Annotated in this window: 42 protein-coding genes and 1 pseudogene; 30 read left to right on the top strand and 13 right to left on the bottom strand. The window is 73.9% G+C overall.

Annotation, left to right across the window (positions count from 1 at the left end; genetic code table 11):
• Window positions 1-122: 122 nt before the first annotated feature.
• Window positions 123-428 (bottom strand): hypothetical protein, encoded by a 306-nt coding sequence (locus HH311_RS29580; protein ID WP_169187320.1) that lies wholly within the window; start codon window positions 426-428, stop codon window positions 123-125.
• 82 nt (window positions 429-510) lie between these two features.
• Between HH311_RS29580 and HH311_RS29585 the strand changes: the two genes are divergently transcribed.
• Window positions 511-1,176 (top strand): hypothetical protein, encoded by a 666-nt coding sequence (locus HH311_RS29585; RefSeq protein ID WP_169187321.1) that lies wholly within the window; start codon window positions 511-513, stop codon window positions 1,174-1,176.
• A 32-nt stretch (window positions 1,177-1,208) separates the two neighbouring features.
• Here the strand turns inward: HH311_RS29585 and HH311_RS29590 are convergent, their stop codons facing one another.
• Window positions 1,209-2,348 (bottom strand): MFS transporter, encoded by a 1,140-nt coding sequence (locus HH311_RS29590; RefSeq protein WP_312030493.1) that lies wholly within the window; start codon window positions 2,346-2,348, stop codon window positions 1,209-1,211.
• Between the two features lie 142 nt (window positions 2,349-2,490).
• Entirely contained in the window at window positions 2,491-2,682 is a 192-nt protein-coding gene (locus HH311_RS29595; protein WP_169187322.1) for a hypothetical protein, read from the bottom strand.
• Between the two features lie 129 nt (window positions 2,683-2,811).
• On the opposite strand from HH311_RS29595, the gene HH311_RS29600 reads away from it, so the two are divergent.
• The 6 genes from HH311_RS29600 to HH311_RS29625 all read left to right on the top strand — a co-directional run bounded on the left by HH311_RS29600 (window position 2,812) and on the right by HH311_RS29625 (window position 9,941).
• Window positions 2,812-4,017, top strand: a complete 1,206-nt coding sequence (locus tag HH311_RS29600) for a cysteine desulfurase-like protein (RefSeq protein WP_169187323.1) — start codon at window positions 2,812-2,814, stop codon at window positions 4,015-4,017.
• The gene (locus HH311_RS29605) at window positions 4,017-4,331 is read left to right on the top strand and encodes a DUF4326 domain-containing protein (protein WP_169187324.1); all 315 of its coding nucleotides are present in this window, start codon (window positions 4,017-4,019) and stop codon (window positions 4,329-4,331) included. The genes HH311_RS29600 and HH311_RS29605 overlap by 1 nt, the downstream gene beginning before the upstream one ends.
• Window positions 4,332-4,394: 63 nt before the next feature.
• Complete coding sequence (locus HH311_RS29610; RefSeq protein WP_169187325.1) at window positions 4,395-4,796, top strand: hypothetical protein; 402 nt, start codon at window positions 4,395-4,397, stop codon at window positions 4,794-4,796.
• A 169-nt stretch (window positions 4,797-4,965) separates the two neighbouring features.
• Window positions 4,966-6,522 carry an APC family permease gene (locus tag HH311_RS29615; RefSeq protein WP_169187326.1) on the top strand — a complete coding sequence of 519 codons (1,557 nt, stop codon included), beginning with the start codon at window positions 4,966-4,968 and terminating at the stop codon, window positions 6,520-6,522.
• Entirely contained in the window at window positions 6,519-8,495 is a 1,977-nt protein-coding gene (locus tag HH311_RS29620) for a primary-amine oxidase (RefSeq protein ID WP_169187327.1), read from the top strand. Before HH311_RS29615 ends, HH311_RS29620 begins: the two co-directional genes overlap by 4 nt.
• A gap of 216 nt (window positions 8,496-8,711) precedes the next feature.
• Window positions 8,712-9,941 carry a glycoside hydrolase family 88 protein gene (locus tag HH311_RS29625; RefSeq protein WP_169187328.1) on the top strand — a complete coding sequence of 410 codons (1,230 nt, stop codon included), beginning with the start codon at window positions 8,712-8,714 and terminating at the stop codon, window positions 9,939-9,941.
• On the opposite strand, the gene HH311_RS29630 is transcribed toward HH311_RS29625, so the two are convergent.
• Entirely contained in the window at window positions 9,893-10,294 is a 402-nt protein-coding gene (locus HH311_RS29630; RefSeq protein ID WP_169187329.1) for a helix-turn-helix domain-containing protein, read from the bottom strand. The two genes, HH311_RS29625 and HH311_RS29630, sit on opposite strands and share 49 nt — an antisense overlap.
• A 120-nt stretch (window positions 10,295-10,414) precedes the next feature.
• Here HH311_RS29630 and HH311_RS29635 point away from each other — a divergent pair, with 120 nt between their 5' ends.
• The 3 genes from HH311_RS29635 to HH311_RS29645 are packed head-to-tail and all read left to right on the top strand — an operon-like array spanning window position 10,415 to window position 12,609.
• On the top strand, window positions 10,415-11,290 hold the full coding sequence (locus HH311_RS29635) for an SDR family oxidoreductase (protein ID WP_312030494.1): 876 nt from the start codon (window positions 10,415-10,417) through the stop codon (window positions 11,288-11,290).
• Between the two features lie 28 nt (window positions 11,291-11,318).
• The gene (locus tag HH311_RS29640) at window positions 11,319-12,278 is read left to right on the top strand and encodes a diacylglycerol kinase family protein (RefSeq protein ID WP_312030495.1); all 960 of its coding nucleotides are present in this window, start codon (window positions 11,319-11,321) and stop codon (window positions 12,276-12,278) included.
• Between the two features lies 1 nt (window position 12,279).
• Entirely contained in the window at window positions 12,280-12,609 is a 330-nt protein-coding gene (locus tag HH311_RS29645) for a TraR/DksA family transcriptional regulator (RefSeq protein WP_169187330.1), read from the top strand.
• Window positions 12,610-12,687: 78 nt separating this feature from the next.
• Here the strand turns inward: HH311_RS29645 and HH311_RS29650 are convergent, their stop codons facing one another.
• The 5 genes from HH311_RS29650 to HH311_RS29670 are packed head-to-tail and all read right to left on the bottom strand — an operon-like array spanning window position 12,688 to window position 17,177.
• Window positions 12,688-13,224 carry a GIY-YIG nuclease family protein gene (locus tag HH311_RS29650; protein WP_169187331.1) on the bottom strand — a complete coding sequence of 179 codons (537 nt, stop codon included), beginning with the start codon at window positions 13,222-13,224 and terminating at the stop codon, window positions 12,688-12,690.
• Between the two features lie 47 nt (window positions 13,225-13,271).
• Window positions 13,272-14,507, bottom strand: coding sequence for an MFS transporter (locus tag HH311_RS29655; protein WP_248304383.1), 1,236 nt, complete (start codon window positions 14,505-14,507; stop codon window positions 13,272-13,274).
• Window positions 14,508-14,509: 2 nt separating this feature from the next.
• Window positions 14,510-15,565 (bottom strand): spore photoproduct lyase family protein, encoded by a 1,056-nt coding sequence (locus HH311_RS29660; RefSeq protein WP_312030496.1) that lies wholly within the window; start codon window positions 15,563-15,565, stop codon window positions 14,510-14,512.
• Complete coding sequence (locus HH311_RS29665; RefSeq protein WP_169187332.1) at window positions 15,562-16,656, bottom strand: nuclease-related domain-containing protein; 1,095 nt, start codon at window positions 16,654-16,656, stop codon at window positions 15,562-15,564. Before HH311_RS29665 ends, HH311_RS29660 begins: the two co-directional genes overlap by 4 nt.
• Entirely contained in the window at window positions 16,656-17,177 is a 522-nt protein-coding gene (locus HH311_RS29670; RefSeq protein ID WP_169187333.1) for a DUF2505 domain-containing protein, read from the bottom strand. The genes HH311_RS29665 and HH311_RS29670 overlap by 1 nt, the downstream gene beginning before the upstream one ends.
• 57 nt (window positions 17,178-17,234) lie before the next feature.
• Here HH311_RS29670 and dinB point away from each other — a divergent pair, with 57 nt between their 5' ends.
• From dinB to HH311_RS29750, 16 genes are all read left to right on the top strand, one after another.
• Complete coding sequence (gene dinB, locus HH311_RS29675) at window positions 17,235-18,497, top strand: DNA polymerase IV (protein WP_312030497.1); 1,263 nt, start codon at window positions 17,235-17,237, stop codon at window positions 18,495-18,497.
• Between the two features lie 299 nt (window positions 18,498-18,796).
• On the top strand, window positions 18,797-19,801 hold the full coding sequence (locus tag HH311_RS29680; protein WP_169187335.1) for an IclR family transcriptional regulator: 1,005 nt from the start codon (window positions 18,797-18,799) through the stop codon (window positions 19,799-19,801).
• A gap of 106 nt (window positions 19,802-19,907) precedes the next feature.
• Entirely contained in the window at window positions 19,908-21,560 is a 1,653-nt protein-coding gene (locus tag HH311_RS29685; RefSeq protein ID WP_211190996.1) for a methane monooxygenase, read from the top strand.
• A gap of 208 nt (window positions 21,561-21,768) precedes the next feature.
• Window positions 21,769-22,827 (top strand): 2Fe-2S iron-sulfur cluster binding domain-containing protein, encoded by a 1,059-nt coding sequence (locus HH311_RS29690; RefSeq protein ID WP_169187336.1) that lies wholly within the window; start codon window positions 21,769-21,771, stop codon window positions 22,825-22,827.
• Window positions 22,824-24,011, top strand: a complete 1,188-nt coding sequence (locus HH311_RS29695; protein WP_169187337.1) for an aromatic/alkene monooxygenase hydroxylase subunit beta — start codon at window positions 22,824-22,826, stop codon at window positions 24,009-24,011. Before HH311_RS29690 ends, HH311_RS29695 begins: the two co-directional genes overlap by 4 nt.
• Complete coding sequence (mimD, locus tag HH311_RS29700) at window positions 24,008-24,385, top strand: propane 2-monooxygenase effector subunit MimD (protein WP_169187338.1); 378 nt, start codon at window positions 24,008-24,010, stop codon at window positions 24,383-24,385. Before HH311_RS29695 ends, mimD begins: the two co-directional genes overlap by 4 nt.
• Before the next feature lie 145 nt (window positions 24,386-24,530).
• The gene (groL, locus tag HH311_RS29705; RefSeq protein WP_169187339.1) at window positions 24,531-26,219 is read left to right on the top strand and encodes a chaperonin GroEL; all 1,689 of its coding nucleotides are present in this window, start codon (window positions 24,531-24,533) and stop codon (window positions 26,217-26,219) included.
• 51 nt (window positions 26,220-26,270) lie between these two features.
• A complete protein-coding gene (locus HH311_RS29710) occupies window positions 26,271-27,299 on the top strand; it encodes an NAD(P)-dependent alcohol dehydrogenase (RefSeq protein WP_169187340.1) in 1,029 nt (342 codons plus the stop codon).
• Window positions 27,300-27,356: 57 nt separating this feature from the next.
• A complete protein-coding gene (locus tag HH311_RS29715; protein ID WP_169187341.1) occupies window positions 27,357-28,403 on the top strand; it encodes an amidohydrolase family protein in 1,047 nt (348 codons plus the stop codon).
• Window positions 28,400-29,125: a metal-sulfur cluster assembly factor gene (locus HH311_RS29720; protein ID WP_169187342.1), complete on the top strand. Its 726-nt coding sequence runs from the start codon at window positions 28,400-28,402 to the stop codon at window positions 29,123-29,125. Before HH311_RS29715 ends, HH311_RS29720 begins: the two co-directional genes overlap by 4 nt.
• A gap of 8 nt (window positions 29,126-29,133) precedes the next feature.
• Window positions 29,134-29,745, top strand: coding sequence for a hypothetical protein (locus HH311_RS29725; protein WP_169187343.1), 612 nt, complete (start codon window positions 29,134-29,136; stop codon window positions 29,743-29,745).
• Window positions 29,742-30,407: a hypothetical protein gene (locus tag HH311_RS29730; protein WP_169187344.1), complete on the top strand. Its 666-nt coding sequence runs from the start codon at window positions 29,742-29,744 to the stop codon at window positions 30,405-30,407. Before HH311_RS29725 ends, HH311_RS29730 begins: the two co-directional genes overlap by 4 nt.
• Window positions 30,404-30,679 (top strand): hypothetical protein, encoded by a 276-nt coding sequence (locus HH311_RS29735; protein WP_169187345.1) that lies wholly within the window; start codon window positions 30,404-30,406, stop codon window positions 30,677-30,679. Before HH311_RS29730 ends, HH311_RS29735 begins: the two co-directional genes overlap by 4 nt.
• 25 nt (window positions 30,680-30,704) lie before the next feature.
• Entirely contained in the window at window positions 30,705-31,229 is a 525-nt protein-coding gene (locus tag HH311_RS29740) for a bifunctional nuclease family protein (RefSeq protein WP_169187346.1), read from the top strand.
• Window positions 31,230-31,232: 3 nt separating this feature from the next.
• Window positions 31,233-32,444 carry an Nramp family divalent metal transporter gene (locus HH311_RS29745; protein WP_169187347.1) on the top strand — a complete coding sequence of 404 codons (1,212 nt, stop codon included), beginning with the start codon at window positions 31,233-31,235 and terminating at the stop codon, window positions 32,442-32,444.
• 128 nt (window positions 32,445-32,572) lie between these two features.
• A complete protein-coding gene (locus HH311_RS29750; RefSeq protein ID WP_169187348.1) occupies window positions 32,573-34,378 on the top strand; it encodes a sigma-54-dependent Fis family transcriptional regulator in 1,806 nt (601 codons plus the stop codon).
• Here the strand turns inward: HH311_RS29750 and HH311_RS29755 are convergent.
• Complete coding sequence (locus HH311_RS29755) at window positions 34,359-35,321, bottom strand: IclR family transcriptional regulator C-terminal domain-containing protein (protein WP_169187349.1); 963 nt, start codon at window positions 35,319-35,321, stop codon at window positions 34,359-34,361. The two genes, HH311_RS29750 and HH311_RS29755, sit on opposite strands and share 20 nt — an antisense overlap.
• Window positions 35,322-35,507: 186 nt before the next feature.
• Between HH311_RS29755 and HH311_RS29760 the strand changes: the two genes are divergently transcribed.
• Entirely contained in the window at window positions 35,508-35,687 is a 180-nt protein-coding gene (locus tag HH311_RS29760; RefSeq protein ID WP_169187360.1) for a PspC domain-containing protein, read from the top strand.
• 405 nt (window positions 35,688-36,092) lie between these two features.
• Here the strand turns inward: HH311_RS29760 and HH311_RS29765 are convergent.
• Both HH311_RS29765 and HH311_RS29770 read right to left on the bottom strand, forming a co-directional pair.
• Window positions 36,093-36,971: pseudogene (locus HH311_RS29765) on the bottom strand (RNA polymerase sigma factor); the annotation flags it as partial.
• Complete coding sequence (locus tag HH311_RS29770; protein WP_169187350.1) at window positions 36,917-37,288, bottom strand: YciI family protein; 372 nt, start codon at window positions 37,286-37,288, stop codon at window positions 36,917-36,919. The pseudogene HH311_RS29765 and the gene HH311_RS29770, both read right to left, overlap by 55 nt.
• A gap of 102 nt (window positions 37,289-37,390) precedes the next feature.
• Here HH311_RS29770 and HH311_RS29775 point away from each other — a divergent pair, with 102 nt between their 5' ends.
• A complete protein-coding gene (locus HH311_RS29775) occupies window positions 37,391-37,834 on the top strand; it encodes a nuclear transport factor 2 family protein (RefSeq protein ID WP_169187351.1) in 444 nt (147 codons plus the stop codon).
• 95 nt (window positions 37,835-37,929) lie between these two features.
• The gene (locus tag HH311_RS29780) at window positions 37,930-38,244 is read left to right on the top strand and encodes a DUF3040 domain-containing protein (RefSeq protein ID WP_169187352.1); all 315 of its coding nucleotides are present in this window, start codon (window positions 37,930-37,932) and stop codon (window positions 38,242-38,244) included.
• Here the strand turns inward: HH311_RS29780 and hrpA are convergent.
• Window positions 38,241-42,257 (bottom strand): ATP-dependent RNA helicase HrpA, encoded by a 4,017-nt coding sequence (gene hrpA / locus HH311_RS29785; protein ID WP_312030498.1) that lies wholly within the window; start codon window positions 42,255-42,257, stop codon window positions 38,241-38,243. The two genes, HH311_RS29780 and hrpA, sit on opposite strands and share 4 nt — an antisense overlap.
• Before the next feature lie 240 nt (window positions 42,258-42,497).
• Here hrpA and HH311_RS29790 point away from each other — a divergent pair, with 240 nt between their 5' ends.
• Window positions 42,498-42,914 (top strand): hypothetical protein, encoded by a 417-nt coding sequence (locus tag HH311_RS29790; protein ID WP_169187353.1) that lies wholly within the window; start codon window positions 42,498-42,500, stop codon window positions 42,912-42,914.
• The last annotated feature ends 26 nt before the right edge of the window (window positions 42,915-42,940 follow it).

Here is a 42,940-nt window from a genome sequence, read left to right on the forward strand (position 1 = left end):
TGGGTCGGCGAAGCACCCGCCCGGAGCGTCCACCACCGCCGTCATGGTTCGAACGCTAGTTCGAGGGTCCGACAGTCACGGCCCGAGCCACGAGGAGATCGGCTAGGCCATTCCGGTGATCTTCACGAAGCCAGGTGCCCCCGGGCCGCGGCCGCCAGCTCAGCCAGCCCCGAAAGCGAAGACGACCCCAACGGCACCGCCACCCACCCCCGCATCGCCCGCGATCCCATCACCGGCACCACCCCGCGCCCGGCCGCCACCAGCTCGCCCGCCGCCGGGTGCTTCAGTGTCACCCGCTCCCCGTCGCGGAAGGCGTACGGGTGGCCGTCCACGAGCAGCGTGTCCCGGCCGAACATCGAGCGTCGGGTCACGCCCGGCACCGCCAGCTGCTCCGTCGCCAGCGCCTCGAACGACTCCTCCGCGCCCACGTCGGAGAGCATGGCACCGTTGCCCGGTGTGGTCTGGGTCACTACCGTTTCCGGAGAGGTCCGCGAGGACGGGAGCGATGCCATGGACGACGCGACCCGGGCCCTGCTCCGGCTCTGGGACGTCACCGACGACCTCGTGTCGGGCCTGCACGGCGACGACTGGTCCCGCCCGCTGGTGCCCTCCGGATCACCCGCCGCGGTGGCCTCGGCGGCGCTGGACACCGGCGGCACCGACGTGACCGACCTCGTCACCCACCTCACCGGCGTCCACTACGCGGCACCCGACCAGCTGCAGGAGGCGCTCGCGCGGGCCCACGAGCGGGCCGAACGGGCGGTCCACGCGTCGGCGCCGTCGGGCCGCGTCCTCGAGGCGCAGTGCCTGGACATGTGCCTGCACACCCACGACCTGCACGAGGCCCTCGGGCTCGACCTCGACACGGACGCCGTCGCACCCGCCGCGCTCGAGGGCTGCCGGCTGGCGAGCGCGTTCGTCCCCCGGCTGCTCGCCCGGACCGGCGCCCGCCCGACCAGCCTGCGCCTCCTCGTCCGGACGTGGCCCGGCGGCCCCGTGGAGATCGACCGGACCCTCCGGGTGGGCGACGGCCCGGCCCTCCCGACGGCCGAGATCGACGCCGAGGCCGAGGCGTTCCTCCTGCTCCTGGCCGGCCGGCGCACGGCCGCCGAGCTCGCCGACCAGGGCCGCGTCACCTGGAGCGGCCGCAGCGCCGAGTGCCTCGTCGGCGCCTGAGTGCTCCGCCCGAGTGCCCCGCCCGAGCGCCCTCAGTCCGACGACGGGCGGCGCAGCAGGCTCACGAACGCGACCGCCGCGAGCACCGCGACGATCACCGAGAACGCCACGGCCGAGGTGACCAGGCCGAACGCCGCCGTGGCGATGCCCTCGCCGATCACCGGTAGCGAGATCGCGACGTAGAGCACGAGGAAGAAGCTCGACGCCACCTCGCTGCGCCGCTCCGCCGGGCTGCCCGCGCTCACCGCGCCGAGCCCGGCCCGGAAGCTCATCCCCTGCCCGACGCCGGCCACCGCGGCGCCCACCACGAGCACCCACAGCGACGCCACGGCGACCGACAGGCCGACCACCAGGACCCCGACGACGAGCGCCGCGCAGCCCACGAGCAGCGCCGGCCGCTCGCCGAGCCGCGCCGACGCGAGCTGGCCCAGCGTCGAGGCCCCGAGCAGCGTGAACACCACCAGCCCCGTCACCAGGTGGTTCGCGATGTGCAGGCCCTGCGCGACGAACGACGGCGACACCGCGGTGAACAGGCCCAGCACCGCGAAGCCCGCGAACCCGGCGATCGCGGCCCGCACGAAGACGCCCCGCACCTCCGGCGGGACCGACACCCGCTGAGGGCGGAAGGACACCGGTCCCTCGGCCGGGGTGATCGGCTCGGCGATCGCGAACAGGGCGATCCCGACGACGAGGCACAGGACGATGTGCACCACGTACGGCAGGGAGAGCGGGGCCGGCGCGTACTGCGCCAGCGCCCCGGCCAGCACCGGGCCGAGGCCGAGACCGAGCATGTTCACGGCGGCCGCGAGGAGGCTGTACCGCTGCTGGCGGCCCTCGGGTGCGAGGTCGACGAGCGTCGCGGTGGCCGTCCCGGTGAAGATTCCGGCGGAGAGGCCGGAGAGCACGCGGCCGACGAAGAGCGTCGGGACGTCGCCCGGGATGAGGAACACGGCGCTCGAGACCGCGGCGAGGACGAGTCCGGGCAGCAGCACCGCGCGCCGTCCGACCTGGTCGGAGAGCCGGCCGAAGAGGACGAGCGCGGCGGCGACGCCGACCGCGTAGGCGGCGAAGATGCACGTCACCATCACGCCGCCGAAGCCGAGCTCCCGCTCGTAGATCGGATAGAGCGGGGTCGGCAGCGTCGCCCCGAGCATGGTGATGAGGAAGGCCACCGCGACGACGGCGGCCGCGGCCGGACCGCGCAGCCCGCTCCGCCGTGTGGTGGTCGAGGCCTCGGTCGACGCGCTGATGGCGGTCCTCCGCTCGGTTGCGCCCGGCTGATCCGTCGGAGGGCATGCCCGCTTCCGCGGGGACCTACGCGCTCGTCGTGACGTCCTCGTCGCGCAGGGTCTCCAGCACCGAGAGCAGGACGGCGGCGCCGACGTCCTCGCGCCAGCGGGGGCGGGGCCGGTCGGGGACCGGGCGGGGAGCGGGGAGGGACGCCATCTCGTGGCGCCGGTCCGTGCGGCGAGCCGAGTCACCCTGCGTCTCGAGCTGCACGCTCACCCCGACCACCTCGATCCCGCTCGTCGCGGCCCGTGGACCGCCTGTCGTGCGTGTATCCGACGGGTGGGCGGCGATCGTTACGGCGAAACCTGGGAGGTGCTCCGGTCGGGCGAACGTCAGACTGACCCGGTGCCCTACGACGTCGCCGCGCTGCGCTCCCGCTTCCCCGCCCTCGACCGCGGCTTCGCGCACTTCGACGGGCCCGGCGGCTCCCAGGTCCCGCGCGAGGTCGGGGAGGCCGTCGCCGGCACCCTCACCGCGCCGATCGCCAACCGCGGCCGCACGACGCCGGCCGAGCGGTTCTCCGACGAGGTGGTCCTCGCCGCCCGCGGCGCGATGGCGGACCTGCTGGCCGCCGACCCCCGCGGGATCGTCTTCGGCCGGAGCATGACGGCGCTGACCGTCGACCTCGCCCGCACCCTCGCGACGACCTGGGGCCCGGGCGACGAGGTGGTGGTCACCCGCCTCGACCACGACGCCAACATCCGGCCGTGGGTGATCGCGGCGCAGCGGGCCGGGGCCACGGTCCGGTGGGCCGACTTCGACCCGGAGACGACCGAGCTGCGCGTCGAGGACGTCGCGGCCCAGCTCTCCGACCGGACGAGGGCCGTCGCGGTCACCGGGGCCTCGAACCTCGTCGGGACCCGCCCGCCGCTGGCCGGGATCGCCGCGCGGGTGCACGACGCCGGGGCGCTCCTCGTGGTCGACGGGGTGCACCTCACCGCGCACGCGGCGATCGACGTGGCCGCCGTCGGCGCCGACGTCTTCCTCTGCTCGCCCTACAAGTTCCTCGGCCCGCACTGCGGGGTGCTCGCGGCCGACCCGGCGTTGCTGGAGACCCTGCACCCCGACAAGCTGCTGCCCTCCACCGACGCGGTCCCGGAGCGCTTCGAGCTCGGCACGCTGCCCTACGAGCTCCTCGCCGGCACGACGGCGGCCGTGGACGTGCTGGCGTCGCTGGGACCCGACCGCGGCCCGCGTCGGGACCGCCTGGTCGCCGCGATGGGCGCCGTCGAGGCCCACGAGGACCGGCTGCGGGAGCGGATCGAGACCGGGCTCGCGTGGATCCCCGGGGTGTCGGTGCTCTCGCGGGCCGCGCACCGGACCCCGACGCTGCTCGTAAAGGTCCCCGGCGGCGGGCGCCGGGCCCACCAGGGGCTGGCCGACCGCGGGGTCTTCGCGCCCGCCGGGTCCTTCTACGCGCTCGAGGCGTCGCGGCGGCTCGGGCTCGGCGACGACGGGGCGCTGCGGATCGGGCTCGCGCCCTACAACGACGACGAGGACGTCGACCGGCTGCTCGACGGGCTCGCGAAGCTCAGCCAGGAGGCGAGCTGATGCCCGAGCGCATCCGGCTGCGCCGGGCCAAGGGCTCGCGCAAGCCCGAGGGGACGATCACCGTCGCGCGCCCGTCGTCGTGGGGGAACCCGTTCCGGCTCGGTGCGGCCGTACACACCGACGACGACGTCGAGGTCACCCTCGACCGCGACACGATGATCGCGCTGTACCGGCGGTGGCTCGCCCAGCAGCCGGATCTCGTGGCGAGGGCCCGCGACGAGCTGGCCGGCCACGATCTCGCCTGCTGGTGCGCCGAGGACGAGCCCTGCCATGCCGACGTGCTGCTCCGGGTGGCCGCCGGCGGCGAGCCGTAGCCCCGCGGTGCAGTAGTCCCCTACGGCAGACAGGGGCCCGGAGACGACTCACTCTCGGTGAGCATGACAGCTCTCACCCGGCGCCCGTCCGTTCTGACCGGCGTCGTCCTGCTCGCGCTCTTCGGCCTCGTCGACCTGCTCAGCCCGTGGATCTTCCCGGCCCCGGCGGACGCTCCCGCCATCGCGAACACGCTGACGCTGGTCTTCGGGGTGCTCGCCCTCGTCGTCCTCGGCGTCTGGCTCGCGACCGGTGCCCGGTGGGCCATGTGGGTCAGCGTCGTGATCCGCGTGATCGGCGCGGTCTTCTCGGTCATGGCCTTCACCGACCCGACGGTGTCGACGGGCTTCGTCGTGGCGAACGTCGTCTACCTGGTGCTCAGCGTCGTCGCGATCGTGCTCGTGGTGCCCACGCTGCGTGCCCCCTCCCGCGACCCGGGCGGCACGGCGCTGACCGGCCAGGTCTGACTCACCGCGGGTCACGCGCGCCCGCGATGTCTCACCGGCGGTCCGGATCGTCCGTCCTGCGTATCCGTCGGCCGTGCTCGTGAGCGGAGCGTTGCCTTTCGGTGATGCATTGGTCACAACCACTTCCGAGAGTGGGCGGATCATCACCCACCGGCGCCTCGGAGGTCTCATGACCGCGACACAGTCCGTCACCGCACCTCCCGAGCACCACGGGCGACTGGCCGACAACGCCCTCGGGCTGCCCTCGGTCCTCTTCTGCATCGTCACCGGCGCCGCTCCGCTCACCGCGATGCTCTTCAACGTCCCCGTCTCGGTGAACGGCGGTGGCTGGGCGACGCCCGCCGCGTTCTTCATCGCCACGGTGTCGTTGACGATCTTCTCGGTCGGCTACATCGCGATGTCGCGGCGGGTGACCAGCGCCGGCGGCTTCTACACGTTCGTCAGCCGGGGGCTCGGTCGCGTCGTCGGGCTGGGGTCGGGGCTGCTCATCGCGCTCTGCTACATGGTCTTCGTCGGCGCCGTCATCGGCGTGATGGGCTACTTCGCCGCCACGACCGTCGAGGCCTTCACCGGGCTCGCCCTCCCGGCCTGGCTCTACATGGCGGCCGGGCTCGCGATCATGAGCCTGCTGGCGTGGTTCCACATCGAGCTGACCGCGAAGGTCCTCGGTGTCATGCTCGTCGCCGAGGTGCTCGCCCTGGTCGTGCTGTCGGTGGCGGTCTTCGTCCAGGGCGGCGCCGAGGGCTTCTCGCCCGCGCCGTTCAACCCCGCGGCGATCTTCGACAACCCGGGCGCGCTGCAGATCTTCGGCACCGGGGCGGCGGGCATCGCGCTGTTCGCGGCGTTCTGGTCCTGGGTCGGCTTCGAGATGGCGCCGAACTACGCCGAGGAGTCGCGCGAGCCGCACCGGATCGCCTCCATCGCGACCTACGGCTCGGTGATCGGGCTCGGCATCTTCTACATGATCGTCTCGTACGCCTTCGTCACCGGCTGGGGCCTCACCGGCAGCGTGAAGGCGGTCTCCGACCAGCTGAACGGCGTGTTCGCGTCCGCCTTCTACCCGCTCTCGGACCGCTTCGTCGGCGGCTGGCTGACCGTGATCATCGAGATCCTCGCGGTGACCAGCTCCTTCGCCTGCGCGATGGCCTTCTACAACACGTCCTCCCGCTACCTGTTCGCGCTGGGACGCGAGCGCGTGCTGCCGCGGGTGCTCGGGCGGACCTCGAAGCACCGCAGCCCGGGCGTCGCCGCCATGACGACCACCGTCGTCGTCGCGCTCTACTGCCTCGCCTTCGTCCTCTACGACCCCTCAACCGAGGGCGCGCTGACCAAGCTCGGCACCTGGTCCCCGCTGCTCGGGGTCCTCGGCATCCTCGCCGTCCAGGCCCTGGTCTGCGTCGCGATCATCCGGTACTTCCTGACGACGGCCCGCGACGGCTTCCGGGTGTGGAGCACGCTGATCGCCCCGGTGATCGGGTTCGTCGCCATGGTCGGCGCCTGCTTCCTGCTCATCGACAACCGTGCCGCGCTGGCCGCCGCCGAGGGCGTCCCCTTCATCACCCTGCTGCCCTACGTGCCGCTGGTGATCTTCGTGGCCGGGGTGGTCGTCGCCCTGGTCCTGCGCGCCCGCCGTCCCGAGGTCTACGCCGGCCTCGGGCACTTCTCCCTCTCCGACCCCGTGCTCGACGACGACCCGGCAGTGTCCGACAAGGAGGCCCACGCATGACCGCGCTCGAGGAACCCCGCACCGCCACCACCGAGGCCGTCCACCCCCTCGAGCCGCTCACGGCCGAGGAGGTGACGGCGGCGTCCGCGCTGCTCAAGGAGGCCCGGGGGCTGGCCGACACCGCACGGTTCGTGTTCGTCGCCCTCCACGAGCCCACGAAGACCGCGCTCGCCGGGTACGACGCGGAGCACCCGCTGCCCCGCGAGGCCGAGATCGTGCTCTACGAGCGCGGCGAGCGGCTGCTCTACGAGGCCGTCGTCTCGCTGACCGAGCAGAGCGTCCTGTCCTGGCGGCCCCGTCCCGGCGTGCAGGCCCCGGTGATGGCCGAGGAGTTCTTCGCGACCGAGGACATCGTGCGCGCCGACCCCCGCTGGCAGGAGGCGATGACGCGGCGCGGGATCACCGACTTCTCGCTGGCGATGATCGACCCCTGGGCCTCGTCGTGGACCGGGCCGGAGGACGACCCGAGCGCGCGGCGCATCGTCCGGCCGCTCACGTGGGTGCGCTCCGCCCCGGGCGAGCACGGCTACGCCCGGCCGGTCGAGGGGCTGGTCGTCACCGTCGACCTCGACCTGCGCGAGGTCGTCGACGTGACCGACCACGGCGTCGTCGACGTCCCGTCACGGCCCGCGAACTACGAGCAGCCCTGGATCCACGACGCGGCGAACGTCCCCCGGGTCGAGACGATCCGCGACGACGTGAAGCCGATCGTGATCACCCAGCCCGAGGGCCCGAGCTTCACCGTCGACGGGCACGCGGTGAGCTGGCAGAAGTGGCACCTGCGGATCGGGTTCACCCCGCGCGAGGGCCTCGTGCTCCACGAGGTCGCCTACGACGACCGCGGTACCCGGCGCCCGGTGCTGCACCGCGCCTCGCTCGCGGAGATGTACGTGCCCTACGGCGACCCCGCGCCCACGCACCGGTTCAAGAACGTGTTCGACCAGGGCGAGTACGGCGTCGGGTGGCTCGCGAACCCGCTGACGCTCGGGTGCGACTGCGTCGGGCACATCCGATACTTCGACGGCGTCGTCAACGACCAGGACGGCAACGCGGTCACCATCCCGAACGCGATCTGCATGCACGAGGAGGACACCGGCATCGCGTGGAAGCACACCGACTTCCGCACCGAGGCCGTCGAGGTCCGCCGTCGGCGGCGCCTGGTGATCTCCTCGATCGTCACCGTCGGGAACTACGAGTACGGCTACTTCTGGTACCTCTACAACGACGGCCTCATCGAGTACGAGGTCAAGCTGACCGGCGTCATCTCCACCGGCGCGGTGCCGGAGGGCACGGTGCCCGAGCACGGCACGCTCGTCGCGCCCGGGCTCTACGGCCCCCACCACCAGCACTTCTTCTGCGTGCGCCTGGACATGACCGTCGACGGCGTGGCGAACACCGTCGTCGAGGTCGACTCGGTGCCCTCCCCGCCCGGCCCGGCGAACCCGCACGGCAACGCCTGGGTGACGACGCGGACGCCGGTCACCTCCGAGGCGGTGGGGGCGCGGGACACCGCGCCCGGGAAGGCGCGGTTCTGGAAGATCGAGAGCACGACGCAGACCGGCCCGACCGGGGCGCCGACCGCGTACGCGCTCATGCCGGGGTCGACGGTGCCGCCGATGTACTCGCCCGACGCGCTCTTCGCGCCGCGGTCCGGGTTCACCGAGCACACCCTCTGGGTGACCGCCGAGGACCCCGAGCAGCGCTTCGCCGCGGGCGACTACCCGCTCCAGGCGCCGCGCGGGACGGGTCTGCCGACCTATCTCGACGCCGACCGTCCGCTCGAGGGCACCGACGTCGTCGTCTGGTACACGATGGGCGCCCACCACGTGGTGCGTCCCGAGGACTGGCCGGTGATGCCGGTGTCGACGATCGGCTTCATGCTCCGGCCCTCGGGGTTCTTCGACGGCAACCCGGCCCTGGACCTGCCGCCGAGCGAGGCGCACGGCTCCGCCGACGGGGACGTCTGCCACTGACGTCGCGGGCTCGCGTCGCCGCCGGCGACGCACGAACGGCCGGTTCGTCACGGTTGATCGTGACGAACCGGCCGTTCGTCCCCCGGGGCGGTGCGGCTGCCGTCGCCTGATCGGGCTACGGTGCGGCCGACACCGGGGGGTGACTCGATCGTGGGCGAATCGACGGCGGGGGCGCACATCGTCGGGACGGCGGGGCAGTCTCGCCGTGTGACGGGTGTGGCGGCTGTGGTCCTGGTGGGTGTCCTGCTGGCCGGCTGCGGCCAGGGGGAGACGGCGCCGAGCGCGCCCGCCGCCGACCCGGCGGCCCCGTCGTCGGCCGCCGCGCCGGCGACACCGCTGCCGGCGTCGGTGACGAAGGTCCTGCCCACCGCCTACCAGCGGCTCGCCGGTGCCGCCGACCAGCTCGACCCGGCCGCCGGCTACCCCCGCTCGGTCGACCAGGGGAAGACCACATGGTCGACGAAGCCGGTCACCGACTGGACCTCCGGGTTCTTTCCCGGCGAGCTGTGGCTCGCCCGCGAGCTCACCGGGGACCAGGCGTGGACCGCCCGCGCGCAGCGCTGGACCGCGCCCATCGCCTCGCAGGTGACCCGCACCGACACCCATGACCTCGGCTTCGTCGTCGACGACAGCTTCGGCGACCAGCTCGCGGCGACGGGGGCCGGCGCGGACCAGGTCGTCACCGCCGCCCGCAGCCTCGCGACCCGGTACTCGGCGAAGGTCCACGCCATCAAGAGCTGGGACACCGAGGGCGACGACGACAAGCGCGGCTCGTGGCGCTTCCCGGTCATCATCGACACGACGATGAACCTCGCGCTGCTCGACCGGGCGGCGGCCCTGCCCGGCGGCGACCCGGCGTGGAAGGACATCGCGACCCAGCACGCGCTGACCGCCTCGAGGACGAACATGCGCCCCGACGGCAGCGTCGCCCACGTCGCCGTCTTCGACCCCGACACCGGCGCCTTCCTGAAGCGCGACACCTGGCAGGGCGCCGCACCGGACTCGACGTGGTCGCGCGGGCAGGGCTGGGCGATCCACGGCTTCGCCGCCCAGGCCCGGGCGGCGGGCAACGCCGAGCTGCGGGCGGCGGCCCAGAAGGCCGCGGACTGGTGGCTCGCGCACACCTCGCCCGGCCACCGGGTGCCGGCCTGGGACTTCTCGAAGCCGACCGAGGAGCGCGACACCTCGGCGGCCGCCGTCGCGGCGTCGGGCCTGCTCGACCTCGCCGACCAGGTCGGCGGCGCCGACGGGGCCCGCTACCGGCAGGCGGCGGGCGAGACCCTCGACGAGCTGGCGACCACGGACGTGGCCCCCGAGGGCCCGGCGCTGCTCGCCCACGCGACCGGGGGGAAGCCGCAGGACGACGAGGTCGACGTCGGGATCGTCTACGCCGACTACTACTTCCTCGAGGCCGCCCGGCGCTGGTCGGACCCCGCGCGCTCCTGAGCGGCGTCGTCGTAGGCCGCCCGGGCGGCCTCGACGTCGTCGATGTGGGTCTCGGCCCACTCCTCGAGCGCGCGCGTCAGCCCGAGCAGGCTGCGGCCGAGCCCGGTGAGCGCGTACTCCACCCGCGGCGGGATCTCGGCGTACACGGTGCGGGTGACGAGCCCGTCGCGCTCGAGGCCCCGCAGCGTCTGGGTGAGCATCTTCGGGGTGATGCCGCCGATGCGGGCGGCGATCGCGCCGTGGCGCAGCGTCCCGTCGGCGAGGACGCGGACGACGAGGATGCTCCACCGGTCGCCGATGCGGTCGAGCACCTGGCGGCTCGGGCACTCGGCGGCGAACACGTTCCCGGTCACCTGGTCACTATCCACCTGGTACCTACCGCACTTCAAGGTGCTGACTCGCCGTCGGGAAGCAGCCCCCGACCAGCGCGGTTGGCGACGACGAGGGGCCGCGCCCGGCGGCCCGCACCCACCGTGGGAGCCACCGTGTACGTCATCACCGGAGCCACCGGATCGCTCGGCCGCCTGGCCGTCGAGGCCCTGCTGGAGCGCGTGCCCGCGGCGGAGGTCCGCGCGACGGGGCGGCGCGTCGACACCCTCGACGACCTCGCCGCCCGCGGCGTCGACGTCCGCCGCGCCGACTACGACGACCCGGCCTCGCTCGCCGCCGCCCTCGACGGCGCGACCCGCGTGCTCTTCGTGTCCGGCAGCGACGCCGGGGCGCGGCTCGACCAGCACCGGCGCGTGGTCGAGGCGCTGGCCGCCGCCGGCGTCGAGCTGGTCGGCTACACCAGCATCCTGCACGCGCAGACCTCGGACATGCTCCTCGCGACCGAGCACGCGGCCACCGAGCGGATGCTGGCCGACGCCGGCGTCCCGCACGTCCTGCTGCGCAACGGCTGGTACACCGAGAACTTCCTCGCGAGCCTGGCCGCCGACGTCGAGCACGGCATCGTCGGGGCCTCCGGGGACGGCCGCTTCGACGCCGCCACCCGCGCCGACTACGCCGAGGCGGCCGTCGTCGCGCTCACCGGCGGCGCCGCCCCGGGCGACGTCCTCGAGCTGGGCGGCCCCGGCTTCACCCGCGCCGAGCTCGCCGCCGAGATCGGCCGGGCCGCCGGCCGCGAGGTGCCCTACACCGACCTGTCCGTCGACGGCTTCCGCGAGGCGCTCGTCGGCGCCGGCCTGCCCGAGGCGTTCGCCGCGGTGCTCGCCGACTCCGACCGCGGTGCCGCCGCCGGGTGGCTCACCGCGCCCGGCGACGACCTCGCGCGGCTGCTCGGCCGCCCGGCCACCCCGTGGACCGAGGTGGTCGACGCGGCCGTGCGGGACGTCGTCACACCCGTCTGAACCGGCGCGAGCCGCTAACCTCGGCAGGGTGTCCGCTGCGTCCTCCGTGCCCGGTCCGCCCGCGCCGCGGCCGTACGAGAGTGTGCTGCTGGTCTACAACCCGACGAGCTCGGGCGGCGGCGAGGGCAAGGCGCACACCCTCGCGCGCGACCTGCGCCGCCTCGCGCCGGACCTCGACGTCGAGCTCGTGCCCACCGAGTACGCCGGGCACGCGCGCCGGATCGCCGAGAGCGCGGCCCGGACCTACCGGCCGCTCGTGGTCTCGGTCTCCGGCGACGGCGGCTACAACGAGGTCGTCGACGGGGCGATGGCCGGTGGCGACGGCCGGCACACCGGGACCGTCGTCGCGGTCGCCTCGGCCGGCAACGCCAACGACCACCGGCGGGTCACCCGGCGGCGGCCCCTGGCCGAGGCGATCGCCGACGGCGTGGTCGAGCACCTCGACGTCCTGCGGCTGAGCGTCGGGCCGAACCCGCCGCGCTACGCCCACTCCTACATCGGGCTCGGCATCACCCCCGTCGTGGCCCTCTCGCTCGAGCGCAGCGGGAAGGGGTCGCTGCGCGAGCTGGTCACCACCGTGCGGGAGTTCCTGCGGTTCCGGCCGTTCGAGATCGAGCTGGAGGCGTTCGAGGGCGGGGCCGAGCGCGGCGTCGGGGTGGGGGAGTTCCTCGGCCGCCACACCTACGACAGCCTGATCATGGCCAACCTGTCGGAGATGGCGAAGTACGTCCGGCTCTCCGACACCGGGGACCCCGCGGACGGCCGGTTCGAGATCGTCGGCATCCCCCATCGGGGCCGTTTCCGGCTCCTGCTCACGGGGATCCGGGCCGCGTGGCAGGGACTGGGCTGGCAGCCGAGCGCCCGTCGCCTGCGCTTCCGCACCCTCTCCGAGCTCCCGCTGCAGCTCGACGGCGAGGTCATCACCCTGCCGGCCGACACCTCCGTCGTGATCGAGCTCGTGCACGGCGCGCTGTCCACGGTGCGCTGAGGTGAGCGCCGCCGAGGACCTGGCGGCCGAGCGGTCGGCGACGCAGGCCCGGATCGCCGCGCTCGAGGCGCAGGTCGCGGCCATCGTCGAGACCGCGTCGTCGAGCTCGGGCGACGACGAGCACGACCCCGAGGGCCAGACCGTCGCCTACGAGCGCGCCCAGACCCAGGCGCTGCTGCGCCGCGCCCGGGCCGACCTGGCGGAGGTCGACGCGGCGTTCGGGCGGCTGGACGCGGGCACCTACGGCATCTGCGAGGTGTGCGGGCGGCCCATCCCGGGCGAGCGGCTGGAGGCGCGGCCGACGGCGCGGCGGTGTGTGCGGCACGCGTAGGTGCTCCAACGCCAGCGGAGCGTCGTTGCTTGCATCCAGTGGCAGAAAAGCCGCATCGTCGCGGCTCTCCGGCCCGGTTCACGGCCGGCGGAACGGCACCCCGACCTCCCGCGGCGCCTTCTCCCCGGCCGCGACGACGTAGCGCTGCTCGGCCTCGTGCGCGCCCGGTGAGTCCAGCCCGACCGGCCCGAGCAGCGCCGCGACCCGCGCGCGGTGGGCTTCGCGGCCGTCGTCGGGAACCCACGTCAGCGCCAGCCGCGCCCGCAGCCAGGCGGTGAGCCGCTCCTCGTCGGCCTTCGGCAGCACCACGTCCGCGGCCCACGTCGGGGCCAGCGCGAGCTCGGCGAGCAGCAGCCCGGCGACGACGCGGCGCAGCCGGGACACCCCGGTGCGGTAGAGGTCCTGACGGCGGACGCGGTTGCGCAGCATGGTCGCGGTGCCGAGGTCGAGCAGCCGGAGGTCGGCCGACGGGTGCGGGGCCCCGCCGAGCGCCGGGAGCACCGACGGCGCCGCCCACCACGCGACGTGGCCGGGCGCGCCGGGCAGGTCGGCCACGGTCGCGTCCAGCTCGCCGGGCACGGCGGTGAGCGCGGCGGCGGCCTCCTCCGGGGTCATGGGCGGCAGTCTCCTCCGCCCGGTCACGAGGGGAGGATCCGGTCGCTCTAGACGGCCGGGGGTTCCCCTCGCGCAGAGCCCGCAGGCCCCGCGGACGCCGCGGACCCCCGCGGGCGCAGCGACCGCGCCAGGACGGCGGCCCCGAGCGCCGCCACCGGGACGACGAGCAGGCCGGTGCCCACCGAGGAGGCGTCGGCGATCGCCCCGATGATCGGGGGCGTCGTGAGGAAGCCGAGGCGGGCGAGGAACCCGACGACGGCGATCCCGTCGCCCGCCCGCGCCCCCGGCACGGCGCCGGCCGCCGCGAACGCCAGCGGGAAGAGGGTGGCGACGCCGAGCCCGGCCAGCGCCCACCCGGCGATCGCCGCCGCCGGGTGCGCGAGCAGCAGCGCCGCCACCAGGGCCACCGCCGCGACGAGCGCCCCGGTCCGCGCCACCGCCACGGGGCCGACGCGGTCGGTGACCCGGTCGCCCGCCAGGCGCCCCAGCGTCATCGTCGCCTGGAAGGCCACGAACGGCAGGCCGGCCACGAACGCGCCCGCCCCGAGGTCGTCGCGCAGGTACACCGCCCCCCACGACGCGGACGAGTCCTCGACCGCCCCCGAGCACACCATCAGCCCGGCCACGGCGAGCAGGGGCGCCACCACCCGCCACGACGTCAGCACCCCGCCCAGCCCGGCTCCCGGCGACGCGGTCGCCCCGTGGTGCTCCGGCGGCAGCACGAGGCGCCACGCCAGGGCCGAGGTCACCACCAGGACCGCCCCGACCACCGTCAGGTGGACCACCACCGGCACGCCCAGCCCGGCCGCGGCCGCCCCGAGCAGGCCCGCACCGACCGCGGCGATGCTCCACGTCGCGTGCAGGCCGTTGATGATCGAGCGGCCGTAGCGGTCCTGGACGAGCAGGCCGTGGGCGTTCATCGCGGCGTCGGTCCACGCGTCGGTGATCCCGAGCAGGAACAACGCCCCGGCGAGCGCCCACCACCCCGGCGCCAGTGCCACCAGCGGCAGCAGTGCCGCCCCCAGCAGCGACACCGACGCGGCGACCCGCCCGCTGCCGAGCCGGGCGATGAGCGGGCCGGCGGCCACCCCGACCAGCAGCGCGGCCGCGGGGAAGGCCGCGATCGCGGTGCCGAGCTCGGTGTTCGACAGCCCCAGCCCGTCGCGCAGCGCCGGGAAGCGGGGGACGAGGGAGTTGTAGGTGGCCCCGTTGACGGCGAAGAGCGCCATGACGGCGCCGCGGGCGCGGCGGTCGGTGCGGGTGGGCGGGGCCTGCCCGGACATCGTCAGAACGCGTACCGGATCGGCAGCCACGGGGCGTGGACCGCGACCAGCTCCCGGAACCGCGCCACCGCCCGCCGCTTGACGTCGACCCGGTAGCGGACGTTCTCCTGGCCGTTCTGCGAGCGCTTGGGCTCCTGGGCCTCGGGACGCCAGAGCACGTCCTCGGCCCGCGGGTGCCAGCCGAGGTTGACCTCGTGCAGCCCCTCGTTGTGGGTGAGGAGGATGACCTCGCACGCCGCCTGGGCGCGCGCGGCGGGGGAGAGCCGCTCGCCGAGCTCGTCGAGCAGCGCTGCCCAGCGCGACTGCCAGCGCTCGCGCAGCACCACCGGCGAGAAGTTCAGGTGCACCTCGTAGTCGGCCGCGAGGAAGTCGTCGACGGCGTCGATGCGCTCGTCGATCGAGCTGGTCCGCAGGTCGAGCAGCTGGGCGTCCTCGCGGGGCATCAGCGAGAACCGCACCCGGGTGCGCCCGCGGGGGTCGAGCGCGAGCAGGTCGCGGTTGACGTACTTCGTCGCGAAGGACGCCTTCGCGCCCTCGAGGCCGGCGACGTGGCGGACGAGGTCGGCGACGTTGTCGGAGACCAGCGCGTCCACCGAGCAGTCCGAGTTCTCGCCGAGGTCGTACACCCAGTCGCGGGGGTCGCACTGGTTGGGTTCGGTCTTCGGGCCGGTGCGCGCCAGGTGGCGGCTGACGGCGCGGGCGATGCCGTCGATGTTGGTGAAGACGGTGATCGGGTTGGCGTAGCCCTTGCGGCGCGGGACGTAGCAGTAGGCGCAGGCCATGGCGCAGCCGTTGGCGCCGGACGGGGCGATGAAGTCCGCGGAGCGGCCGTTCGGCCGCACCGTCAGCGACTTCTTCTCGCCGAGCACGAGGTTCTCCGCCTTCACCCGCACCCACCGCGACACCTTCGCGGCGTCGCCGTGCAGGTCGGGGATGGCCCAGTGCGAGTCGACCTCGACGACCTCGGCGCCGGGGAAGCGCGCGAGGACCTCCTGGCCCCGCATCGAGGCCAGCGAGGCGGGCTCGGCCCAGATGGTGCGGACGTCGAGCAGGCTCACGGCAGCCAGGTGTCCGAGCGCCGCGCCACGGCGTAGGTCTCCTCCACCGCGGCGGCGGAGAGCCGCTCGCCCCGGCTGCGCATGGCCCGCGCCAGGTCCCCGGCGCGAGCGACGATCACCCCGCGCGGCCGGCTGTGGGTGACGATGGTGCCCCCGACGACCGCGATGACCGGGGTCACCGGCGGCGGGTCGAGCACCTCCTCGAAGCCGGCGGCCAGCGCGATCCCCTCGGCGAGGCGCTCGTGGACCTCCTCGCCGATCGTGCGGATGCGCGCGAGGTCGAACTGCTTGCCGTCGATCTCGATCCCGGTGGTGGAGGCGTGGACCTTCCCGCCCGGCTGGTGGCGGACCTCCACCACGAACACCCCGGGCGTCCCGATGACCAGGTGGTCCAGCGTCACCGTCTCCGGCCCGACGGCCGTCTCGACGCCGTGCAGCATCCGCCAGCGCGGGCCGCGGCCGTTGCCGCCGGACTCGCGGGCCAGCGCGTCGGCCACGGCGTGCCGCCCGTCGGCGCGCAGCCGCAGCTCGCGGTCGCGCTCCCGGTTCCCCGTCGCGCGGGCACGGGAGGCCTCGCGGAGCAGGCCGTGGTCGGGACCGTGGAAGGCGAGGTCCTCCCAGTCGTCGGTCTCGGCCACGTCGTCGTGGGTGGGGCGCCCCGCGTCGACGAACGCATCGGCGCGGAAGCCGTCGGCGCTGTCGGCCGACCAGCCATCGGCCGGGGTGGCCGGCCCGGGCTCGAGCGCCCCGGCCGGGTCCCGACGGCGGGCTCCCCCGGCCCCGGCCCCGGCCGTGCTCGGCGCGCGGTCCTGGGTCCGGGCGCCGCCCTGGCGCGGGATCCGGAGGGTGTCGGTGAGGCGCTGCCGGCGTGACGGGCGCCGGACGCCGACGTCGTCGGAGAAGCCGGGGAAGCGCTCCATGCCGTGCGCGACGAGCCACTCGTCGAGCTCGGCGACGAACGTGGCGCGGAACGTCGGCGCGACGTCGGACACCTCGCCGGTCTGCAGGTCGTAGGTGCCGAGACGGCTGCCGTAGGGCGAGGTGACGACGACGCGGTCGCCGCGCCCGAGGCGCGTGCGGCGTGCGGGCATCAGGACTCCCGGTCGGTGTGCGCGTCGAGCCAGCGGGTGATGTTGTCGTGCTCGACGCGGGTGAGCTGGCGTACGCCGTCGGCGACCGCGCCCTCGACCAGCGCGCCCGCCCACGGGATCGTGACCGTGACCGCCACGTCGACCGCGAGCCGGCACCCCGACCCGGCGGCCGCCGCGACGCTCATCGTGCCCTCGGCCCGCACCGGGGCCCGGGGCACCGCGACCTCCACCTCGCCGTCGCAGCGCCGTGGCCCCAACCGCCACCGCTCGGTGCGGCGCAGCACCAGTCCCCCGGTGAGCAGCCGCCCGATGGCCGGCGGGATCTGGCCGGTGGGGACCGGCTGGCGGACGACGACCTCGACGGTGCCGTCCTGCGGGGTGCCGGTGGTCCGGTGCCGCTCGACCTCGCCACCACCGCCCGCGTCGAGGCGCGCGCGGTGGAAGTCGGGGTCGGCCAGCGCGACGGAGAAGTCGGCCACGTCGTGGGGGTAGTCCCGGCTGGCCCGCAGTCGGGTGGTCACGTCACCTCACCCTAGGTGGCCGAGGCGGGGCGCGCCTCGCCTTCCGCGTGCGAACATGTGTTCGTGTCCGGGAGCGGCGGGGCGGGGGCGACGATCCTGCACGCCGACCTCGACGCGTTCTACGCCTCGGTGGAACAGCGCGATGCCCCCGAGCTGCGCGGACGCCCCGTGCTCGTCGGCGGCGGCGTGGTGCTCGCCGCCAGCTACGAGGCCAAGGCCGCCGGCGTCCGGACCGCGATGAACGGCCGGCAGGCGCGGGCGCTCTGCCCCGACGCCGTCGTCGTGCCCCCGCGGATGGAGGCCTACTCGGCGGCGAGCAAGGACGTGTTCGCGATCTTCCGCGACACCACGCCGCTGGTGGAGGGGCTCTCGGTCGACGAGGCGTTCCTCGAGGTCGGCGGGCTGGCGAAGCTGGTCGGCACCCCGAAGGACATCGCGGCGCGGCTGCGGGGGCGCGTCCTCGCCGAGGTCGGGCTGCCGATCACCGTCGGCGTGGCGCGGACGAAGTTCCTGGCGAAGGTGGCCAGCGGGGTCGCCAAGCCGGACGGCCTCCTCGTCGTCGACCCCGACCGGGAGCGGGAGTTCCTGCACCCGCTGCGGGTGGAGCGGCTCTGGGGCGTGGGGCGGGTGACCGCCGGCCGGCTGCACGCGATGGGCATCCACACCGTCGCCGACGTGGCCGACCTGGGCGAGCCCGCCCTGGTCTCGCTGCTCGGGCGGGCCGCGGGTCGGCACCTCCACGCCCTCGCCACGTTCTCCGACCCCCGCGCGGTCACCCCCGGCGTGCGGCGCCGCTCCATCGGGTCCCAGCGCGCCCTCGGGCGCGGTCGGCGCTCGCCCGAGGAGCTCGACACGATCCTCGCGGGGATCGTCGACCGGCTCGGGCGGCGGCTGCGCGACGGCGACCGCGCCGCCCGCACCGTCGTCCTCCGGCTGCGCTTCGACGACTTCGCCCGCGTCACGCGCTCCCACACGCTGCGCGCGGCGACCACGCAGACCGCGCCGATCCAGGACGCCGCGCGGGAGCTGCTCCGCGAGGCGATGCCGATGATCCTCGACCGCGGCATCACCCTCATCGGGCTCTCGCTGGCCAACCTCTCGGGCGAGGAACGCGAGCAGCTCGAGCTGCCCCTCGACGCGCGCGAGGAGCCGCGCTCGGCGCTCGCCGGCGCCGGGAGCGACGACGCCCGGGACCCCGCCGCGCTCGACCGCACCCTCGACGCGGTCCGCGCCCGGTTCGGCGCGGCGTCGGTGAACCGCGCGACGCAGCTCGGGCGGGACCCCGGGATCACGGTGCCGGTGCTGCCGGAGCACGAGTAGATCTTGCTCGACGGTGTCTCCCTCTGAGACACGCGGCCGCCCACCGGACCGTCCGGCGGCCCGTCGACAAGCTCCTGACCTGCGACGAACGGCCAGAAACACCGGATCGGCGGTCATGTGCAGCATCTGCACATCGAAACGGTGATGTTGACCACACCGCCCGGAAACGCGTTCAGTTGCCCACGGCTCGCCGGGGACCGCCCGGCGCCGGACGCACATCGGCCCGACCGCCACCGGGCCGGACCCGCCACCACGGGTCGTCGTCCGGACCACCACGGCCACACGGGAAGGGGGCGCGCATGACGGACCGCACCGGCACGCGGGTCGCCGGCTCCGGCCGTTCCCTCAAGACCGCCGCCGAGGCCCTGAGCGCGCTGCGCTACCTGGGCTCCGCGCCGGGCGGGGTGACCGCGGAGGAGCTCGGCGTCGAGCTCGGCAAGAGTGCGGCCACCGCGCGGTACCTCCTCAACACCCTCTGCCAGGAGGGCTACGCCCGCCGCGAGGGCCCCGCGGGCACCTACCGGCTCTCCGACGGCCCGCCGTGGGGCGACGCCTGGGGCGGGTCCGACGACACCGACGGCGCCGTCGAGGCGTCCGCCACGGACGAACCGGAGCCGGCGATGGCCCGGGTGCTCGACCTCGACGACGCCCGCGAGGCGCTGCGCCCGATGCGCCGCGAGGACGACCCGGTCAGCCGCTACGAGCTCCCCGAGAGCCTCGCCGACGCGGTCACCGAGCTCTACTGGCGCACCCGGCAGCGCTCCTACCTCGCCCGCTGGGACGGCGACGCGACGGTCATCGTCGACGCCCGCGGCCACCAGGGGCTGGCCCGCATCCCCGACCTCCGCGAGCGCATCCCGGTGGCGCAGGCCCACGCGCTGGCCGTGACGAAGGCGCTGGTCGCGACGTCGGCGGAGATCGAGGAGCTCCTCCTCGCCCAGACCGACCGCCCCGCCTTCACCGCCACGACGATCACCACGACGCCGGGCCTCGCCGCCGAGCTCGCGCGGGTCCGCCGCGAGGGCGTGGCGATCGACCGCGAGGAGTTCGCCGAGGGCTTCTGCTGCGTGGGCGCGCCGATCCTGGCGCCCGACGGCCGGGTCGCCGCGAGCATCGCGGTCTCCAGCCCCGCCCGCCGCTTCGCGCAGGACTCCGACGCGCTGACCGACGCCGTGCGCGACGTCGCCGCGACCGCGATGCGCGAATGGCGCGAGCGGGTCGCCGCGACGGGCACGGCCGACCACCCAGACCACCGGGCCACCGACCACACCGGACCGCGCAGGACCGGTCCGCCGAGGAGGTGAGGCAGGCGCAGGACAGCGGCCCGGCCACCAGCAGCCGTGCCGGCCGCCGTGAGGGGGCTCCGACGCCCGTCGGGTCCCCACCATCTGGCTCGATCGAGGAGGAAAGATGAGCCGTCAGAGCTTGGCGAAGGCTCACCAGAAAATCCAGGAACTCTCCTGGGAGCCGCAGTACCACGAGCCGTACATGAAGTACGGCACGGACTACACCTTCAAGAAGGCCGCCAAGAAGGACCCGCTGAAGCAGGTCCTCCGGTCCTACTTCCCCATGCAGGAGGAGAAGGACAACCGGGTCTACGGCGCGTCGGACGGCGCGATCCGCGGCAACATGTTCCGCCAGGTGCAGGAGCGCTGGCTGGAGTGGCAGAAGCTCTTCCTGTCGATCATCCCGCTGCCCGAGATCTCGGCGGCGCGCTCGATGCCGATGCTGTTCCAGGCGGTTCCCAACCCGGAGCTGCACAACGGCCAGGCGATCCAGATGATCGACGAGGTTCGGCACAGCACGATCCAGCAGAACCTCAAGCGCCTGTACATGAACAACTACATCGACCCGGCGGGCTTCAACAACACCCTCCGGAACTTCCACTCGGACTACTGCGGCACCATCGGCCGGCAGTTCGCCGAGGGCTTCATCACCGGTGACGCGATCACCGCGGCCAGCATCTACCTGACGATCGTCGCCGAGACGGCCTTCACGAACACGCTGTTCGTGGCCATGCCGGCGGAGGCGGCCGCCAACGGTGACTACCTGCTGCCGACGGTGTTCCACTCGGTCCAGTCGGACGAGTCGCGCCACATCTCGAACGGCTACGCCACGCTGCTGATGGCGCTGTCGGACGAGGGCAACCGCCAGCTCCTCGAGCGCGACCTCCGCTACGCGTGGTGGAACAACCACCGCGTCGTGGACGCCGCGATCGGTACGTTCATCGAGTACGGCACGAAGGACCGCCGCAAGGACCGTGAGTCCTACGCGGAGATGTGGCGTCGCTGGATCTACGACGACTACTACCGGGCCTACCTGCTGCCCCTCGAGAAGTACGGTCTGGTGATCCCCCACGACCTCATCGAGGAGTCGTGGAACCAGATCTGGAACAAGGGCTACGTCCACGAGGTCGCGCAGTTCTTCGCCACCGGTTGGCTCGCCAACTACTGGCGCATCGACGGCATGACCGACGAGGACTTCGAGTGGTTCGAGTACAAGTACCCGGGCTGGTACGACCGGTACGGCAAGTGGTGGGAGAACTACAACCGCCTGTCGCGGCCGAACGGCCACCACGCGATCGTCGCCGAGGACGTCGACTACGTGTACCCGCACCGCTGCTGGACCTGCATGGTCCCCTGCCTGGTGCGCGAGGACATGGTCGTCGACAAGGTGGACGGCCAGTGGCGCACCTACTGCCACGAGGCCTGCCGCTGGACGGACGCCGTGGCGTTCCGCCCGACCTACCAGGGCCGCGAGACCCCGAACATGGGCAAGCTCGTCGGGCACCGCGAGTGGGAGACGCTGTACCACGGCTGGAACTGGGCCGACGTCATCTCGGACATGGGCTTCGTCCGCGACGACGGCAAGACCCTGACCGCGCAGCCGCACCTCGATCTCGACCCGAAGAAGATGTGGACGCTCGACCACATGCGGCGCATGCCGCACGTGGCCAGCCCCAACGTCATCCTCAACGAGATGAGCGACTCGGAGCGCGAGGCGTTCGTGGCGGACTACAACGCCCAGGGCCCGGCCGGCCGTCCGGCCGGTGCGAAGTCCTGATCAGGTCCACCTCCTCCGAGGCAGCCTGATCGTCGTGTGACCCGCGGGGAGGGCCGGGGAGTTCCCGGTCCTCCCCGCGGCTCCCCGGGCCGCGCCCGTTCCGGCGCGGCCCGCTCTCTTCCCCGGGTGCCGTACACGCCCGGGTGTCCTTCCCGGCCGGGATCCCTCGTCATCGCAACCCACCAACTCCGGAGGAGTCAGTCGTCCGATGGGTGACAAGCACCTGGTTCGCTTCGAGCCGGTCGGCATCGAGATCGAGGTCGACGAGGACCAGACGATCCTGAGGGCCGCGTTCGAACAGGGCGTGCAGCTCATGCACGGCTGCAAGGAAGGGCAGTGCGCCGCCTGCAAGTCCTTCGTCCTCGAGGGCGACATGGACGAGATCGAGCTCGACCGGTACTCGACCTTCGCCCTCCCCGACATGGAGCGTGAGGAGGGCCAGACCCTCCTGTGCCGCGCCCACGCCTACGACGACCTGGTCATCGAGCTGCTCAACTACGACGAGGAGGTCCTGCGCTCCGGCCTGCCGGTGCGCAAGGGCACCGTCGAGGTGCTCGCGAACGACCCGGTCACCCACGACATGCGCCACCTGGTGGTCGCGCAGGTCGCGGGGGAGGACATCAAGTTCTTCCCCGGTCAGTACATGGACTTCATCCTCCCCGGCTCCGGCGAGAGCCGGTCGTTCTCCATGGCGAACACGCCCAACCGCGACGGCCGGTTCGAGTTCGTCATCAAGATCTACCCCGACGGCCTCTTCTCCCAGTTCCTCGAGAACCAGGTGAAGGTCGGTGACCGCCTGGAGGTCGAGGCGCCCTTCGGCACCTGCACCCTCCGCGAGAACCGGACGTCGGACATCGTGTTCGTCGGCGGCGGTGCCGGCATGGCACCCCTGCTCGGACTGCTCCGCGCCCTGCGCGAGAAGGAGACCGACCGCGGCGCCGTCCTCTACTACGGCGCGCGGACCAAGGCCGACCTGTGCTTCGAGAAGGAGCTGCGCGAGCTCGAGGAGCAGCTCCCCTCGTTCCGCTACGTCCCGGCGCTCTCCGAGCCCGACGGTGAGGAGTGGGACGGCGCGACCGGGCTCATCACCGAGGTGGTCCGGGCACACGAGCCCGATCTGAAGGGGAGGGATGCGTATGTGTGCGGTCCGCCGCCGATGGTCGACGCGGCGATCGCGCTGTTGGCACAACGCGGTGTGGATGAGCGGAACATCTTCTTCGACAAGTTCACGACGACCGGAGAGCCGGAGGACGAGGGCAACACATGACCACAACCGAGAACACTGAACGCAGCGTTCCGAAGCCGGTATTCACCGACGCCGAGGCGGGGGCGAAAGAATTCCCCGACTCCGGACCGTCGGCGCGCCGCTACAACTACTTCAAGCCGGCGAAGCGCAAGCAGACCCACTACGAGGACGTCACCGTCGAGGTCCAGCCGGACCCCCGCCACTACCTGACCCAGGGCTGGATCTACGGCTTCGCGGACGGCTCGAACGGCTACCCGCTGACCTGGACCAAGCTGAAGGCGTGGGGCGTGGACGACCCCGAACCCGTCCGCGGCCCCGGGTCCGGCGGCAAGCCGGTGGAGAACTGGCCCGCCCACGGTTGGCACGAGTTCCGTGATCCCAACGAAGAGTGGGAACTCACGATGTACCGGTACAACGCCAACGTTGTCCGGCAGGTCACCCAGAACGTCGAGAACGCGCGGAACGCCAAGGCGTTCGACCAGTGGACCCCGAACTGGGTGCACTTCGTCGAGCGCAACGTCGGCGCCTGGATGCACATCGAGCATATCCTCGGCCTCTACGTCTTCGCGGCGTGCAACCGCTCCGGCCCGACGAACATGCACAACACGGCGATGGCCGTGAACAGCGAGCACAAGATCCGCTTCGCGCAGGACCTGGCGCTCTACAACCTGACCCTCACCGAGGAGATCGAGGGCTTCGACGGGTCCGCCCACCTCGAGGCCTGGAACTCCGACGCCGAGTGGCAGGGCGTCCGGAAGGTCACCGAGGCCCTGACGGCGGTGCACGACGACTGGGGCGAGATGATCTTCGCCACCAACATCGTCTTCGAGCCGCTGCTCGGTGAGCTCTTCCGCTCGAACCTGGTCATGCAGGCCGCGGCCGGCAACGGCGACTACGTCACCCCGACCGTGATCGGCTCCGGCGAGTACGACTACGCCCAGCGCGACCTGCGCTGGACGCAGGCCTGCTTCGGTCCGCTCGTCCAGGACCGCGAGTTCGCCGACCACAACAAGCAGATCTTCAACGGCTGGCTGCAGAACTGGGTGCCCCAGTGCCTCGAGGCGGCCCGCCAGCTCCAGCCGCTGTGGTCGCAGCCCGACGCCAAGCCGCCGCGCTTCGAGGACGCCCTCGACCGCGCCAAGAGCCGCTTCTCCGGGATCCTGACGGATCTCGGCCTCGAGACCCCGAAGGAGCTCTCCCAGTGACCCAGTTCAAGACGGCCGAGAGTCCGTACAAGCAGAACAACACCGAGTCCGGCATGGCCGGCGTGACCCTGATGAACAACCAGATCGGCGTCGTCGTCGCCGAGGTCATGGACCGTCAGGAGAACGTCACCGTCCAGCACCTCCCCGCGATGATCCGCGTGGACTGCGTGGGACGGATGGACTTCGTGTACGCGGAGATCTCCGAGGCGCTGGGCGAGGAGCCCGACTTCTACGACGCCGCGGAGTTCGAGGAGAACATGTCGACCCACTACGGGAAGATGATCCACATGGATGACCGGACCGTCATGTTCGGGAATCTCGAGGAGGCCGCCGAGTTCATCGGCGACATGCTCCCGCCCGTGGTGAACAAGTAGCAGCACGCGGACGTCCCGGATCGGGTCGCCGGCCACCGCTCGTCGCGGGGGCGTGGCCGGCGACCCGGCCCCGGAGCGCGCACCCACCGCCGAGTACCCGCGACCACCCGCCCCCGACCCCTAATTTCTCCGGAGAAGAGAGGCCATGGCCAAGGAACTGCGATTCGGAGCCGACGCCCGCCAGGCGCTGCAGGCGGGGGTGGATCAGCTCGCCGAAGCGGTGAAGTCGACCCTGGGCCCGAAGGGGCGCAACGTCATCCTCGAGAAGATCACGGGCACGCCCGAGGTGACCAACGACGGTGTCACCATCGCCCGCGAGATCTACCTGCGCGACCAGTTCGAGAACATGGGGGCCCAGGTCCTCAAGGAAGCCGCGGTCAAGACCAACGACGTCGTGGGCGACGGCACGACCACCGCGACCGTCATCGCCCAGGCGATCGTGCGCGAGGGTCTCAAGGCCATCGGCTCCGGCGGCAACCCCGTCCTGGTGAAGCGGGGCATCGACCTCGCCGTCGGCAAGCTCGTCGACCACCTCTCGGGCGTGGCGCACCCGGTCGACGACGTGGAGTCGCTCTCCCGCGTCGCCTCGATCTCGGCCAACGACGACGAGACCATCGGCCGCGTCGTGGCCCAGACGCTGCACACCGTGGGCGACGACGGCGTCATCACCGTCGACGACGGCCCGGTGCACGGCCTGCGCGTCAACTTCGTCGAGGACTTCGAGTTCGACAACGGCTACGTCTCGCCCTACCTCGTCACCGACCCGGGCTCGATGCTCGCGGTGCTGGACGACCCCTACCTGCTCTTCTGCGCCGAGAAGATCTCCGACGTCCGGTCGCTCATGCCGGTCCTCGAGAAGATCATGCGCGACCCGCGGCCGCTCGTGATCATCGCCGAGAAGGTCGAGGGCTCCGCCCTGCAGATGCTGGTGCACAACCACGTCAACGGTCACCTCAAGGTCACCTGCATCCAGGCCCCCGGCTTCGGCGAGAAGCGCATCCACCTCCTCGAGGACATGGCGGCGCTCTGCGGCGGGCGGGTCCAGTCGAAGGCCTCGGCGTTCGCGCTCGAGCAGATGGGCCCCGAGCACCTCGGCCGCGCGACCCAGGTCCGCGCGACGAGCGAGCAGACGGTCATCATCGGCGGCCACGGCGACCCGAGCGCCCGCGAGCTGCGCGTCCAGCAGCTGCGCACCGAGATGGAGCGCGCCACGATCGGCACCGACGAGGACTTCTTCTCCGAGCGCATCGCCCGGCTCTCCGGCAAGGCCGCGATCCTCGAGGTCGGCGCGCCCACCAACGCCGAGCTCAAGGAGATCCGGCACCGCGTCGACGACTCGCTCCAGGCGACCCGCGCCGCCATGGCGGAGGGCATCGTCGCCGGCGGCGGCGCCGCCCTGCTCCACGCCGAGAAGGCGCTGGACGACGGTCTCGAGCTGAGCGGTGATTACCGTACCGGCGCGGAGATCGTGCGGGCCGCGCTGCCCGAGCCGGTGTACCTGATCGCCACCAACGCCGGCTACGACGGCCACGACGTGGTGAAGCGGGTCCGCGACATGGGCGTCGACGAGGGCTTCGACGCCCTCGAGGGCCGCTTCGGCAACATGGTCGAGCTCGGCATCATCGACCCGCTGCGCGTGGTGCGCTCCGCCCTGCAGAACGGCGCCTCGGTCGCCGGGCTGATCCTCACCACCAACTCGCTGGTGGCCGAGGAGCAGACGCCCTGGAACAAGGCGCTCATGACCGAGTACGGCCAGCTCGACGAAGGCATCCCCCAGCCCTCGCCGGACTCCAGCACGCCCCAGTCGCTCGGGCTCGGTCCCTCCATGGGCTGATCCGGGACCCGGCTGACCCGACCCAGTGTTGTGACGGAGAGGAGCACGAGCGTGAAAGCCGTGCGGGTGCACGAGTACAAGAAGGACCCGTCGATCGACGACATCGCGGAGCCGAAGCTGCAGGGTCCGCTCGACGTGATCGTGAAGATCGGTGGGGCAGGCGTGTGCCGCACCGATCTCCACATCGTCAACGGGGACTGGGAGGCGATCCAGAACCCGTCGCTGCCCTACGTGATCGGCCACGAGAACGCCGGGTGGGTCCACGAGATCGGGGACGCGGTCACCAACGTCAAGGTCGGCGACACGGTGATCCTGCACCCGCAGCCCTCGTGCGGGCTGTGCCTGGCCTGCCGCGCCGGCCGGGACATGCAGTGCACCGGGGACGCGTTCTTCCCGGGGCTGAGCAACAACGACGGCGGGATGGCGGAGTACCTGCGCACCACCGCCCGGGCCTGCGTGAAGCTCAACCCGGACACCAACCCGGCCGACGTGGCCGCCCTGGCCGACGCCGGGATCACCGCGTACCACGCGGTGCGCAAGTCGGTGCCCTACCTCTACCCGGGCACCACCGCGGTGGTGCAGGGCGTCGGGGGCCTCGGGCACATCGCGGTGCAGGCGCTCGCCGCCCTGACCGCCACGAAGATCATCGCGGTGGACCGGAACCCGGCCGCGCTGGAGCTCGCGAAGCAGATCGGCGCCGAGGAGGCCGTCGTGGCCGACGGCGACCACGTGCAGGCCGTCCAGGATCTCACCGGGGGCGGGGCGACCGTGGTGTTCGACTTCGTGGCCGAGCAGGGCGCGGAGCTGGACGCGTGGGCGATGACGGGCCCGGCGGGCTACGACTTCGTCCTCGGGTACGGCGGGGAGTTCAAGGCCCCGACGCTCGATTTCGTGGCCGGTGAGAAGAACGTCATCGGCAACATCGTGGGGACCTACAACGACCTGGCCGAACTGATGGTCCTCGCCCAGGCCGGGAAGGTCACGCTGCACACGGTGCAGTACTCGCTGGAGAACGCGCTGGACGCGTTGCACGACCTCGACGCGGGCAACGTCCGCGGCCGGGCGATCCTCGTCCCCTGACCCTAAGAGAACCAGCTCAATCCGCATCCACCACAACGACCGTCGCGGAGGCACCACATGTACGAGAAGGATGGCGAGAAGTACTTCATCGTCGATTCCCACATGCACTACTGGGACGCGTCGCCGGAGAACTGGGTCCAGGGCGCCGAGCAGTACGCCAAGGGCTGGATCGAGTGCTTCCACGCCTACCAGGGCCTGGGCCCGGCCGAGGCCATGCAGCCGATCGAGGAGTTCCAGCGGGTCTCCGAAGAGCAGCTGATGCGCGAGGAGTTCGAGGAGGGCTACGTCGACGTCGCGATCTTCCAGTCGACGTACCTGCGCGAGTGGTACAAGAACGGCTTCAACACCACCGAGCGCAACGGCTCGCTGTTCGAGAAGTACCCGGAGAAGTTCCGGGTGAACACCCGCTTCGACCCGCGCGACGGCGACGCCGGCATGCGCGAGTTCGAGGCCAACGTCGAGCGCTTCAAGCCCAAGGGCGCGAAGCTCTACACCGCGGAGTGGAACGGCGACTCCCGCGGCTACAAGCTCACCGACCCGGAGTGCTACCGCTTCCTCGAGCGCGCCCAGGAACTGGGCATCAAGAACATCCACGTGCACAAGGGCCCGACGATCTGGCCGCTGGACAAGGACGCGTTCGACGTGGCCGACGTCGACCACGCCGCCACCGACTTCCAGGGCCTGAACTTCATCGTCGAGCACGTGGGCCTGCCGCGCATCGAGGACTTCTGCTTCATGGCGACGCAGGAGCCCAACGTCTACGCCGGCCTCTCGGTGGTCATCGGCGGCCTCATGCACGCCCGCCCGAAGTTCTTCGCCAAGGTCATGGGCGAGCTGCTGTTCTGGGTCGGCGAGGACAAGATGACCTTCGGCTCGGACTACAACATCTGGACGCCGAAGTGGCAGATCGAGGGCTTCGTGGACTGGGACTACCCGTCCGACGAGTTCTCGGACTACCCGCGCCTGGGCACCGAGGGCAAGAAGAAGATCCTCGGGCTCAACGCCGCCAAGCTCTACGACATCGAGGTGCCGAAGGAGCTCCAGCTCCCCGCCGAGGGCGAGGGCGCCCAGCTCGTGGAGGACCGCGAGGTGGCCCAGGCATGAGCATCTCCTTCCTCACCCGCCCGACCGACAGCGACGACGCCGCCGTCGTCGGGCGGGTGTGGGAGGCGCTGCGCACGGTGCGTGACCCCGAGCTGGACAACGACGTCGTCTCGCTCGACTTCGTCGCCTCGCTCGAGGTCGACGAGAACCGGGTCGCGCACGTGCGGCTGCGCCTGCCCACCTACTTCTGCGCACCGAACTTCGCGTTCCTCATGGTCGCCGACGCGTGGGACGCGGCCTCGACGGTCGAGGGGCTCGCCGACGTCGACGTGGAGCTCATCGACCACTTCGCCGCCGACGCCATCAACCGGGGGGTCGCGGCCCGGGCCGGGTTCGTCCACTCGATGGCGGGCACCGAGGTCGGGGAGGCCGTCGAGGAGCTCGACACGCTGCGTCGGCAGTTCACCGAGCGGGCCCTCATGGCCGGCACCGACCTCGTCGTCCGGCCGATGGTGAAGGCCGGGCGGACCCCGGAGGAGCTGGCCGCGATGACCCTCGGCGACGCGCCGGAGTCGGCCGACCTGGTCCGGCTGCGGGCCCGCCGCCGCGAGCTCGGCATCCCGTCGTCCGACGACGACCCGCTGGTCGTCGACCCGAGCGGGAAGAAGGTCGGCGTCGACGCGCTGCCGCTGCACCTGCGCAAGGCCCGGTCGTTCCAGGTCGGGGTCGACGCCAACACGAGCATCTGCCGCGGCCAGCTCGCGGTGCGGTACGGGCTGTAAGGGGACCCGTGTCTCCCGACGCGATCCGCCTCGATCGCGGCAGCCATCCCGACCCGTCGGCCGGCTCGTGCCTGATGGAGTACGTCTCGGTGCTCGAGGGAGGGGACTTCGGTCCCCTCCCCCGGTGCACCCACCCGGCCGTGGCGGCGCTGGCCGCCGGGGTGAACGACCGCACGTCCGACGCCGGCCGCCCGGCGCTCGCCGCCCGCGCGGGGCGGCTGCGCCGGGCGGGCAGCACCGACCCCGGGCTCACCTGGGCCCTGGTCGAGGTGTGCGCGGCCACCGTGCTCGCCCGCCGGCCGGGCGACGCGGCGGCCCGCCGGCGCTCCGCCCGGAGCCGGCGGGCCCGCGCCCGCCTCGGGTGGCTCCTCCCGTCCGGGGTACGCCGCCACCTCCCGCGCGCCCTGCTCGTCGCGGTCGGGCTCGCCGCGCTCGACGAGCTCGTCGCGGCGTTCCACGCGGTCCTCGCCGTCGCCGGCCCGGCGGACGGCCCGGAGCGCGACCGCGTGCTCGCGGCCCTGCTCGACGACGCGCTCGACGTCGTCGGCGCCGCGGACACCTCCCAGGAGCCCTCCCGGGCTCCTGCCACCCACGTCCTCAAGGAGGCGATGGCGGCATGACCGGCCAGGCCACGGCGCCCAACACCGTGCGGCGGATCGGCTCGCCCGCCGCGGCGGCGCTCGCCGACCTCGCGGCGATCTTCGAGGACCTGCAGACGGTGCTGCTCTGTTGCGAGCGGCTCGTCGGCGAGGTCCGGCCCGGCGTCGGCAAGCAGGTCGACGAGGTGGTCGTCGAGTCCCTGTGGACCACCGCGCTCATCTCCTACTCGCGCTGCTTCGCCGGCGGCGAGCGGGGCATGGGCCTCACCGAGGACGACATCGAGGGGCTCGAGCTCAAGGGTGAGAAGCTGGCGTGGCACCGGATGCTGCGCAAGCTCAAGAAGCACTTCGCCGACCCGGCGGCCAACCCGCGCGAGGAGTTCACCGTCGGGATCGCGGTCGCCGAGGGGAAGCCCACCGGGGTCGCGATCACCTCGACCCGCCAGGTGCCCGTCGACGAGCAGACCGTGCGCCAGACCGGGGCGCTCGCCTTCGCGCTCACCCAGCTCGTCGACGCGCGGATCGCCGAGCACCAGTCCACGGTGCTCGCGGGGGCGATGTCGCTCTCGGCGGCCGAGCTCGAGACGCTCGACGAGATCGAGGTCACCGGGGACGGGCGCCCACCGCCCGGGCCCGGCGATGATGCGGGCCAGGCCGGCGACGAGGAGAAGGGACAGCAGTGAGCGACCCGTCCGCCCACGGTGAACGTTTCAATCCCTGGTCGGTGGTGCACCTGGTGTTCGACCACCTCTCCGCGCAGGGACTGCACCCCGTGCTCGGGGAGTCGGGGGACCCGTCGGAGCCCGCGGCGGAGCTGCTGCGCTCCCTCGGGATCACCCCCGGCGACCCGTCGTGGGCCCGGGGCCAGGACGCCGAGAAGATCCAGGACCAGCTCGCCGAGATCCGGTCCTTGTTCACCCCGGCGGACCAGGGCCAGGATCCTGACGGTCGCTGAGGCCGGCCGGTCGGGAGGAGGAGCCGTGCAGGAGGTGCACCTGGTGACGCTCGTCGTCCATGCGATGACGCGCGAGCCGCTCGCGGTGCTCGGCGACGACGAGGAGGACCGCTGCCTCGTCGTGTCGGTGCGGCCACCGCAGGCCGAGGTCATGGCCCACGGCCCCCACCCCTCGCGCGACGACGACTCCCGCCTCACCCAGGACCTCGTCGCCGACGTGGCGACCGCCCTGGGCTGCGGCATCGCCGGGGCGGAGATCACCGACCTGGTCGACGACCGCTTCCACGCCGTGCTCGTCCTCGCCGACGGCACCCGGGTCACGGCCCGGCCCAGCGACGCCCTCGCCATCGCGGTGCGCGACGCGCTGCCGATCGGGGTGGCCGACGAGGTGATGGAGCGCGCCGGGCAGTCCTGGAAGGAGCTCCAGGGCGACGACCCCCACCCGCAGAGCAAGGAGGTCGACGAGATGCGCGACTTCCTCGACCAGGTCACGGCCGACGACTTCGGGCCGCCGGGCGACGGGTCCCCGGAGCCGGGACAGGATCACTGACCCGTGTTCCGACGACCCCCGGTGGTGCTCGCCGGCCCGGCCTTCGTGGCGTCCGTCGCCTACGTCGACCCCGGCAACGTGGCCACCAACAGCGTCGCCGGGGCGACGTCGGGCTATGCGCTCGCCTGGGTGGTGGTCGCCGCCGGGCTGATGGCGATGCCGGTCCAGTACGTGGCGGCCAAGGTCGGCATCGTCACCGGCCGCAGCCTGCCGCGGGCCTGCCGGCAGGTGATGCCGAAGCCGGTCCGGGTGCTGATGTGGCTGCAGGCCGAGGTGGTCGCGATGGCCACCGACGTGGCCGAGTTCCTCGGCGCGGCGGTCGGGCTGAACCTGCTCTTCGGCCTGGGCCTGCTCCCGTCCGGCCTGATCACCGCCGTCGTCGCGTTCGGCGTCCTCGCGCTGCAGCGGCGCGGTCACCGGCCGTTCGAGGTGGGGATCGTCGCGTTCCTGGCGTTCGTCGTCGCCGGCGTCGGGTTCCAGCTCGCCTCCGTGGGGATCGATCCCGGCGGGGTCGCGACGGGCCTCGTCCCCGGCTTCGACGACTCCGGCCAGCTCGTGCTCGCCGTCGGGATCGTCGGGGCGACGGTCATGCCGCACGCCATCTACGCCCACTCCGCGCTGACCGCCGGCCGCTCCCGCGGGGTCGGGCGTCCCGGCCGCGCCCGGCTGCTCCGCTTCCAGCGCACCGAGGTCATCGGCGCGCTGACCATCGCGGGGCTGGTCAACCTCGCGATGCTGCTCGTGGCCGCCCGGGTGTTCGGCGCCGGCCCGGCCGGGGAGGGCGTCGACGGGCTCGAGGCCGCCCACGCCGGACTCGGCCAGCTGGCCGGCGGCGCCGTCGCGCTCGCCTTCGCCGCGACCCTGCTCGCCAGCGGGCTCTCCTCGGCCGCCGTCGGGACCTACTCCGGGCAGGTCGTCATGGAGGGCTTCGTCGACGTCCGGCTCTCCCCGACGCTGCGGCGCTCGATCACGATGCTGCCGGCGCTCGCGATCCTGGCGATCGGGACGAGCCCCACGACAGCGCTCGTCGGCAGCCAGGTCGTCCTGTCCTTCGGCATCCCGTTCGCGCTGTACGCGCTGCTGCGCGTGGCCCGCGACGAGCAGGTGCTGGGCACCGAGGCGATCGGGCGGGGCATGAGCCTCGTGCTCGGGGCGATCAGCGCGGTCGTCATCTGCCTCAACGTGGTCCTGCTGGTCGACACGATCACGGGCTGACGCGCGGTCCTCACGGCGAGTGTCTCGGATCGAGACGCCGAGGGCTCGCGCGGTGGCGCCGATCACGCCTACCATCGCCCGTTGCGCATCCTTCGAGGGCGAGCGGGGCGCGGCAGGCGAGGTGGCCCATGTTCGGACGGACCGGTCCCGGGGTCGACCGTGCCCGCGAACGCTTCCTGGGTGACGGCACGGTCGACGAACGCGGTGTCGTCCGCCCCGAGATCGTCCAGTCGTGGGAGCGGTCCCGGCGGGCCGGGGTCGACGCCGACCACCTGGCGCTGCCCTACGACCCCGACCTCGACTTCGAGGGCAGCCTGGTCCACTGCGCCCGTCCGGTCCTGGACGACCTCACCGAGCGGCTGTCGGGGATGGCGGTCGCCGTCGTGCTCTCCGACGCCGACGGCAACGTCCTCGACCGGCGGGTCGGCGAGGGCGAGCTGCGCCGGCGCCTCGACGCGATCCAGCTCGCGCCGGGGTTCAGCTACGCCGAGGAGTTCGCGGGCACCAACGGCGTCGGCACCTCGCTCGAGGGGTCGGCCAGCGCCATGGTCATCGGCGCCGAGCACTTCACCGAGCGGCTGCGCTCCTTCGCGTGCGCCGGCGCGCCGGTCTACCGGCCGGGCGGCGCCCTCGCCGGCATCCTCGACGTGACCTGCCTGGCCGCCGAGGCCAACGACCTCATGCGCTTCCTCGCGCTGCAGACCGCGAAGGACATCGAGGAGGTGCTGCGCGAGCGGGGCAGCGCGGGCGCCCGCGCGGTGATGGCCGCCTTCCGCGCCGCGTGCGTGCGCGCGACCGGCCCGGTGCTCGCGCTCGCCGAGGACTTCGTCATCGCCAACCGGGCCGCCCACGAGGTCCTCGACGCCGCCGACCGCGACGTCGTCGCCCGCCACGCCGCCGAGCACCGCCGCGGCGACCCCGCCGAGGAGCGGGTGCTGCTCGGCGACGGCCCGGTCCGCCTGCTGTTCACCCCCGCTCCCGCGCAGCGGCCGGCCGGCGTGGTCGTCGAGGTCGTCCCGAGCGCGAGCACCCTGCGGCTCGCGGGGGGCACCGGCGCGACCGCGACGATGCCGCGCCCGGCCCCCGCCACGACCCCCGCGCCCGCCCGGCCCCTCGTCGGGGTCGCCGGGACCTCCCGCTCGTGGCGCACCACCAGCGCGGCCCTGCGCTCGGCGGCCGCCGCGCTGCGCAGCACCGTCGTGCTGGGCGAGACCGGCGTCGGCAAGGCGGCCGCCGTGCGGGCCGCGCACCGCGAGGTCCGCCCCGCCGCCCGCCACGTCGTCGTCGACGCCGAGGCCGAGGGCGCGGCCCAGGAGCTCGACGGGCTGCCCGCCGAGCTCGGGGCCGACGCGGCGACCGTCGTCGTGCGCCGCGTCGAGGCGCTCGACGCGGCGGGGGCGGCCGCGCTGGGCCGGCTGCTCGACGCCGCGACCCCCACCATCTGGGTGGTCGCGCTGGTCACCGGGGAGGAGGTCGGCGAGGGCCGTCCGGTGCACGACGTCCTCGGCCGGTTCCACGGGTCGACCACGATCGAGCCGCTGCGCCGCCGCCCCGAGGACGTCGGCCCCGTGGTGGAGGCGCTGCTCGCGAAGCTCGCCCCCGGCCGGAAGGTCCGATGTACCCCCGAGGCCATGGCGCTGCTCGGGGGCGCGCGGTGGCCCGGCAACGTCGCCCAGGTCGAGGACGTGCTGCGGCGCGCGCTGGTCGCCCGGCCCGCCGGCGACCTCGAGGCCGGCGACCTGCCCGCCGAGGTGGCGGTCCACGGCACCCGCCGCCGGCTGACGCCGCTGGAGACCGCCGAGCGGGACCTCATCGTCGGCGCGCTGATCGAGGCCCGCGGCAACCGCGTCAAGGCCGCCGCCGCGCTCGGGATGGGCCGCGCGACGCTCTACCGCCGCCTGCGGGCCTTCGGCCTCACCGACGTGGGCCGCTGACGGTCCGCCCCACCCGCCGGCGACGGTGCAGCGGTCGCGGCCGGTGGTCGGTCCCCTCGACCGGCGGCCCGACGGCCGTCCCCTCGGAGGGCCCGCACCCGTCGTCGTACTCCTCGACGCCGCCGGCGGTACCCGCGCCCCACTCGCGCCGGGCCGCCTCGGCGACGGCGACGACGGCGGCCACCAGCTCGTCGCGGTGGGAGGCGAGCCGGCGTACCGAGCAGGACAGGCCGATCGCGACGGTGGAGGTGCCCGAGGGCGCGGTCACCGGGGCGGCCACCGTGGCGAAGCCGGGGGCGAACTCGCCGTCGTCGAGGGCCCAGCCGCGCTCGGCGACCTCGTCGAGCTCGTGGGCGAAGCGGATCGGGCAGGTGATCGTGCTCGGGGTGAACGCGGCGAGCTCCTCGCCGCACACCGCCTCGCGGTAGATCGGCGACGCGGCGAGGAGCACCTTGGTCAGCCCCAGGGCGTGGGCGCGCTCGGGCGGGATGTGGGTGTCGAGGCCGGGGACCCGGGCGAGGCCCTGGTGGCCGCGCACGTCGGAGATGCTCGCGACCACCGTGCCGGTCCGGCGGACCAGGTAGGTGCGCTGGCGGGTGCGGCGGTAGAGCTCGGTGACGGCCTCGGCGAGCACCGCGCCGGGCGCCGGGTCGCCGGGGCTCAGCTCCGCGACGCTGCCGGTGCCCTCGGGTGGCGTGGTGGGCACCCAGGGGCCCCACGGCGGCGCCGCGGTGAGCCGGCAGCGCCCGGCGGCGTCGCGGCGCGCGTACCCGGCCTCGACCAGGGTGTTGACCATGTAGCGCGCCGTGGCCGAGCTCTTCCCGAGGTGCGCGCCGATCTCGGCAGGCGACAGACCCTCCGGATGGTCCCCGAGCAGCCGCAGCGCCCGGAGGACCATCGCCGCCGTCTTCAGCGACCGCGCGCCCGACGTGTCCTCGCTCACACCGCAGACAGTAGGAGTCTCCGCGTCCACGTGCCTGTCTCGATGTGGGACAGGTGGGGGTCGACCCGGGGTCGACCCCGAGACGGGATCCGGGTGGGGCACCGAGGACGGGGCCGCGACGTTGGACGAGAGTCGGGGGTGACCGACGCGGCGCCCGCCGCGTCACGACCGAGGGAGGCAACCACCATGGCCGTGCTCACCCGTCCCCGCGACGGCGCCGTGATCGCGGGGGTGTGCGCCGGGCTGGCCGAACGCTTCGGCGTCTCCGCCAACGTCGTCCGCGTGCTCTTCGTGCTGTCCTGCCTGCTGCCCGGCCCGCAGTTCGTCATCTACCTCGCGCTGTGGGTGATCATGCCGCGCCGGTGAGGCCGGCGCCGAGGCGCGGTCCAGCAGGTAGGCGCGCTCCGGGCCGGAGCGGGTGAGCCGGGCGGCCTCCCGGTAGGCCTCCACCGCGGCCTCCCGGCGGCCCGCGGCCTGCTCGAGGTGGGCCCGGACGGCGGGCACGCGGTGGTGGTCGCGCAGGGCCGGGTCGGTGGCGAGGGTCGCCAGCTCGGCCAGCGCGGCGTCCGGTCCGTGGACCTCGCCGAGCGCGACCAGCCGGCCGAGCCGGGCCATCGCGTCGGGCCACAGCGCGACGAGCGTGTCGTAGAGCGCGAGGATCTGGCGCCAGTCGGTGTCGGCGGCGTCGCCCGCCTCGTCGTGCAGCGCGGCGATCGCGGCCTGCACGGTGTACGGGCCCGGGACGCCGTCGCGCAGCACCGCGGTGACCAGCGCCGTCCCCTCCGCGATCATGGCGGCGTCCCAGCGGGTCCGGTCCTGCTCGCCGAGCGGCACCAGCGCCCCGTCGGCGGCGACGCGGGCCGGGCGCCGGGCCTCGGTGAGCAGCATGAGCGCCAGCAGCCCGGCCACCTCCCCGGACTCGTCCGCGCCGGCCGGCAGCGCGGCCAGCAGCGCCCGGGTGAGGCGGATCGCCTCGGCGGTGAGGTCGGGGCGGTGCAGCCGCTCGCCGGTGCTGGCGGTGTGGCCCTCGGTGAACACCAGCGAGAGCACCGCGAGGACGGCCGGGACGCGCTCCCGGCGCTGCGCGTCGGTCGGCGGCGCGAACACCTCGTGCGGTCGCGCGAGCCCGTCGGCCAGGCGCGCCTTCGCCCGGCTGATGCGCTGGGCCACCGTCGGCTCCGGCAGCAGGAGCCCGTGCGCGATCTCGGCGGTCGTGAGGCCACCGACGGCCCGCAGCGTCAGGGCGACCTGGCTGGGCGGGCGCAGCGCGGGGTGGCAGCAGAGCAGCAGCAGCGCGAGCGTGTCGTCGGTACCGGGGGCGGGGTCTGTCGGGCTCTCGCGCCGGGCGTCGTCGGACTCGCGGCGGCGCCGCGCCGAGTCCCGCCGCCACGCCTCCACCAGCCGCCGCGACGCCGTCGTCACCAGCCAGCCGGTGGGGTTGGCGGGGACGCCGTCGGCCGGCCAGCTCCTCGACGCGGCGAGCAGGGCCTCCTGCAGGGCGTCCTCGCAGGCGTCGAAGTCCCGGTGCCGGCGCACCAGCGCGCCCAGCACCGCCGGGGCGACCTCGCGGAGGACCCCGACGACGTCGGGCCCGGTCACACGTCCCAGCCGCTGGTGTCGAGCACCGGGCGGACCTCGACCAGGCCCCACACCGCGTCGGGCACCCGCGCGGCGATCTCCTCGGCGCGCGCGGCGCTCTCCACGTCGACCAGGTAGAAGCCCGCGAGGTGCTCCTTGGTCTCCGCGAACGGCCCGTCGCTCACCACCGGCCGGGCCTGCGCCGTCGACACCCAGCGGGCCAGGGACGGGTCGGCCAGGCCCTCCGAGACCACGAGCTCCCCGGACGCGGTGAGCTCCCGGGTGAGGGCCATGTGGTCGCTCCCGAACCGCGAGCGCTGCTCGGGGGTGAGCGCCTCGAAGCGGGCGGCGAAGTCCGGGTTCGAGTGCAGCAGGATCACGTACTTCACGAGGGGCCTCCCGGGGACGGTCGGAGAAATCTTCCCGCCCGGTGTCGAGACCCGGGCCCGGGTCTCGACACCGGGGTGACCACGACCCGTACGGAGGCCCCGATGACCACCACCGAGCAGACCGACACCCAGGCGATCCTGGCCGTCCTCGACGAGGTGCACGCCGCGATCGCCGCGGGCGACGCCGAGCGGGCGCTCGCGGCCGGCGCCCCCGACACCGTCGCCTTCACCCTGGCACCGCCGCTGGTGCAGCCGTCGGGCTCGCCCGGGGAGGCCGTCGCCGGGCTCGCCGAGTGGATCGCGTCCTTCGCGGCGCCGCCCCGCCTCGCGCACCGGGAGCCGACGGTGCACGTCGACGGCGACGTCGCCTTCGTGCACACCCTGACGTCGATGAGCGGCGTGAAGGGCGGGGAGTTCACGCTGTGGTTCCGCTCCACCTACGGGCTGCGCCGCGTCGACGGGCGGTGGCTGATCGTCCACCAGCACGAGTCGGTGCCGTTCCACATGGACGGGTCGTTCCGCGCCGCGGTCGAGCTGGCGCCCTGAATCGCATCGATTCACCTCGGCGCGGGGCGGGACTCCGGGCGGTGATCGGTGCAGGCTGGGCGGCGGAGCACAACGACGTCGTTCCGGAGCCCGCCATGAACCCCGCCACCCCGCCCGACCCCGCGCCGCTGACCAGCCGGGAGCAGGCCGTCCTGGCCGCGATCAGCGCCCACGAGCACCGCGTCGACGCGGGGTTCGCGAACGCCCTGGCCGTCGGGAGCCCCCCGGGGCCGGTGCACCGGTGGCGCACCCTGCTGCTCGTGCTGGCCGTCGTCGTGCCGGTGGCGGTCGGACCGCTGGTGCTCTCCGCGGCGTGGGTGCTGGCGATCGCGGCGGTGGCGCTGCTCGTCGTCGTCCCGACGTCGCTCGTGGTGTGGGCGCTGCGTCAGGGGCGGGTCCACCCGGACTAGAGCGCCTTGAGCGCCTTCCCGATCCGCTGCGGGGAGATGGAGCCGGCGGTGCCGACCTCCTGGGCGAAGAGGCTCACCCGCAGCTCCTGCAGCATGGCCGCGACGCCGTCCCAGGCGTCCCGGTCGAAGGTGCGCGGCTCGCTCTGCGCCGCCGCGCGCCGCGTCCGGTAGTCCGCCTCGACGGCGTGCACCTCGTCCGCGAGCTCGGCGTCCCGGCGCGGCGCGGTCGGCAGCTTCTCCAGCCGCTTCGCGGCCGCCCGCAGCCACCGGGCGACGTCGGGCAGGCGCACCACGCCGTGCCGGCTGACGAAGCGGTCGCCGACGAGCCCCTCCAGCTGCGCCCGGACGTCGGCCAGGGCCGCGTCGAGGGCGCCGCTGCCCGGCCGGGACGCGAGCTCGTCGAGCGCGCCCCGCACGGTCGCGGCCTCCGCCAGCACCGCCTCGGCGCGGGTGAGGACCTCGGCGGCCCCACCCGGTAGCCGGGCCGCGACGTCCCCGCGGAGCCGCTCGAACGCCTCCGGGGTCCACGCCGGCCCGCCGCGGGCGGCGACGATCCCGTCGACGGCGGCGACGACGCAGTCGTCCACCAGGTCGGCGACGTCGCGGTACCCGGTCTCGGCCATCGCCCCGCGCAGCCGCAGCACCGCCCGGTTGTCGAGCGAGCGGACGAGCGCCTTCGCCGGCGACGCCGTGCCGCGCAGCAGCAGCCGGCGGGTGCCGCGGCGCATCGCGTCCCGGGCCTCGAGCGCCGAGTCGAAGACACCGATCCCGACGGTGCCCGACGGATCCCCGTGCGTGCCCTCGTCGACCAGTGCGAGGTGCGCGGTCACGGTGCCGCCCGCGCGCTCCTGCCCGCGGGTGCGCGGCAGCTCCCCGACCTCGGCGAACGACGTCAGGCCCCGCCGCTCCAGGCCGTCGGCGACCTTCGCGACGGCGGCCTTCGTCTCCCGCGCGTAGCGGCGGCGCAGGGCGCCGAGGTCGGGGCCCTCCGCGACCACGGCCCCTTCGTCGTCGACGACCCGGAAGGTCAGGCGCAGGTGCGACGGGAGCCCGGCGACGTTCCACGCGTCGGTCGGCACGTCGACGCCGGAGAGCCGCTTCACCGCGTCGGACACGGCGCCCACGAGCGGCTCGCCCTCGGCGGGCCGGCGGTCGGCGGCGAGGCGGGCGAGCAGCGCCCGGGCGGTGTCGGGCGCGGGGACCAGCGCGCGGCGCAGCGGCTTGGGCAGCGAGCGCACCAGGGCGGTGAGCATCTCCTCGCGCAGCCCCGGCACCTGCCACGCGAGGTCCTCGGCCCGGACCTGGCCGAGGACGGCGAGCGGGACCGACACCGTGACGCCGTCGTGCTCCGCGCCGGGCTCGAAGGCGTAGGACAGCGGCAGCGTGAGCCCGCCGGCGCGCCACTCGTCGGGGTAGGCCTCGGCGTCGGGGGCCTCGTGGGCGAGCAGGGCGCGCGGGTCGAGGTCGAGCAGGTGGGGGTCGCGGCGCGACTCCTTCTGCCACCAGCGGTCGAAGTGCCGCGTCGAGACGACCGAGGCGGGCACGCGCTCGTCGTAGAACCGGAAGATCGTCTCGTCGTCGACCAGGAGCTCGCGGCGCGCCCGGCGCTCCATCTCCGCGACCCGCTCCAGCTCGGCGGCGTTGCGGCGCACGAACGCGTGGCGGGCGTTCCACTCGCCCTGCACCAGCGCGTGCCGGACGAAGAGCTCGCGGGAGAGCTCCGGGTCGATGCGCCCGTAGTCGACGCTGCGGTCCATGGCCAGCGGGACACCGAACAGCGTCACGCGCTCGGTGGCGACGGCGGACCCGCGGCGCTTCGACCAGCGGGGCTCCGAGTACGTGCGGGTGACGAGGTCCCCGGCGGCCTGTTCGGCCCACGCCGGGTCGATCCCCGCGACGGTGCGGGCCCAGAGCCGGGAGGTCTCGACGAGCTCGGCGGCCATGACGAACGTGGGCGGCCGCCTGGCCAGCGACGAGCCCGGCCAGATCGCGAACCGGGCGCCGCGGGAGCCCTCGTACTCGGTGATCGGGCGACGCTTGGGCTTCGGCTGGTTCGGCTTCCTCGGGGGTTCCTGGGCCAGGCCCAGCTGGGACAGCAGCCCGGTGAGCAGCGCCTGGTGGACGCGGTCGGCGACGTCCTTGGTGAGCTCCTCGGCCGGCTGGTTCCGGGTCAGACCGAGCTCGTCGCCGAGCTGGCGCAGCTGGGCCGCGAGGTCCTGCCACTCCCGGATGCGCAGGAAGTTCAGGTACTCCGCGGCGCACTGCTTGCGGAACCGGTTGCCCGAGAGCTCCCGGCGCGACGTGCGGACGTGCTCCCACAGGTGCAGCCAGGAGAGGAAGTCCGAGCGCGGGTCGGTGAAGCGGGCGTGGGCGGCGTCGGCCTCAGCCGTCTTCTCGGCGGGACGCTCGCGGGGGTCCTGCGCGGACAGGCCGGCGGCGATGACGGTGACCTCGTGCAGGCAGCCGAGCTGGTCGGCGGCCAGGATCATCCGGGCGATGCGGGGGTCGACCGGCAGCCGGGCGAGGTTGCGTCCGACGTCGGTCAGCCGCGTCGCGTCGCCGTCGACGAGCGCCCCGAGCTCGGTGAGCAGCCGGACGCCGTCGCGGACGGCCCGCGTCTCGGGCGGGTCGACGAACGGGAACTCCTCGACCGGCCCGAGCTTCGCCCCCGCCATCTGCAGGATCACCGAGGCCAGGTTGGTGCGCTGGATCTCGGGGTCGGTGAACTCCGGCCGGGCGTCGAAGTCGTCCTCGGAGTACAGGCGGATGCAGATGCCGTCGGCGACGCGGCCGCAGCGGCCGGCCCGCTGGACGGCGCTCGCCTGCGAGATCTTCTCGATGGGCAGCCGCTGCACCTTGGTCCGCTGGCTGTAGCGCGAGATGCGGGCCAGGCCGGGGTCGACGACGTAGCGGATGCCGGGCACCGTCAGGGACGTCTCGGCGACGTTGGTGGCGAGGACGATGCGCCGCTTCCCGCCGCGGGCCGGCTCGAAGACCCGGTGCTGCTCGGCGGCGGAGAGGCGCGCGTAGAGGGGGAGGACGTCGAGCGGATCGGTGGGGGACTCGGGCAGGGCGTTCAGGGCCTCGGCGGTGTCGCGGATCTCGCGCTCCCCGGCGAGGAAGACGAGGACGTCGCCCGCCGGGCCCTCCCGGCGCAGCTCCGCGACGGCGTCGACGATGCCGTCGATCTGGTCGCGCTCCTCCGCGTCGGGACGGTCGGGGTCGACCAGCGGCTCGTAGCGGACCTCGACGGGGTAGGTGCGGCCGGAGACCTCGATGATCGGGGCATCCCCGAAGTGCTTGCTGAAGCGCTCGGGGTCGATCGTCGCCGAGGTGATGACGACCTTGAGGTCGGGCCGGCGCGGCAGGAGCTGCGCCAGGTAGCCGAGCAGGAAGTCGATGTTGAGGCTGCGCTCGTGGGCCTCGTCGATGATGAGGGTGTCGTAGCGGCGGAGCAGCCGGTCCTGCTGGATCTCGGCGAGCAGGATGCCGTCGGTCATGAGCTTGACGAGCGTGTCCTCGCTCGCGTGGCTGGTGAAGCGCACCTGGTAGCCGACGACGTCGCTGTCCTGCGTGCCCAGCTCCTCGGCCACCCGCTCGGCGACCGTCCGCGCCGCGATCCGCCGGGGCTGGGTGTGCCCGATGGTGCCGAGCACGCCGCGGCCGAGCTCCAGCGCGATCTTGGGCAGCTGGGTGGTCTTGCCGGAGCCGGTCTCCCCGGCCACGACGACGACCTGGTGGCTCTCGAGGGCGGCCCTGATGTCGTCGACGCGGGCCGAGATCGGGAGCTCGGCGGGGTAGGAGACGGCCGGCACCGAGGCCCGGCGGCGCTCGAGGAGCTGCTCGGCCTTCTCGACGTCGGCCGCGATCCGCTCCAGCGTCCCGGCCCGCTTGCCGTCGTCGGCGATCTTGCGGGTGCCGTCGAGCCGGCGCGCGAGCCGGTGGGCGTCGGCGCCGCCGAGGGCGCGGACACGGGTGCTGAGCTCGCGGTGGTCGATGGTGGGTGTGGTCACTCCGGTCCCGGGGTCGTGCGGACGTCCTCTGCAGGGAGCAGCGCGGTCGTCCGCCCCGACATTCCATTGTCCCCCGCCGCGCGACCGGTTTCCCGCGCGCCCGGACGCGGCGAGTGGGCGGTGAGGGCTGGTGCGGCAGCCGTGGGGGTCCACTCGGGCCACTGTTCGGTGCTGGGTCGGTCGGAGTGGGCCGATCGCGGGTAGCCGGACCCGGAGCACTCCACCACCGGAAGGACCCGCATGGCCCACACGACCGAGACCGCCCCCGCGACGCGCACCACCGACCCGCTGCTGACGACGGTGCGGGTGCTCGCCGTGCTGACCGTGGTGAACCTGCTCTGGCAGTACGTCACCGCCGGCCAGCTGTTCCCGCGGGGCGGGCCGGAGGAGCTGCACTCGACCGGCGCGATCGTGCTCCACGTGCTCTCGGGCCTGACCGCGATCGCCGCGCTGGCCTACTGGCGGCTGCGGGGCGCGCCGGTGTGGCCCGGCGTGCTGGCCGCCGTCGTGTTCGTCCTGTCGTTCGTGCAGGCCTGGTATGGCGGCCGCTCGACGCTCTACATCCACGTGCCGGGCGCGATGATCCTCACCATCGGTGCGGTGTGGGTGGCGGCGTGGTCGTTCTCCCGCGCCGCCGCGGTGACCACACGCCGGTGAGGTGCGCTCCGCGCTCGTGAGCACTA

Source organism: Actinomycetospora sp. TBRC 11914, from assembly GCF_012933465.1.
GTDB lineage: Bacteria > Actinomycetota > Actinomycetes > Mycobacteriales > Pseudonocardiaceae > Actinomycetospora.

Bases quoted from the DNA above. Each gene is read 5' to 3' on its own strand.
- HH311_RS29585 (WP_169187321.1), top strand. From the start codon at position 511: ATGGACGACGCGACCCGGGCCCTGCTCCGGCTCTGGGACGTCACCGAC.
- HH311_RS29605 (WP_169187324.1), top strand. From the start codon at position 4,017: ATGCCCGAGCGCATCCGGCTGCGCCGGGCCAAGGGCTCGCGCAAGCCC.
- HH311_RS29610 (WP_169187325.1), top strand. From the start codon at position 4,395: ATGACAGCTCTCACCCGGCGCCCGTCCGTTCTGACCGGCGTCGTCCTG.
- HH311_RS29615 (WP_169187326.1), top strand. From the start codon at position 4,966: ATGACCGCGACACAGTCCGTCACCGCACCTCCCGAGCACCACGGGCGA.
- HH311_RS29620 (WP_169187327.1), top strand. From the start codon at position 6,519: ATGACCGCGCTCGAGGAACCCCGCACCGCCACCACCGAGGCCGTCCAC.
- HH311_RS29650 (WP_169187331.1), bottom strand. From the start codon at position 13,224: ATGACCCCGGAGGAGGCCGCCGCCGCGCTCACCGCCGTGCCCGGCGAG.
- HH311_RS29655 (WP_248304383.1), bottom strand. From the start codon at position 14,507: ATGTCCGGGCAGGCCCCGCCCACCCGCACCGACCGCCGCGCCCGCGGC.
- HH311_RS29665 (WP_169187332.1), bottom strand. From the start codon at position 16,656: ATGCCCGCACGCCGCACGCGCCTCGGGCGCGGCGACCGCGTCGTCGTC.
- HH311_RS29680 (WP_169187335.1), top strand. From the start codon at position 18,797: ATGACGGACCGCACCGGCACGCGGGTCGCCGGCTCCGGCCGTTCCCTC.
- HH311_RS29685 (WP_211190996.1), top strand. From the start codon at position 19,908: ATGAGCCGTCAGAGCTTGGCGAAGGCTCACCAGAAAATCCAGGAACTC.
- HH311_RS29690 (WP_169187336.1), top strand. From the start codon at position 21,769: ATGGGTGACAAGCACCTGGTTCGCTTCGAGCCGGTCGGCATCGAGATC.
- HH311_RS29695 (WP_169187337.1), top strand. From the start codon at position 22,824: ATGACCACAACCGAGAACACTGAACGCAGCGTTCCGAAGCCGGTATTC.
- groL (WP_169187339.1), top strand. From the start codon at position 24,531: ATGGCCAAGGAACTGCGATTCGGAGCCGACGCCCGCCAGGCGCTGCAG.
- HH311_RS29715 (WP_169187341.1), top strand. From the start codon at position 27,357: ATGTACGAGAAGGATGGCGAGAAGTACTTCATCGTCGATTCCCACATG.
- HH311_RS29720 (WP_169187342.1), top strand. From the start codon at position 28,400: ATGAGCATCTCCTTCCTCACCCGCCCGACCGACAGCGACGACGCCGCC.
- HH311_RS29730 (WP_169187344.1), top strand. From the start codon at position 29,742: ATGACCGGCCAGGCCACGGCGCCCAACACCGTGCGGCGGATCGGCTCG.
- HH311_RS29750 (WP_169187348.1), top strand. From the start codon at position 32,573: ATGTTCGGACGGACCGGTCCCGGGGTCGACCGTGCCCGCGAACGCTTC.
- HH311_RS29760 (WP_169187360.1), top strand. From the start codon at position 35,508: ATGGCCGTGCTCACCCGTCCCCGCGACGGCGCCGTGATCGCGGGGGTG.
- HH311_RS29775 (WP_169187351.1), top strand. From the start codon at position 37,391: ATGACCACCACCGAGCAGACCGACACCCAGGCGATCCTGGCCGTCCTC.
- HH311_RS29780 (WP_169187352.1), top strand. From the start codon at position 37,930: ATGAACCCCGCCACCCCGCCCGACCCCGCGCCGCTGACCAGCCGGGAG.
- HH311_RS29790 (WP_169187353.1), top strand. From the start codon at position 42,498: ATGGCCCACACGACCGAGACCGCCCCCGCGACGCGCACCACCGACCCG.